The following is a 56,989-nucleotide window of genomic DNA, read 5'->3' as shown; positions in this document are numbered from 1 at the left end:
TCATGCTGAAGCACGCGGGCCCGCTTCGGGCCGAGCCCAGGCAGTTGGAGGAGTTGCACCATAGAAGGTGAGACCTCAGACCGCACACGGGTGAGCATGGCGCACGTGCCGGTTTCGACAATTTCGCGCATCTTTGCTGCGAGGTCGTTACCGATACCCGGTAGCTTGGTCAAATCCGCGCCGCGTGCCAGCATGGCATCGATACCCTCCGTCATCCCCTCGGCGACGCGCGCGGCGTTGCGATAGGCGCGTATCCGGAATGGGTTGGCGTCTTCAACCTCAAGAAGATCAGCAATCTCGTTGAAGACCGCCGCGATCGTCTGGTTCGTCTGACTCTGAGCCGAAACCGTTTGCGGCATGGGAGAACCTCCACTGTGTGTGTGTTCCGTCACCCGGCGCATGCGCGTGTTGGCCGAACCGAACAGACACGCCGTGCGTGGATATCCCATCGTTTCATCAATGCGTGAAGGGGGGTTGCGCGAGATCAACCCGGCAGCCCCAACTGCTCATACCGTGAGGACAGAGAAAAAGGGATTCTCATGGCCTGTTTGCTCTTTGTTGCCAAGGTGGCCACGCTTGACGACATCCTCGCCGACACCGTCCGCAACGCGGCGGAAACGGACGCGCTCAAGATCTTCATGTCCGCCTGGACCGCGGGTATCGAGCTACCTGTGCAAGGCATGCGGGATGCGCGCAAACGTACAACCTGCATTGGGCGCTAGGGCGTGAGCCTTCAACGGGAACATCATCGCCCGTAGGCAAAGACCCGGTGCTTTGATCCATATCAGCATGCTCCTATCAGCGGATTGACAAGAGCGGCCGCCCCACCTTTCATGGTTGCGTGTGCTGGTGAAAACCAAGAAAAAGGGGAGGGGCACCATGCGACATTTCGCTGCCGCGCTCAACGCGCTCGTGTGGCTGTTGGTGGGTGGTCTCCTGGCATGGTCTGGTGAGACGAACGCGGTACCGGCTTTCGCGCGCCAGACCGGCATGGCCTGCATGGCCTGCCACGTCAGTTTTCCTGAGCTCACCCCCTTCGGCCGGTTCTTCAAAATGACTGGCTACACCCTATCGAACTACAACACCATCCCGGTCTCCGGCATGGTGCAGGTTTCACGCACCAACACGCGGACGATCGATCAAGAGAACTTCGATTTCGTGCGCAACGGCGACACCGTCCCGCAGCAGGCGAGTCTTTTCTACGCCGGGCGCATCTATGGTCCGGTCGGCGCCTTCGCGCAGTGGACCTACGACGGCATTGCCCACCACAGCGCGCTGGACAACACCGACATCCGCGCCGCGGGCCAACTGACACGCGAGGACGTTGAATTCATCTACGGCATCACCGTCAACAACAATCCGACGGTATCTGATGTCTGGAACAGTAGCCCGGCCTTCGGCTATCCATATGCCGCGCCCAATGTCGGCGTACCCCCGCTGGCCCGCACGCTCATCGATGGCAGCTTGGCGCAGCAGGTGGTGGGCGCGAGCGCGTACGCGTTCTGGCAGCGTCACATCTACGCTGAGTTCGGCGCCTATCGAACTGCCGACCAAGCGTTCTCTGTGTTCCGAGCTGGGCAAGACACCGCCACACCGGGTGGCGTAGCGCGCCTGAGCGGTGCCAATCCGTACTGGCGCGTCGCGTACAACCAGGAATGGGGGGCGCATTCGATCATGTTCGGCACCTTCGGATTGCTGGCCAACAGGTATCCCGACAACACCATGCCCGGCACACCTACCGACCGCTTTCGGGACTACGCACTCGACGCCCAGTATCAGACCTCACCATGACGCACGCCTTCACGGCGCAGATGACCTGGATTTACGAGCAACAGGACTGGCGCGCCAGTTTTCCAAGCGGCGGCATCGGCGCTGGTCCGACGCCCGCTAACCCGACTGATCATCTCAACACGTTCAAAGCCAAGGCGTCGTACTACTACCAGCGCAAGTACGGTGCCACGCTCGCGTACTTCTCGACCACTGGCAACGCGGACCCAGGACTCTACGCCCCGGCCCCCGTGACCGGCAGTGCCAATGGCCGCCCCGATACACAGGGCATGATCTTGGAACTCGACTACCTTCCGCATCCGCAGGTCAAACTGGCATTGCAGTACACGTGGTACCTCAAGTTCAACGGAGCCCACACCAACTACGACGGCAACGGCCGTAACGCGATCGGCAACAACACAATCTATCTGCTTGGCTGGTTCATGTTTTAGCCGCTGCACCATCACGACAATGTAAGGGGAGGGGCGCGATGAAGGGATTCTACCAATCCGGGCGGATCTGGCTTGCTGGCCTGGTCGCCCTGGCGGCAGTCGGTTGGTCCAGCACGGCCATCGCGCAGGCAGGCGAGAAGCTGGCTGCGCAGCTATGCGCGTCTTGTCATGGCGTACATGGCAAGAGCGAGTCACCCATGTTTCCGCGCCTGGATGCGCAGGTGCCGCACTACCTGGAGGCGCAACTGAAGGGCTTCCGAAATCGTGGCCGTGGCGAGACCGACGCACAGGCTTTCATGTGGGGCATCGCTTCACAGCTCGACGACACGACCATCGCATCGCTTGCCGAGTACTACGCGCGCCAGACCGCACCGGCAGGCCCGGCAGGAGATCCGACCTTGACCGCGCGCGGCAAGGAGATTTTCGAGCATGGCTTGCCAACGGAGGGCGTGCCGGCCTGCGCGTCTTGCCATGGGGCTCACGCGGAGGGCAACGACACGTTCCCACGGCTGGCAGGGCAACACGAGGCCTATCTGTTACGACAGATCAGCGTCTTCAAGAATGGCACGCGGGCCAATGCCCCCGTGATGAGTGCCGTCGCACACACCCTGACGGACGAACAAGCGAAAGCGGTCGCCGCATTCCTGCAAGCTCAGTAGGCGAGGGTAATGGTGTTTCGCCATTGAAAATTCCGGCCGCCTCGCGAGGGTAGCTTCCTGCTGGTCTGACCAGGATCGCTTGGTCAAGGTCTCTTCTTTCCATGTGCATTGACTGGTCGCAAAGCCGGCTTGCGCAAGATCAACCCGTCAGACGCAAGCCCTCGTATCGTGAGCACAGATCAACGAGGTTTCCATGGTCCAGCTGCTCATCGTCGCCAACGTGGTCGTATTTCTCGCTGAGCTTTTTGCTGGCGATGCGCTGATACGTGCGTTCGCGCTGTGGCCGCCAGCGGCCTCGGCGGGCGATATGCAAGGCGTGTTCATGCCGTGGCAACCACTGACCTACGCATTCCTGCACGCAAACGGCGCCCATCTGGCGCTCAACATGCTCGGCCTCTACATGTTCGGGCGCGATGTTGAGCGCACGTTCGGCGCGCTGCGCACATGGCTGCTTTACACGGCGAGCATATTGAGTGCCGCCTTCGCTCAAATCATCTGTACGGCATTGGGAATCCTGCCCTCCGCCCCGGTGATTGGCGCATCGGGTGGCGTGTTCGGGCTGCTTCTGGCGTACTGCGTACTGTTTCCAAATCGAACGATCGTTCCGCTGATTCCTCCGATTCCAATGCCGGCCTGGTTGTTGGCGACGCTCTACGCGATTGTTGAACTGGGGCTGGGTGTGAGCCGAACACAAGGCAATGTCGCGCACTTCGCCCATCTTGGGGGCATGGCTGGCAGTGGGTTGTTGCTATGGCGTTGGCTGCGCACGACGGCGCGGGAGACTTAGCTTCTGGTGACCTTGTCAGGCGTGGCAGCTATCTCGTGCGCTCGCGCGAGGGCGGGAAAAGTCGCCAGCAACCCGCTTGATGGCGAAAAAAGATGATCGCCAGCGATTGAGTCGACGTGGTCAATTCGGCGCGCACGCAACCGCACTCGAGCTTTGGACAATACACACGCGTAATCCGCAAGTGCGGCGTATCGGACGGGCCAAACCATTTGGCGATCAGCTCGCGCAGTGAGGTGTTGTTCTGAGCCATCTTGGCCTCCGTCGTCTGCGGCTACGTCTGGGTTGACTGGTCGTTCGCACAGGCGGACATCGTTCCGCGTGTCAGGCGGTTTGTGCCTGGAACGGGACAGATCTCCACTTGGCAACAAGCACCAGCAGCATCAGCCGGAACAGGGTTCGTGCAGCCCGTGCGGGGCTCTTGATGCAAGCTTCGACCTGCGCACTACGGCACTCACCGGCCAGACACCACGAGCAGAAGTGCTCGCAGTTGTTGGTGAGCAGCCGGTATTCGTTTTCGCCAAGACGTGAACCAGCACGGCGTACGACTTCCTCGCGGTCGTAGCGCGGGCAGACGTCTGCTTTGATGTACACCGCAAAGCCACAGGCAAAGTTGGGGATGGAGGTCTTTTCCACGGCGCCCCGGCGTTGCCGACGCGAGAAGCCCGCATAGTGGATCACCTGGCCATTGCCGACGTAGATGCCGTGATGCTCGTAGCCTTTGCGCTCCGTCACGAGGTGCGCGCCAAGAGGCAGCGTGTTGCCGGACGCGGCATCGCAGTCCTGTTCAGCCCAGGCACCGATGGCTTCAAGGGTCAGGTTCATCGCTCGCTCCGTTTGTATTGGCCTGAGGTTGTCGTGTACTGGGGGCGATTCGACGGACTCAGGTGTGGCGCGTTTGCATGACCCCAGTATTGGCGGCGCGAGCAAGGGAGTCATGCAGGCAGGGCTGAGAATGCCGTCGGCGCTGCGGGTTGCGACGTCAGGGAAGCCTGACAGGCGTTGTGGAAATTTCCCGGGAGGCGCGAGCAAGCCGATCCGGGCCGTCCGACAAGCGCCTGATGAGACGCGTGCATGGGGTGATGTCGCGCTGCAGTTGATCTGCCGCAAAACGCGCCTGGCCTGCCGTGCCACGATGAATCTGTTGGCCCTGCTGTGATGGGGCCGTTCATCAGGAGGCTGCCATGAGCCAACTCAGGCGTTACGACCCATTTGCCATCGAACCGGTGGGCGATATCTTTCAAGGGCTTCTGCGCTCGTTTCGCGGCGGCGTGGAGGGCGCGCTGCCGTTCAAGGTGGATGTGACGGAGTCCGACACGGCATACAACGTCGTTGCGGAAATCCCGGGCGCGAAGAAGGAAGATATCGACGTCACTGTCGACCGCGGCACGGTGATGCTTTCTGCCAAGGTGGAGCGTCAGTCCGAGAAGAAAGAAGGCGAGCGTGTGATCCGCAGTGAGCGTTATAGCGGGTCAATGCAGCGCATGTTCACGCTGGATGCAGCCATCGACGAAGCCAAGGTGGAAGCGACCTACGAGAACGGGCTGCTGCGCGTGACGCTGCCCAAGAAAGAGGCCTCGCCGCAACAACGTATCACCATTCGCTGAGCACGAGGACCCATCGTGCGACTGCAGTTTCTCGGGGCCACCGAAACGGTAACCGGCTCGAAATACGTGCTGGAGACCGGCGCGCATCGCGTGATGGTCGATTGCGGGCTGTTTCAGGGCTACAAGTCATTGCGACTGCGCAACTGGGACACGCTGGGCATGAACCCGCACCACATCGATGCTGTCATCCTGACGCATGCCCACATCGACCACAGTGGCTATCTTCCGCTGCTGGTTCGCAATGGCTTTCGTGGGCCCGTGTATTGCACGAAGGGCACGGCTGAGCTGTGCAACATCCTGTTGCCTGACAGCGCCCGGCTTGCCGTTGAAGATGCTCAGTACGCCAATGCGCAGGGCTTCTCGCGCCACCATCCCGCATTGCCGCTCTACGATGAGCAAGACGCCGCCAAAGCGTTGCGCAGATTGCATCCCGTGAACTACGGAGAGCGGTTCTCCGTGGCCGATGGGGTGGAGGCGGAGTTTCACCGTGCCGGGCACATCATCGGTGCCGCCACGGTGACGCTGCTTGCAGAGGGGCGGCGCATTGTGTTCTCGGGCGATCTGGGAAGGCAGACCGATCCGGTCATGCGTCCGCCTGAAGTGGTGGCCGAAGCCGACACCCTCCTGGTCGAATCCACTTACGGGGATCGATTGCATCCATCCGGTGATCCGCTCGATGAACTCGAACGCATCGTGCGGCGAACCATCGAGCAGGGCGGCACCCTGCTGATTCCGGCGTTTGCGGTCGGGCGGACACAAGCGCTGCTGTACTGCCTGTACGCATTGATCCGCGCGCATCGGATACCGCATGTACCGATCTACCTCGATAGCCCGATGGCCGAACGCGCCACCGAGGTATTTGCTCGTCATGTCGACGAGCTCCACATTGATGCTGCGGATTGTCAGGCGGCCTGTGCACTGGCGGTTCCGGTGCAAAGCCCGCAGCAGTCGATGCATCTGACGAATGATCGCGCGCCCAAGATCATCCTTGCCGCCAGCGGCATGGCCACGGGCGGCCGCGTCTTGCATCACCTCAAGAGCTTTGGCGGGGGCAAGCGCAACGCCATCCTGATGTCTGGATTTCAGGCTGCCGGCACCCGTGGTGCCGCGCTGCTGGCAGGTCAACGGCAACTGCGCGTGCACGGCCGCGAGATTGCCATTCGCGCCACGGTCGAGCAGATCGCAAATCTGTCTGCCCATGCAGACGCGAACGAGTTGATGACATGGCTGCGTGGATTCTCACGCGCGCCGGAGCACACGTTCATTGTGCATGGCGAGCCGGCGGCCAGTGATGCGCTTCGCCAGCGCATCGAACACGAGTTGCAATGGCCGGTGTGCATGCCCGAGTACCGGCAGTCCTACGCATTGAGCTGACCATGGACCCCTCGACGACTGTTCTCCCTTTCACTGGCAAGCCGCAACGACGCATTGTGCTGTCCCTGCCCGGCAACCAAGCCGCCGCCGCCAGATTGGCAGTGCCACTGGCTGCTGAGGTCGGCTATGCAGAGATCGGGCGGTTTCCGGACGGAGAGGTCCATGTGCGTCTGCAAACGCCTGTCAGCGATGCCGAAGTCGTCATCGTCTGCACGCTGGATCGGCCGGACGAGAAGGTGTTGCCGCTACTGTGGCTTGCTATCGCTGCCCGCCAGGGCGGTGCGCGCCGCGTCGGGCTGGTGGCGCCGTATCTGGCCTACATGCGACAGGACGCCGTTTTCCGGCCAGGGGAAATTCGCACGGCAGAGCACTTTGCCAAGTTGTTGACCGGCTATTTCGATTGGCTGGTCACGGTGGATCCGCACCTGCATCGCATTCCGAACCTGTCGGACATCTATGGCGTGCCTGCTACCGCCGTGCAGGCGGCTCCAGCCGTGGCTGCCTGGGTGCAAGCTCACGTGGCCAACCCGCTGCTGGTTGGCCCGGATGAGGAGAGTCGGCAATGGGTTGAGCGCTTGGCGACCCTTTGCGGTGCGCCCTGGACGGTCTTGAAAAAGACGCGCCACAGTGCCTGGAAAGTGGAGGTATCGGCGGTCGGGGCCGATCTGGATTTGGCGCGCACTCCCGTCTTGATGGACGACATCATCTCTACGGGCCGCACGATGGTCGCGGCCGCGCACCTGTTATGTCGCGCTGGGCTGCCACGTCCATTGTGTGTGGCCGTGCATGCCGTGTTTGCCGGTGATGCCTACAGCGAGCTCAGTGCCGTGGCCGCCGACGTGGTGACTTGCGACACCATCGCACACCCGACCAATCGCATTGAACTGACGGAACCCTTGGTCGAGGCGATCTTGCCCCTGTTTGATCTACCTCTGCCCATGGCCACTCAGCGCCTTGCCGGGTGAGGGCAGGGTTTCTACGCTAACGATGGCAAGCCGACAACCCCCGTGAGATGCATCATGAAACAGATCGAATTTCAAGCGTGTGAGCCCATCTATTGCGCAGCCGGCCCAACGCTGCAGTGCCGCGCGTCGATCGATGGCAGCAACGCCACCTATGCCATCACGGCAGAGGCACTTGAAGACCACTTTGGTGCCCGGTCATGCCGTTCGGAAGATCTCGTGCAGGCTTTCTCCGGGCACCGCAACGACATCGAGGCCGTTGCACGCGCCCTGTTTGAAATGACAGGGTCCAAGCAGATCACACTGCATAGCGGCCACTTCCGCTTTCGCTTGTAAGGCGCTCCGGAGCCGTGGCCATGCTTGCTCCGCCTGAGGCGATGGTGCTGCCCGATCGGCTTGTCTTCAAGCCGTTGGGCATCGACACGTGGCAGGAGCACGTCATCTACATGCATCCGGACTGCGCGATTTGCCGTGCCGAAGGGTTCACTGCACAGGCCCGGGTGGGGGTGCGGATCGGCCAACGGGCTTTGATTGCCACGCTCAACCTTGTCGGTTCCGGTGTGCTGGAGATGTGTGAGGTCAGCCTGTCCGTCAGCGCCGTTGAGACGCTGATGGCGCGTCCCGGCGATATCGTGACCGTCAGCCACGCGCCCGCGCTGGAGTCGATGCGGGCGGTACGCGCCAAGATCTATGGGGAGCATCTGGATACGCGCCAGCTGGCGAGCATCGTCGACGATATCGCCAAGGAACGGTATGCCGACGTCCACATCGCGGCGTTTCTGAGCGCATGCGCAGGCGGACACATGAGCGTCAAGGAGACGATCGACCTGACACAGGCGATGGTCGACTCAGGTGAACGTCTCAAATGGGACCGAGAGGTCGTCGCGGACAAGCACTGCGTGGGTGGGCTGCCGGGCAACCGCACCAGCCCCATCGTGGTTGCCATTGCGGCTGCGGCAGGCTTGTTGCTGCCCAAGACATCATCGCGTGCCATCACGTCTCCCGCCGGCACCGCTGACACGATGGAAACGTTGACGCGTGTCGCGCTGAGCGCCACGGAGTTGCGGCGCGTTGTCGATCGGGTCGGTGCCTCGCTTGCGTGGGGTGGCGCACTCAGCCTGAGCCCCGCCGATGACGTGCTGATTCGTGTGGAGCGCGCGCTGGATGTGGACAGCGATGCCCAACTGGTGGCCTCGATCCTTTCGAAGAAGATCGCGGCAGGGTCCACCCATGTCTTGATCGACGTGCCGGTGGGGCCGACAGCCAAGGTACGTCGCCTGCAGGATCTGGAGCGTCTGCGCATGCTGCTTGAGCGGGTAGCGCGAGCGTTTGGCGTGCACGTCATGATCGTGCGTACCGATGGCTCCCAGCCCGTCGGTCGTGGCATTGGTCCGGCACTGGAAGCGCGAGACGTTCTGGCCGTGCTTCAACGCACCCCCGCTGCACCGTTTGACCTGCGGGACCGCTCGCTGCTGCTTGCAGCTGCACTGCTGGAGTTTTGCGGCGCTGCCGAGCAAGGGGCAGGGCTCGAGATGGCCACCGGCGTACTCGACAGCGGTGCCGCATGGCGCAAGTTCGAAGAAATCTGCGAAGCGCAAGGCGGCCTGCGCGTGCCGGGTGAGGCGATTTTTCGTCGCGATGTGGTGGCGGAGCAGGACGGCGTCGTCGCCGAGATCGACAACCGGCATCTTGCCCGTATTGCGAAGCTTGCGGGAGCCCCGATGCGCCAGGTTGCTGGTGTGGAGATGCACGCGCGGCTGCACGATCAGGTCAAGGCCGGTCAGCCGCTCTTCACCATTCACGCCCAGGCGTCAGGCGAATTGGAGTATTCCTCTGCCTATGCGCGGATGCACCCAGCGGTGTGTCTGACCCAGGACGCACCTGCATCCCTGCGTGCGTCTTCCACGCCAACCCATCAGCAAGGGCAGTGACCGATGCGCGGCCAGCCATCCTGGAGCGCAGGTCTGAAGGCAAAGCAGCCGCATTCGACGGGCTCGTCCCCAGCCGCATGGGCGGCGATGCCGCCGCCGGATGTGCTGGACGGTCTGGGGACGCGATTGCAGGGGCTGACACAGCAGGAAGCCGCCCAACGCCTTCGAGAGTACGGCCCGAACCGCGTGGCCAATGGGCATCACGCATCGATACTCGAAGAGCTGGCGGGTCGTTCGATCAATCCGCTCAACGTGCTGCTGATCTTGCTGGCTGGCATCTCCGCCGCGCTTGGGGACGTCCGTGCTGCAGTGCTGATTGCAGTCATGGTGGTACTGAGTGTGACGCTCGGGTTCTTGCAGGAACATCGCTCAAACCGGGCCGCAGAGGCGCTGCGGAAAATGGTTCACACCACTGCCGCAGTGCGCCGTGTGGGCACTGATGGTGCCGAGCTGCCCGAAGAAATACCGATCGAGCAATTGGTACCGGGCGACATCGTGCAACTTGCCGCCGGCGATATGGTGCCGGCCGACATGCGGCTGCTCAGCGCCAAGGATTTGTTCGTCAACCAGTCAGCGTTGACCGGCGAGGCCATGCCGCAAGAAAGGGTTGCCGAGCCATATGACGGCGCCGTTGATGCAGATTTCGACCTGCCCAACCTGTGCTTCATGGGGAGTGCGGTCGTCAGCGGGTTCGGTACGGGGGTGGTGCTGGCGACCGGCCAACGGACTTCCTTCGGCCATGTGGCAGACCTGATTGCCGCGCAACGCGTGCAAACCAGCTTCGATCGGGGCATCACACGCTTCACCTGGCTCATGTTGACGTTGATCTTGGTGATGGCGCCAATCGTCTTCCTCATCAACGGGCTGACCAAGGGGAACTGGTTCGAGGCAATGCTGTTTGCCGTGGCTGTTGCGGTGGGCTTGACCCCCGAGATGCTGCCGATGATCGTGACCGTGAATCTGGCCAAGGGCGCGATCGCCATGTCGCGGAAGAAGGTCATCGTCAAGCGGCTCAATGCCATCCAGAATTTTGGCGCGATGGATGTCTTGTGTACTGACAAAACCGGCACGCTCACGCAGGATCGCATCATCCTCAAGCACCACCTGGATTTGCGTGGTGAAGAATCCGATCTGGTTTTGGAGTATGCGTTTCTGAACAGCTTCTACCAGTCGGGCCTGAAGAACTTGCTGGACGTGGCGGTGCTCAAGCACGTGGAGTTGGAGCAGCGGTTGGACGTGCACGCGCGCTTTCGCAAGATTGATGAGCTACCGTTTGACTTCGAGCGTCGGCGCATGTCGGTGGTGCTTTCGAGGGATGACGGCAGTCACGTGCTGATCTGCAAGGGGGCGGTGGAGGAAGTACTTTCCATCAGCACGCGTTATGTCAGCGGCGACGAAAGCGGGCCGCTCGAGGCAAGCCATCTTGAGCACACCAAGCGCCTGGCCGACAACCTGAACGCTGATGGCTTTCGCGCGGTGGCGGTGGCCTACAAAGAGTTGCCTGCACAGCAGGCCCAATACGCCGTAGCGGACGAATCAGACCTGACGTTGCTCGGCTACATCGCATTCCTTGATCCGCCGCGCGAGACAGCTGCGGATGCTATCGCTGCCCTGAAAGCTGGTGGGGTGACCGTCAAGATTCTGACCGGAGACAACGCAATCGTCGCGCGCAAGATCTGTCGAGAGGTCGGTCTGGATGTCGATCCAGTTGTGCTGGGCACGGAGTTGTCCGCCATGTCCCCCGATCAGTTGGCCGAGGTTGCCGAGCGCGCGTCGGTATTCGCCAAGGTGTCCCCCGCACAGAAGGCGGCGATTGTCGAAGCATTGCATCGCAAAGGGCACACCGTCGGATTCATGGGCGATGGTATCAACGATGGGCCCGCGCTCAAGGCGGCAGACGTCGGCATCTCCGTGGACAGCGCCGTCGATATTGCCAAGGAATCTGCCGACATCATCCTGCTGGAAAAGAGCCTGGCGGTATTGGGGGAGGGCGTGACGGAGGGGCGCAAGGTTTTCGGCAACATCGTCAAGTACATCAAGATGGGCGCCAGCTCCAACTTTGGCAACGTGTTCAGCGTGCTGGGTGCGAGTCTGTTTCTGCCGTTTCTGCCGATGGCGCCGGTTCAGGTGCTTCTCAACAACCTGCTGTACGACTTCTCGCAGACCGCCATCCCGACTGACAACGTGGATGAGGATTACCTCGTCAAGCCACGCCGCTGGGAAATCGGTCACATCCTGAAGTTCATGCTGTATATCGGGCCCGTCAGCTCGCTGTTCGACTTTGTCACGTATGCATTGATGCTGGGTGTCTTCCACGCATGGGGCAATCCGCAGCTCTTCCAGTCGGGGTGGTTTGTCGAATCGCTACTGACGCAGACACTCATCATCCATATCATCCGCACCGCCAAGGTGCCCTTCATTGAAAGCCGGGCGAGCACGGCGTTGATCGCGACCAGCGTCGCCATCGCCTGCGTTGGGGTTGCCATGCCGCTGACGCCATTGGGCACGCTGTTCGGCTTCGTGCCGCTGCCGGTTGCCTACTGGCCATGTCTGGCGGCAACTGTCGTGGTCTATGCCTTGGTCACGCATGTGATGAAAACGTGGTACGTGAGGCGTTATGGACTTGATTAAGTCACCAAGTGTTTTCTGTGGGAGGGGCGCCACTCAGTGCGGTTTCGAACGCGCACCTTTGATCGCCGTCAGCCGTGCGGAAGGTTGACCGCCGTAACCTCGAACCAGGCAAAGAAGGGGCGGGAATACGCCCCAAACGGGGGAAACCATGTTGGAAAAACAGCCGGACGAAGTGGTTGCGGCCACGCTTTGGGAGCTTGAAGCAACCGTGGCGGCAACCTTGCCTTGGAGCGCATTGATTCGTGCGACGCGCTCGGAATGCGGCGGCTACAACCTCGAGGCGAAATGGCCTTGGCTGAGCGCGCATGGCAACGCGATACTGTGCGCCTTGGCCGTCCACGTTCCCGCCGCCGCTGCGCGCGCCTATTGCGCCTTCGGCCACCTCAGGCGGGAGAGGGTGTGCAGGCAGATCGGCGATTGGCTTAGTGTCGAATTGGAGTCGCAACTCTCTGAACTGACCGCGGATGTCGGTTTCACCATGAATCGCACCGTTCCGGCGACGTTCTTTCTTGATGACAGCGACACGATTCGCGTCACCACGCAAGACAAGCGGCACGACTTCGCGCTTTATCGTGGTGCGCCACCGCCACGGCCGTTGTGATGTCTTGCAGGAGTGAAGACTTTTAGAGTCAGCACTCTTGTCTCGATTTGAGGTGCATCAAGTTCGCGCTGCTGCAGCTGGCATCTAATGGGTTGCAAATCCGCAATCGTTTGACGCCCCCGACCATGCACACCGCCCCCGTGCCATCCTCCTCGGCCGCCGAGCAGATCGATCCGCCATTTCACGCCGCCCTTGCGCGTGGGTCGAATTCGCTGTCGTTTGTCTCGATCCAGTTGGCCTTGCTCGATTGGGCCCTGCATCTGGCGGTCTCCCCCGGCAAGCGGCTGGATCTGTGGCGCCTGGCACTGACCCAGGCTGAACAGCTTGGCAGCTACCTCCAGAATTGCATGGCAGCCGGCCCGCAGCAGCCGTGTCTTTGCGTTCAGCCGCCGGCGCAGGACCGTCGCTTCTCGGCCGAAGCGTGGCGCTTGTGGCCATTCAACGTGCTGCACCAATCCTTTCTGCTGACCGAGCAATGGTGGGAAGCGGCCACGCACGGCGTATGGGGTGTCGCCAAGCATCATGAGGACGTGGTTGCCTTTGCCGCACGCCAATGGCTCGACATGATGTCGCCAGGCAATCAATTGGCGACGAACCCCGTGGTGTTACGTCAGACTGCAGAGCAGCGCGGCAGCAATCTGATGCGGGGCGCGCTCAATGCGGTGGACGACATCGAGCGTTTGATGAGTGGCGCACCAGCCGCCGGCACCGAACACTTCGTGGTGGGCCGCGACGTGGCGGTAACCCCCGGCAAGGTTGTGCTGCGCAACCGCCTGATCGAGTTGATCCAGTACGCGCCCGCCACGCCCAAGGTCCAGGCCGAGCCCATCCTGATCGTGCCGGCGTGGATCATGAAGTACTACATCCTCGATCTGTCGCCGCAGAACTCGCTGATCCGCTATCTGGTCGAACAGGGCCATACCGTGTTCTGTATCTCCTGGAAAAACCCGGACGAGGCCGACCGTGACCTGGACATGGACGCCTATCTCAAGCTTGGCGTCTTTGCCGCGCTGGATGCTGTCAATGCCATCGTGCCAGGCCGGCGTGTGCACGCCACGGGCTATTGCCTCGGCGGTACGTTGCTGACCATTGCCGCAGCGGCCATGGCGCGTGATGGTGACGCACGACTGGCATCCATGACGCTCTTTGCCGCGCAGACTGATTTCTGCGAGCCGGGCGAACTGGGCCTGTTCATCGACGAGGCGCAGGTCAGCCTGCTTGAGGCGCAGATGGCGCAGACCGGCTACCTGCGCGCAAGCCAGATGGCCGGCGCCTTCCAGATGCTGCGCTCATATGACTTGTTGTGGTCACGCGTGGTGGGGGAATACCTGATGGGCGACCGCGCCCCCATGAACGACCTGATGGCCTGGAACGCCGATGCCACACGCATGCCTGCGCGCATGCACAGTCAGTATCTGCGACGCCTGTTCCTGAACGATGACCTGAGCGAGGGCCGCTACCCCGTCAATGGCAAGCCGGTGGTCTTGAACGACATCAGCGCGCCCATCTTCGTGGTGGGGACGCTGACCGACCACGTGGCCCCCTGGCGCTCGGTCTACAAGCTGCATCACCTGACCGAGGCGGCGTTGACGTTCGTGCTCACCAGCGGTGGGCATAACGCCGGCATTGTCAGCCCACCGGTGAACTCGCATCGGCAGTTCCAGATGCAGACCCGCCATGTTGGCAACGTATCGGTAGGGCCGGATGATTGGTTGGCTTCGGCCCCCGCCACTGGCGGATCTTGGTGGCCTGCATGGCAGGCATGGCTCGTCGCGCATGCGTCAGACCCAACGCCGGTCAAGCCACCGAAGATGGGTGCCGCAGATTTGCCGCCGCTGGACGGCGCGCCCGGCACCTACGTGCTGGAGAAGTAAATGCGTGCGCAGAAACATTTCCCGGCAGGAGGCCGGGGCGCGGGCCCGCGTGCAACCGCCATTGCCGCCTTCGTTGTACTGGCGCTGTCCGGTTGCATCTCGATGGCGCCGCCTTACGAGGCACCCTCGCTACCTGTGGCTCAGCGCTACGACGCCGACGATGGCCGCGACGGTTTGTCCGCTGCGGCCACAGGCTGGCAAGCGTACTTTACGGATGCGCGCCTGCAATCGTTGATCGCCCAGGCACTGGAGAACAACCGCGACCTGCGTACCGCCGTGCTGCGCGTGGAAGAGGCGCGCGCCGCGTTTGGCATCCAACGGGCGGAGTCGTTTCCGCACCTCAATGCGGGGGCGGGTCTCAACCGGCTGGGCATTCCCGCCGATATTGACCCGTTGGGCATGCCCCTGCGCGTGAGCCAGTACCAAGTGGGGGCGGGCGTCTCCAGTTGGGAGATCGATTTCTGGGGACGTGTACGCAACCTCAATGCGGCAGCGCTGGAAAGCTACGTGGCCTCCGACGCGGCACGTCGCGCGGTGGCGCTGGGGCTGATCGCGCAAGTCGCCGACAGCTACCTGACGCTGCGAGAACTGGACGAGCGCATCGCGCTGGCGCAGCAGACCGTGGACAGCCGCACTGAGACACTGCGCATCTTCTCGCGCCGTGTGGCCGTGGGGGCAACTTCACGGCTGAACCAAACGCAGGTCGAGACCCTGCTGACCCAGGCGCAGGCACTGCTTACGCAATTGCTGCAAGCGCGTGACGCGCAGGCGCACGGTCTGGTGCTGCTCGTGGGCAAGCCCATCGACCTGCCACCGGTGGCAGAGCCGCTCGATGAACGCCGCGTGCTGGCCGAACTGCGTGCCGGACTGCCCTCCGATCTGCTGACGCAGCGCCCCGACATTGCTGCCGCCGAGCACCGGCTGCGTGCTGCGCACGCCAGCATTGGTGCGGCACGCGCGGCGTTCTTCCCACGCGTAGCGCTGACTGGCGCTTACGGCACGATCAGCCCCGAGTTGGGCAACCTGTTCGCACCCGGCACACGCGCCTGGGTCTTTGCGCCGAGCATCACGCTCCCGCTGTTTGAGGGCGGCAAGCTGCGCAGCAACCTTGACCTGGCCGAAGCCCGCCGCGATCTGGCGGTGACTGGTTACGAGAAGACCGTGCAAAGCGCTTTCCGCGATGTGTCCGACGCACTCTCCGCCCGCAAGTGGCTGGCCGAACAGCTTGAGATCGCGCAGGCCGCGTTGGCCGCGCAGACCGAGCGCGCACGGCTGTCGCAACTGCGCTTCGATGCCGGGTCATCGACGTATCTGGAGGTGCTCGACGCGCAGCGGGATCTGCTGGCCGCGCAACAGCAACAGGTGCAGGTACGCCGCGCGCTTCTGTCCAGCCGCGTTGGTTTATATGCGGCGCTGGGTGGCGGCATGCTGGCTGCCGGAACCACGTCTGATCCGAAACCCCATCTGAGCCTGGCGCCACCCCCGCGCGCATTGGGCGGAGCCACACCATGATGACGATATCCCCCCGACAGCGATGGATTGCACTGCTCGCCGCCGCACTGGTGGCAGCCGGTGGCGCGTTTGCGTGGAAGACATTGCGACAAGACGGCCCCGGCAAGGGCTTTGCAAGCGGCAATGGCCGTATCGAGGCCACCGAGATCGACGTGGCCACCAAGCTCCCCGGCCGCGTACAGGACATCCTCGTGGAAGAGGGCGATTTCGTGAACGCCGGCCAGCCGCTCGCACACATGCAGGTGCAGACCCTGGAGGCGCAACGCGATGAAGCCCAGGCGCGGCAGCAGCAGTCCATCTCGGCCGTGGCGAGCGCACAGGCCCAGGTGGCGGTGCGGGAGGCAGACCGGCAGGCGGCGCTGGCGCAGATCGCGCTGCGCGAAAGCGATCTGGATGCCGCGCAACGCCGGCTGACGCGTTCTGAAACGCTGTCGCACGAAGGCGCCTCGTCGATGCAAGAGCTGGACGACGACCGTGCCCGCGTACGCAGCGCCAAGGCCGCGCTGGTGGCGGCCCGTGCGCAGGCCGAGGCGGCGCAGGCGGCGGTGGCCTCGGCCCGCACACAGGTGGCCGGTGCCAATGCCACCGTCAAGGCGGCGGACGCGACGGTACTGCGCATCAAGGCCGACATTGACGACAGCGCCCTGACCGCCCCGCGGGACGCCCGTGTGCAATACCGCATTGCCCAGCCTGGTGAGGTGCTGGCCGGCGGCGGGCGACTGCTCAATCTGGTCGATCTGTCAGACGTCTACATGACCTTCTTCGTGCCGGAGACGGACGCAGGCCGAATTGCCATGGGCAGCGAGGTGCGCATCGTGCTCGACGCCGCGCCGCAGTACGTGATTCCGGCACGCGTGTCCTTTGTCGCCAGCACCGCGCAGTTCACGCCCAAGACGGTGGAAACCGCCAGCGAGCGCCAGAAGCTGATGTTCCGTATCAAGGCACAGATTGACCGTGATCTGCTGCGCAAGCACCTGAAGCTGGTGAAGACCGGTCTGCCCGGCATGGCGTGGCTCAAGCTCGACGCGCAGGCTGATTGGCCGGCCAATCTGGCGATCAAGGTTCCGCAGTGACCCAGTTTGCCGACCTGCTCACGATGCAGGATGCGCGGCTCGTGCCGCCGGTGGTCAGCCTTGCTGGCGTGACCCTGCGCTACCGCAAGACGCTGGCGCTGGATGACGTCACACTCGACCTGCCCGCCGGGTGCATGGTGGGGCTGATCGGCCCTGACGGCGTGGGCAAGTCGAGCCTGTTGTCATTGGTGGCCGGGGCCCGCGCCTTGCAGGACGGCGCTGTGCATGTGTTGGGCAGCGACATGTCGGATCGGCGTGCGCGCGCCGCGGTCGGCCCGCGCATCGCCTACATGCCGCAAGGGTTGGGGCGCAACCTGTACCCCACGCTGTCGATCGAGGAGAACCTGCAGTTCTTCGGTCGCCTGTTCGGTCATGACGCGGCCGAGCGCCGTCGCCGCATTGACGCGCTGACGGCCAGCACCGGCCTGCGGCCATTCCTTTCACGCCCGGCGGGCAAGCTGTCGGGCGGCATGAAGCAGAAGCTGGCGCTGTGCTGCGCATTGATCCACGACCCCGATCTGCTGATCCTCGACGAACCGACCACGGGCGTCGACCCGCTCTCGCGCAGCCAGTTCTGGGATTTGATCGCCGGCATTCGGGCCGAGCGCCCGGGCATGAGCGTGGTGGTGGCTACCGCCTACATGGAAGAGGCCGAGCGCTTTGACTGGCTAGTCGCCATGGATGCTGGGCAGGCACTGGCCACCGGCACGCCGGCCAGCCTGCGCAGCCGCACGGGCACCGAATCTCTGGAGGCCGCCTTCATCGCGCTACTGCCGCCGGCACGGCGCCAGGGCCACCAGGCCGTGGTCGTGCCGCCGCTGGTAGCCGGTGCAGAAGACGAGGTGGCCGTGCAGGCGAACGGGCTGACCATGCGCTTTGGCGATTTTGTGGCGGTCGACCACGTCGACTTCCGTATCCGGCGTGGAGAAATCTTCGGCTTTCTCGGCTCCAACGGCTGCGGCAAGTCGACCACCATGAAGATGCTCACCGGCCTGCTGCCCGCCAGCGAGGGCCAAGCGTGGCTGTTCGGCCATCCGGTCGATCCGAAAGATATCGACACGCGCCGGCGTGTGGGCTACATGTCGCAGGCGTTCTCGTTGTACGGCGAGTTGACCGTACGCCAGAACCTCGTGCTGCACGCGCGCCTGTTCCAGGTGCCTGAACCCGAGGTGCAGCCCCGCGCGGCGGAGATGCTCACCCGCTTCGGGCTGCAGGACGTGGCCGACAGCTTGCCCGAAAGCCTGCCGCTGGGCATGCGGCAGCGCCTGTCGCTGGCTGTGGCGATGGTGCACAAGCCAGAGCTGCTGATCTTGGATGAACCGACCTCCGGCGTCGACCCGGTCGCGCGCGACATGTTCTGGCGCCTGATGGTCGACCTAGCACGGCAGGACCGCGTGACCATCTTCATCTCCACGCACTTCATGAACGAGGCCGAGCGCTGCGACCGCATCTCGCTCATGCATGCCGGTCGCGTGCTGGTGAGCGACGCACCCGCCGCGCTGGTGCGCGCACGCGGCACGCAGACGCTGGAGCAGGCATTCATCGCCTATCTGCAGGAAGCCTCCAAAGCGGCATCTGAGGCGGTTGCCGGCGCTGATGTGGTTGCCGCGCCAACGCCTGCGCACGCAACATCCGCCAAAACGCCCGCCAAGCTGCCCGCCCGCCGCCACTTCAGCTTTGCGCGCGCGTTGAGCTATTCGCAGCGTGAGGCACTGGAGCTGCGCCGCGACCCGGTGCGCGCCACGCTGGCCTTGCTCGGCACCGCCATCCTGATGTTCATCATCGGATACGGCATCAGCCTGGATGTGGAGAACCTCACCTACGCCGTGCTCGACCGAGACCAGACCGCGCTCTCGCGCGACTACACGCTCAACCTGGCCGGTTCGCGCTATTTCATCGAAAAACCACCGATTCGCGACTACGCTGAGTTAGACCGCCGCATGCGCAGCGGCGAGCTGTCGCTGGCGATAGAGATTCCGCCCGGCTTTGCGCGTGATGTGGAGCGCGGGGCGGCGGTGCAGGTCGGCGCCTGGGTAGACGGCGCCATGCCCACCCGCGCGGAAACCGTACGCGGCTACGTGCAGGCCATCCACCAGCTCTGGCTGGCGGACGCCGCAGTGCACCGGCTGGGGCTGCGGCTTTCTGTGCCCAGCACCATCGAGACGCGCTATCGCTACAACCCCGATGTGAGAAGCCTGCCCGCCATGGTGCCCGCCGTGATCCCGATGCTGCTGATGATGATTCCCGCCATGCTGGCGGCGCTGTCGGTGGTGCGCGAAAAGGAACTGGGCTCCATCATCAATTTCTACGTCACGCCGGTTACGCGGGCGGAATTCGTACTGGGCAAGCAGGCGCCGTACATTGTGTTGGCCATGCTGAACTTCCTGCTGCTGGCGGTGCTGGCCGTCACGGTGTTCGGTGTGCCGATCAAGGGCAGCTTTGCGACGCTCGCGCTGGGGGCGCTGATTTTCGTGACGTGCTCGACGGGCTTCGGGCTGTTTGCATCAACGTTCACGCAAAGCCAGATTGCGGCCATGTTCGTGACCATGATCGGCACCATCATTCCGTGCGTGCAGTTTGCGGGGCTGCTCAATCCCGTGTCGTCGCTGGAAGGGGTGGGGGCCTTGATCGGGCACGTGTATCCGGCCACCCACTTTCTGACCATCAGCCGGGGCGTGTTCAGCAAGGCACTGGACGCGGGGGCACTTGGCAGCGCGTTCTGGCCGTTGCTGGCTGCGGTGCCGGTCATCCTGGGCGCGACGCTACTGATGCTGCGCAAGCAGGACCACTAGGAGCCGGTCATGCCAAGCCGCCTGTCCGATCGTCGGTCTGCCCGCCTCAGCAATATCTTCCGCCTGGGCATTAAGGAGCTGTGGAGCCTGGCGCGTGACCCGATGATGCTGGTGCTGATCGCCTACACCTTCACGCTGTCGATCTACGTGGCAGCCACTGCCATGCCGGAGAGCCTGCACAACGCGTCGATTGCCATCGTGGATGAAGACAGCTCGCCGTTGTCGGCGCGTATCGTTTCGAGCTTCTATCCGCCACATTTCCGCACGCCCGCGCTGATCCCGCTGACCGAGATGGATGCGGGCATGGACAGCGGGCGCTATACGTTCGTGCTCGACATTCCGCCCAACTTCCAGCGCGACGTGCTGGCCGGGCGTGCGCCGACCATCCAGCTCAACATCGACGCTACCCGTATGAGCCAGGCCTTCACCGGTAACGGCTACATTCAGCAGATCGTCTCGGGCGAGGTGAACGAGTTTCTGCAGCGCCACCGCGCCGCGCCGTCTGCGCCGGTCGACCTGGTGCTGCGCATGCGTTTCAACCCCAACCTTGAGCAGACCTGGTTCGGCTCATTGATGGAAATCATCAACAACGTGACGATGCTGTCGATCATCCTGACCGGTGCCGCGCTCATCCGTGAACGCGAACACGGCACCATCGAACATCTGCTGGTGATGCCCGTCACGCCGTTCGAGATCATGACGGCCAAGGTGTGGTCGATGGGGCTGGTGGTGGTGCTGGCCGCACTGGTGGCGCTGCTGTGCGTGGTGCAAGGTGCGCTCCACGTGCCGATCGAGGGCTCGATCTCGCTGTTCATGCTGGTGGCCGCGCTGCATCTGTTTGCCACCACCTCCATGGGCATCTTTCTAGCGACCGTGGCACGTTCCATGCCGCAATTCGGCATGCTGCTGGTTCTGGTGCTGCTGCCGCTGCAACTGCTCTCGGGCGGCACCACCCCGCGCGAGAGCATGCCCGTGCTGGTGCAAGACATCATGCTGGCCGCGCCGACCACGCATTTTGTATCGGCGTCGCAAGCGATTCTTTACCGGGGCGCGGGGCTGTCTGTGGTGTGGCCGCAATGTCTGGCCATCTGCGGGATCGGTGCCGTGCTGTTTGTCGCGTCATTGACACGTTTTCGTCAAACCATCAGCCAGATGACCTAAGGAGCCGACATGGAAACACCGACCGATCTTCCCTTCGCACTCTATAAGGCGCAGGTTGCGCTCGGGCTGCAAACGCTGGGCTTGTTCAAGGCGGCGCGGCAACGCTGGTTTGAACTCGGTGCCCAGTTGTTGGCCGATGACGTTGCGCGCACGGAATCCGCGTTGGCCGATCTGCAGGGCGCGGAGAACTGGCAGGCGTTCGGGGCGCTGCTGCCCAGTGCTTTCTGGCAAGCCAACCAACGTGGAGTGACGATGCTGCAGGGCGTGGTGCAGACGGCCATCGCCAACCAGTCCAGTTTTGCTACCGAATACCAGCGTGCCGTGTTGGAATGGCAGCAAGCCTCGGTACAGGCGTTGAGCGCGGCGCGCAATGCCATGCCGGCGCATACGATGCTGCAGGACATGCTGAGCACGTTTGGCGCACCGACCAACCTGTTTGTCCGCCAGGAAGCCGCACCACAGAGCCCTGTGCCACCGCGCAGGAAGGGTAACGGCGAACTAGCCAGGGTAGCCTCCTAAGGAACGCCCATGAAGACCGACCACCTGTCTGCACAACCCGCACCGCTACCCGGCGGCGACTTGAGCGTGGTGCGCAACCGCACCTTCGACGAGATCGTCGTTGGTGAAAGCGCAGCCATCCAGCGCACGCTCACAGCCGAGGATATTCAACTCTTTGCCGTGCTGTCGGGCGACGTCAACCCGCAGCATCTGGATGCAGAGTTTGCGGCGTCCACGCGTTTTCATGGCGTGATTGCTCACGGCATGCTGGGCGGTGCGTTGATTTCTGCCGTGCTCGGCACGCGCCTGCCGGGGCCGGGCACGATCTACCTTGGGCAGACACTGCAATTTCACGCGCCGGTACGCATTGGCGATACGTTGACCATTCGCGTCACGGTGACCAGCAAGGAAGACGACAAGAAGCGGCTCAAGCTGGCGTGTACCTGCACGAACGACACCGGCACGGTCGCCATCTCGGGGGAGGCCGAGGTCATCGCGCCCACCGAGCGGATCGAGCGGCCGCGCACCACGCTGCCCGACGTGCGCATCACAGTCGGCGGCGATGGCATCCACCGGCTGCTCGACCACGTGCGGCCCCTGGGGGCGATCCGCACGGCAGTGGTACACCCGTGCGATGCGCTGAGTCTGTCGGCCGCGCTGGACGCACGTGCTGAAGGCCTGATCGTGCCGTGCCTGGTTGCGCCGCGCGCCAAGCTGATGCGCGTTGCAGCAGAAGCGGGGCTTAACCTGAATGGCGTCGAGATCGAAGACGTGCCGCACAGCAACGCCGCCGCAGCCCGTGCCGTAGAGCTTGTGACGCAGGGCAGGGTAGAGGCGCTCATGAAAGGCAGTCTGCATACCGATGAGCTCATGGCCGCTGTGGTGCGTGCCGATGCGGGGCTGCGCACCAAGCGCCGGATCAGCCATTGCTTTGTGATGCAGTCGCCTGCGTATCCGCGCCCGTTTATCGTGACGGACGCCGCCATCAACATTGCACCGACCTTGGATCAGAAGGCGGACATCATCCGCAACGCCATCGACTTGGCCCATGCGATTGGCGTGGAGCGGCCGCGTGTGGCAATCCTCGCGGCCGTTGAGACGGTGAATCCGCAGATGCCCGCCACGCTTGACGCAGCGGCGCTGTGCAAGATGGCCGACCGCGGCCAGATCGAGGGCGGAGTGCTGGACGGGCCACTGGCCTTCGACAATGCAGTCTCGGCGGCTGCCGCGCGCATCAAGGGTATCGTCTCGGAGGTAGCAGGGCAGGCCGATGTGCTGGTGGTGCCGGATCTGGAGAGCGGCAACATGCTCGCCAAGCAGTTGGAATACCTGGGCGGGGCAGCCAGCGCCGGCATTGTGCTCGGCGCACGCGTGCCCATCGTACTGACCAGCCGAGCCGATTCACGCGAATCGCGCATCGCGTCGTGCGCCATCGCCACGCTGCTGGCACACCGTTACCGCATCTTGCCGCCATGAACGATTGCATCGTCGTACTGAACTGCGGGTCATCGAGCATCAAGTTTGCGCTGTTCGATGCAACACTGCGCCCGCTGCCGCGTACACCCGTGTGGAACGGCAAAGTGGAGGGGATCGGCACCGATCACCCCGTGGCGACGGAAACCGGGTTGCCAACGCAGGCGGTGGAGCTTGACGCCGCGCAGCCGTATCACGCCGCGCTGCTGCACATTCGCCAGCGTGTCGAGCAGATGCTGGACGGCCGTCGGCTTACTGCCGTGGCCCACCGGGTGGTGCACGGCGGGTCAAAGTACTTCGCGCCGGTACGTGTGGATGCCGGTGTGCTGGCTGATCTGCGCAGTTACATCCCGCTTGCACCGCTGCACCAGCCATTCGCCCTGGAAGCTATCGAGGCGCTGCTGTCCGCGCTGCCCGATGTGCCGCAGGTGGCGTGCTTCGACACGGCGTTCCACCACACGCTGCCACAGGTCGAGATGATGTTGCCGTTGCCTTACGCAGCATGGGAACGTGGGCTGCGGCGTTACGGCTTTCACGGGCTGTCGTATGAGTACATGTCGATCGCGCTTGCCGAGCGGCATGGCGAAGCTGCACGTGGCCGGACCATCGTTGCGCACCTTGGCAGCGGTGCCAGCCTGTGCGCCATGCAGGGGCTGACCAGCGTGGCCACCACCATGGGCTTCTCCGCGCTCGATGGCCTGATGATGGGCACTCGCTGCGGAGCGCTGGACCCCGGGGCGGTGCTTTACCTGATGGAAACGGAGCATCTTTCCCCGGCACAGGTCGGGCACGTGCTGTATCACGAATCGGGGCTGCTCGGCGTGTCAGGGCTGTCGTCCGACCCGCGTGACCTGTTGCCGCATGAAGCTGACAACCCACGCGTGCAGGCGGCGTTGGCGCTCTACGTGCGCCGTATCGTCCGCGAGATCGGCGCTTTGGTGGCCGTGCTCGGTGGTTTGGACTTGCTGGTCTTCACGGCCGGCATTGGTGAGCACAACGCCGCGCTGCGCGAGCGCGTCGTGCACGCGCTCAGCTATTTGGGCGCCGACTTGGACGACGTAGCCAACCAAGCGCATGCCGCGATCATCTCCAGAGCGACTAGCCGCATTCGTATAGCGGTGGAGCCGACCAACGAGGAGTGGGTGGCAGCGCAGCACGCAGTGCAATCACTTTACTGAGACTGAGCTTTGGCGAAGGGTGATTAGAGTTGCTTCCGTCGGATAGTCAACTCACACCCGGTCAATTGCTTCGCCATCAATTTAACATAATCATAATTATGAGAAAAAATGGTGTTGGGGATTTTTTCTAATGTCGTACATGGGATGAATTCAAATGTCGTACCCCGTTCCTGAGCGTGCCAAGCTGGCGGCCTTGCAAGCCAGCCTGGAGCGCGATCATGGGATGACCCGACACGATCACCATGAGCATGCGGGAGCTGGACCGCTGCAAGGTCATCCAGGCGGTCGTCGAGGACGGCATGATGGTCTGGCGTGCCGCGGAGAAGCTGGGGATCTCCAAGCCATCGTATGTCCTAGAGAATTGGTGTTGGAGCAGACCAGTTCAGACAGCACGGCTTGCCGCCTGGTCCAGACTAGCCCGCGCGATTACACGGTGGAACGGCGTGATTGCCGCGAGGTACGTCCGCCCCAGCAAGTTATGGCAATGCACCACGGTCACCACGACGAGCTCCCTGCCGCCTGCCGCACCCGCGCGCAGCTGGATTGCAAGCCGGAAGTCGAGATGCCGATCGTTCTCGCCCATCACCAGTTCCTCCGCACTCTTCGACAGCAGTGGAAAGAAACCGATCACCGGCCCCCGCGCCGCCGCAGCAATACCGACCGCACGAGACGATTTGACGCCGACTGTCGCCATAATCATGTCCCGCACCCGCGTCAGCGCACGAATCCACCACGCCTGCCGCTCGAATCCCGCGCGCGCCAACACTTCCAGATCGTCACTGGCCCCCGCCGGCAACTGAACCGCATATGCATCCAGCAGATCAGCGCTCCTGTAAAGCGGCGCTAGGATGCTGTTGGATGGCATAGGTATCGCATGAGCTTTATGAGCGTTGATCATCAACCATTCTCTCAGAAGCGCTGCTGTGAAAAATGCAGCGGCGGTCTAGCTAATGCTCGCAGCGTATCAATCCAGATCGCACCATACACAGCCTGTATGGCGCAACCGCCTGGACAATTGATGTGAGGCCAGCACGACCGCACACATATCACTCAATCAGCGCAGCCACCGTCTCCACGCGCTTCGGCACGCCCGTCACGATCGTCGCCACCGCAACGGCCAACACGACGGCAGCCCCAATGAACACACCGGCTGCGCCGTTCGCGTCGAACACGACGCCGCCTGCTGCTGCGCCAGTCGCAATGGCGAGCTGCACAGCCGCAACGATCAAGCCACCAGCGCTCTCGGCTTCGTCGGGCACGGTACGCGTGACCCACGTTGACCACGCCACCGGCACGCCGCCGAACGCCATGCCCCACAGCGCGATGAGCACGGCGTCGATCATGGGCGCACGACCCAGCGCCACGAGTGCGATGCCGAGCACGACCATCAGCGCGGGCATGCCGATCAACATGGGCCGCAGCCGGTGCTCCAGCACACGGCCCGCGAGCGACGTGCCAACGAAGTTGGCAACACCGTAGCCGAGCAAAATCGCCGACAGCCCGTTCACGCCAACGCCCGCGACTTGCTCAAGGAACGGCCGCAGGTACGTGAAGAACGCGAAATGCCCGGTGAACACGAGGATCGTTGCGAACATCCCAAGGCCGACGGTTGGCCGGCGCAGCACGTCGATCAGTGTGCGCAGCCGTGTCGTACCGCTCGGCGCCATCGACGGCAACGTTGCAACCTGCGACACAAAGGCGACCACGCCGAGTGCCGCTGCAGCCAGGAACACGTTACGCCATCCGATCAGGTGACCGAAATAGCTGCCCAGCGGCGCGGCGGCGATCGTTGCGACGGCCACCCCACTGAAGATGATCGACAGCGCGCGCGGCACCATCGTGGCCGGCACGAGCCGCATGGCGGTGGCCGTCGCCATCGTCCAGAACCCGCCGAGCGCGATGCCGAGCACCACGCGGCCGATCAGGATCGTCGTCAGGTTGGTGGCAAACGCCACTGCCAGATTCGACGCCACAAGCAGCACCGAGAACGCGAGCAGCACGCGCCGGCGGTCGATCTTGCGCGTGGCGGCGGCGGTCAGCAGGCTCGTGACGAGCGCGACCGTTGCGGTGGCCGTGACGGCCTGCCCGGCCACGCCTTCGGTCACGCCGAGGCTTTCCGCCATCGGTGTGAGCAGGCTCGCGGGCAGGAATTCGGCCGTGACAAGGCCGAACACACCAAGTGCCATCGCGAAGACTGCGCCCCAGGCGGGCTCACGGGGCGCCGCGATTGAGGCGGCTGTTGAAGTTCCGGGGTTCATGCGTTGTTCCGTCTCAGGAAAAATCAGGGAAAGTACCAATGAGACCGCATGGTAGGTCCCGATGAACGGACGGTCTATGACATACAATCCGATCTTGTTGATCTATCGTCCGGATTCGAGATGCCCACTCCCCTGCCCGACGCGCACGACCTCGTCAGTGAACTGCTGCTTGGAATGCGCCTGAGCGGTGTCCAGTACCGCCGCATCCAGGTTGCACGGCCATTCGGGTTGAGCTTTGGCCAGGCACCGGGGCGCGCACAGTTCCATTTCGTCGGGCGCGGGCCGGTGCTGTTGCGCGATGCGACCGGCGCGACGATGCGGCTTGAGGCTGGCGACGCGGTCCTCCTGCCGCACGGCAGTCTGCATGCGTTGATGTCTGATCTGGATGCGCCATGCCGGGAAATCGGCGGCTTCGAGGCCGCGAAGATCTGTGACACCGTCGCGTCGGTTGGTGCGCCGCAGCCGTGCTCTGGGACAGAGCAGAGCGCTGGCGACGCGCTCATCTTCAGCGCATGCATGGAACTGGATCTGGGCGGCATGCAGCCGCTCGTCGGCACCATGCCTGAGTTCATGCACGTCGGCACCCTGCTCGCGCGCTACCCCGAAATCCGCCCAATGCTTGACGCGATGGAGCGTGAATCCTGTTCCGAGCGCGCGGGTTTCGCGGGCATCCTCGCGCGGCTCGCAGATGTGGTGGCCGCGTTCATCGTGCGCGGCTGGGTCGAGTGCGGCTGTGGTGACGCGACAGGCTGGGTGCAAGCGCTGCGCGAGCCAAAGCTCGGTCGCGCGATCGTCGCGCTGCATCGCGATCCGGGTCGCAACTGGAGCGTTGCGGAGCTGGCGGCAGAAGCCGGCGTGTCGCGCTCGGTGTTTGCCGAGCGCTTTCTTGCGGCAACCGGCATGACGCCCGTGCGCTACCTGACCGAGCTGCGCATGCGGCTCGCCGCGCAATGGATCACGCGTGACCGTGAAGCGATCGAAACCGTTGCGTACCGGCTCGGCTACGGCTCGCTCGCCGCGTTCAGCCGCGCATTCAAGCGGGTGGTCGGGCGACCGCCGGGGGCCATGCGTACGGAAGTCGAGGCCTGACGCTCGGGGCAACGTTCAGCGGTGGCGGTAACTCTGTGCAAAGTGCTGAATCTCCTTGCTGAACTCAGCGCAGGCATGCGTCATCAGATCTGCCGACCGATAGACCATGTAGACGGTGAAATCCGGCAGCTCGTCTTCCATCGGCAGGATCTCCAGCGCGCCCGGAATCGTGCGCAGCGGCCCCAGCGAGTTGGCGAAGACAAAGTTCGACCACATGCTCACCAGGTCCGTCTTGGTGGCCAGCTGCAGCCCGAGCAGGTTGGACCCGCTTTGCACGATACGGCGCGGCATCTCCAGCCGGTGCAGCCGCATCAGGCTTGCCATCGGGCTGCCGGGATCGTCCAGCGGGTCCAGCACCAGCCAGTCGGCATCCAATAGCGACCGCAGCTTGCGCGTGCGTCGCAGTGGATGTCCGGGCCGCACAGCTAGGCGCATCGACACAGAGAACAACCGCTCCCACTGAAAGCTGCCCGTGCCGGGCCCGCTGTTGGTGGAAATCAGCCCCAGATCGAGCCGGCCTTCGCGCAGCCCTTCCAGAATCTGCTGCGAGCGCTGCTCGAAACCGCGCAACGCGACATTGGGAAAGCGCATGCGGAATGCCGCCATGGCATCCGGCAGCGGCCCGCTGGAGGCCACGGCGGTAAAGCCGATGTTGAGTTCGGCCTCCGCATGGCCGCGGATGGATTCAATGTCTTCCAGCGCGTGGCGAAGCTCCTGTTCGACCACGCTGGCCCGCTTGACCAGCGCCACCCCATACGCCGTCAGACTCACGCCGCGCACCGAGCGCGACAGCAGCGTGACGCCAAGCTCCCGTTCCAGTTCGGCGATCGCCTTGGATAACGCCGGCTGCGAGATATGCAGCCCACGCGACGCCTCGTGAATGCTGCCGTGCTGGGCCACCGCCAGCAGGATGCGCAACTGGTGCAGCTTCACCGTGCTTCTCCTTCCTCGTCTTGTGCAACTTTTTGTGCCTGCTGCGTCATGCGTTCGCGGGCTTTCCCGGATAGCGGATGACTGCCGGTTATGACGGTGATTCTATTTGGTTATCGGGATGAATATTTGCGATTTTTTCTGCCCGCGCGTTCCCGGAATACTTCGTTGCCAAGGACTCGCAGAAGCCCTTCCCCAACATCGTGGATGGAGACCCCCATGAACGACGCCACCCTGCAGCCGGCCCTGCCCGCCTCGGCCATTGCTGCACGCAAGCCAACCAGCCAGGCGCGCTTGATTGCCGCGTGCTCGATCGGCAATGCGCTGGAGATGTATGACTTCACCGTCTACAGCTTCTTTGCGCTGATGATCGGCAAGCTGTTCTTCCCGTTGGATAGCGCCTATGGCTCATTGCTGCTGGCGGTGGCGACCTTCGGTATCGGCTTTGTGATGCGGCCGCTGGGCGGCTTCGTGATCGGCAACTATGCCGACCGCCACGGCCGCAAGGCCGCCATGACGCTGACCATCGGCCTGATGGTGATCGGCACGCTCTGTCTGGCAGTCGCGCCGACGTACGCGACCGCAGGCTTGTTCGGTCCGCTGGTGATTCTGGCGGGGCGTCTGCTGCAGGGCTTTTCGCTGGGCGGCGAGATTGGTGCATCGACCGCCATGCTGATGGAATCCGGCGGTATCAAGGGACGTGGTTTTCGCGTGAGCTGGCAGTTGGGCAGCCAGGGCATCGCCGCCCTGTGTGGCGCGCTGACTGCGGCCATTCTGTACGGCAGCCTGTCGCCGGAAGCGCTGCAGAGCTGGGGCTGGCGCGTGCCGTTCTTCCTGGGCCTGTTGATCGCGCCGGTGGGTCTCTACATCCGCTCGCACCTGGACGAAACCCATACCGCCGAAGCGCATGCGCCGAGCCCGCTCGGCATGCTGTTCCGCGAACACGGCGGCCTAGTGGCCAAGGGCGTTCTCACCATCATCGGCGGGACGGTAGGCACGTATCTGGTGATCTACTTCATGCCGACCTACATGATCCGCGAGCTGCATCTGCCGGCGTCGCTGTCACTGCTGGCGGGTTGCGTGACGGGGCTGACCAGCTTTGGTGCCTCGCTGCTTTCCGGTTGGCTGGCCGATCGGCTGCCGCGCCGCAAGCCGCTGGTGGTGGGTGCAACGCTCGTCACCGTGGTGCTGCTCTATCCGGCCTTCTGGCTGATGACGCATTACCCAAGCGTGCCGCTGGTGCTGGCGCTGTCGGCGTTGCTGACCGGCACGCTGTACCTGGGCACCACGCCCCTGCTGCTCATGATGATGGAGCTGCTGCCCATCAAGGTGCGCGCCAGCGGCTTGTCGGTGATCTACGCGATTGGGGTCACGGTGTTTGGCGGCTCGTGCCAGTTTGTCGTGACGTGGCTGCTGGCCCGCACCGGCAATCCGCTCTCCCCTGCCTTCTACATGATGGCGTGCAGCGCCATCACGCTGCTGACCGTGCTGAGCCTGCGCGAAGTACGCGAGTCCCACTAACCATCTCATTCCAGCCAGGAGCCCCGACATGACCAAAGCGCCTACGCTCACGCCCTTCCAGTTGCTGCCGCATTTGCTGCCCCCTGTTCACATCGACGCAGAAACCTTCGTCAACATCCGTCGCCAGATCCACGCCCAACCCGAACTTGGCTTCGAGGTGGGCGCCACGAGCACGCTGGTGGCCGACCTGCTGAAAAGCTGGGGCTACGAGGTACACACCGGCATTGGCAAAAGCGGCGTGGTGGGCCAGTTGAAGCTCGGCAATGGCACGCGTCGGCTCGGCATTCGCGCTGACATGGATGCACTGCCGATCATCGAAGCAACCGGCCTGCCTTATGCCAGCCGCAACCACGGCAAGATGCACGCGTGCGGCCACGACGGGCACACCGCCATCCTGCTGGCAGCCGCCAAGGCGCTGGCCGACAGCCGCAACTTTGACGGCACGCTCAACCTGATCTTCCAGCCGGACGAGGAAAACCTCTGCGGCGCGCGCGCCATGATCGAAGATGGGTTGTTCAAGCGCTTCCCGTGCGATGCGGTGTTCGCCCTGCACAACATGCCGGGTGTGGCGGCGGGCAGCTTCCGCGTATTGCCGGGGCCGGTCAGCCTGTCTTCCGACGTGGCGGATGTGATCATCAAGGGCGTGGGCGGCCACGGTGCGATGCCGCATCGTGCGAGCGATCCGATCGTGGCGTCTGCGGCGATCGTGACTGCACTGCAAACCGTGGTGGCACGCAATGTGGCGCCGGATGACACCGCGGTGGTGTCGGTCGGGTTCATTCGTGGCGGTATGACGCACAACGTGATTCCTGAGTCGGTCACCATCGGCATCAACGTACGCGCGGCTCGGCCGGAAACGCGCGCCATGGTGGAGATGCGCATTCGCGAGATCGTCAGCCTGACCGCGCAGGCGCATGGCGTGGAGGCACAGATCGACTATCGTCAATTGACCCCACCCATGGTCAACACCCTGGCCGAGACCCAGCTCGCGCAACAGGTCTGCACCGAACTGGTCGGCGCGGACAACGTCGTCATGCAAGCCCCCAAGGGACTCAACGGCAGCGAAGACTTCGCGTGGATGCTCAATGAGGTGCCCGGCTGCTACCTGATTCTCGGCAACGGCGAGGGCGAATTCGGCGGCTGCATGGTCCATAACCCCGGTTACGACTTCAACGACCAGGTGCTGCCGCTGGGCGCAGCGTGCTGGGTGCGACTGGCGCAAACTTACCTGACTGCCTGAACGCCAATCGCAGATGAGAGCCATGCAAAACGCCGCCCTGCCCCTCACAGCAACGCCCCCGACGGCCAACCGCGAGATCGTGCAATGGAGCGCGATCGAACTGTCCAGGCGCATCCACGCGCGGGATGTTTCCTGCGTGGAGGTCATGGAAGCCTTCCTGGCGCAGATCGACCGCCTCAATCCGAAGGTCAACGCCGTGGTGGCACGTGTGGATGCGGCGTGGGCGATTGACCAGGCGCGCGAGCGCGATGTGCTGCTGTCGCAAGGCTTGTCTGGCGGCTGGATGCATGGCTTTCCGCAAGCGCCCAAGGATCTGACGGCGGTTGCCGGCATGGTGACGACGATGGGCAGCCGTGCGTTGGCGCGTAATGTGCCCGCGCGCGACAGCATCATGGCGGAGCGCATACGCCGGCAAGGCACGGTGTTCATCGGCAAGACCAACACGCCCGAGTTCGGCCTGGGCTCGCACACCTACAACCAGGTCTACGGTATTACGCGCAACGCGTGGGACCCGGCGCACTCGGCGGGTGGCAGCAGCGGCGGTACTGCGGTAGCAGTTGCGCTGCAGATGCTGCCGGTGGCGGATGGCAGCGACATGATGGGCTCGCTGCGCAATCCGGCTGCGTGGAACAACATCTACGGCCTGCGCCCCAGCCTCGGCCGCGTGCCGTATGGCCCGACCGGTGACGTGTTCTTCCAGCAACTCGGCACCGAAGGCCCGATGGCGCGCAACCCGCAGGACCTTGCCTGGCTGCTCGCCACGCAAGCAGGCTACGACCCGCGTACGCCGCTTGCATTGCAGGACGATCCAGCAGGCCTCATGCACCCGCTGCACCGCGATTTCCGGCAGGCGCGCATTGGCTGGTTGGGTGATCTTGGCGGCTATCTGGCGGTTGAGCCGGAGGTACTGGCGGTCAATGAGCGCGCGCTGGGCACCTTCCGCAACCTGGGCTGCCACGTGGAAGCGGTGCAACCGTTCTTCCCCATGGATGCGCTGTGGGAGTGCTGGTGCACGCTGCGTTCAATGATCGTGACCGGCAATCTGGGTCAGCTGTACGCCAATGCGACCACGCGCGCGTTGCTCAAGCCCGAAGCCATCTGGGAAGTCGAGCAAGGTCATCGCCGCGGGGTTGTCGACATCAACCGCGCTGCAGCCACGCGCGCAAGTTGGTATCAAGCGTTGCTGGCGCAGTTTGCCAAGTACGATTTCCTGGTCCTGCCGAGCAGCCAGATCGCACCGTTCTCGGCGGAAGAGCATTGGCCCAAGACCGTTGCGGGCCGTGCCATGGATACGTATCACCGTTGGATGGAAGTCGTCATCGGCCCAACGCTTGCAGGTGTGCCGGCGGCGAGCTTGCCGTCGGGCTTCACAGCCAATGGCCTCCCGCTGGGTCTGCAGGTCATTGCGCCGCCGCGCGCTGACTTTGCCTTGTTGCAGCTTGCCGCCGCGTGGCACGAAGCGTTTGCGCCCGCGTGCAGCACATCGCCATTGCTGAGCTGACTACGCGGCCGCTTCCAGATCGGCAATCACCGCGGCAAGGAATCTTGCCGCTTCACCACCGGTCACGACCCGGTGGTCGAACGTGAGGCTCAGCGGCAGGACGCGGTGGACGGCCGGGGCGCCACCGGCCGCAACCACCTGCTCGTGGATGCGCCCTGCGCCCAGAATCGCCACCGTGGGCGGCACGACAATCGGCGCGGCGTACTTGCCCGCGATCATGCCGAAGTTCGATAGCGTGATCGTGTTGCCGCGCAACTCTTCCGGCGGAATCTTGCGCGCCTTGATGTCGGCACGCATGCGATCAAGCCCGGCACGCAGGTCGGCGGCATCCCGATGCGCGACGTTGCGCAGTACGGGCACAAACAACCCGTCCGGCAGATCCACGGCGATACCTACGTCGATCTTTTCCAGCACGTGGCGTCGCCCGGCATTGCCATCAAACCAGGCGTTCAAGCCGGGCACTGCGCGGCAGCCAGCCACCAGCGCGCGGATCAGGCGGATGGTGACGTCGGTGCCTGGCGCCCAGGCGTGAATGTCCGCGTCGTCGATGACGGTGGCGGCGGCGACTTCGTTCTGCGCGCGGGCCATGTTCTGGGCCATCGCACGGCGTACGCCACGTAGCACTTCGGGTGGGCCGAGGTCGGCAAAGGTCTTGGCGGCGCGCTCAACATCTGCGGCGGTGATCACGCCGTCTGGCCCCGATGGCGTGACCATCGACAAGTCCACATCCAGCTTGCGCGCCAGTGCCCGGACGGCGGGCATCGCCTTGATGCCGTTCCCGCCGGCGCCTGCAGCGCCTCGCCCCACCACGGCGGGCGCTTCGTGCACCACGTGCTGCCCTGCCGGCATCTGGCCGACCACGGTGCCGGCATCGGCGTCATCCCCGCCAGCGCCTTCAAAGGCCACCAACGCTGCGCCAAGGTGCACGATATCGCCAGGCTGGCCGAACAGTTTGGCAATGCGGCCTGATTGCGGCGACGGAATCTCCACGATTGCCTTGGCGGTCTCGACGGACACTAGCGGCTGATCTGCCTGGATGGCATCGCCAACCTTGACGTGCCATTCCACGATCTCCGCCTCTTGCAGCCCTTCGCCGAGGTCCGGCAGTTTGAAGACGATCATCGCTTAGACGCCCTCCAGCGTTTTCCTGACCGCCGCGAGAATGCGCTCCACGCTCGGCAGGTAATGGTGTTCGAGCCGGGGCAGCGGCATGACCACGTCATAGCCCGTCACGCGCTGCACGGGCGCCAGTAGTGAATACAAGCCGTGTTCGGCAATGTTGGCGGCAATCTCCGCGCCCACGCCCGATGTGCGCGCGGCCTCGTGCACGATCACGCAGCGGCCCGTCTTGGCCACCGACGCCAGGATCGATTCCATATCCAACGGCTTGAGCGTGGCCACGTCGATCACCTCGGCGGCGATGCCCTCTTCGGCAAGTTTGTCGGCAGTGGCCAAGGTTTCCTGCAACGCACCGCCCCAGCTCACCAGCGTGACGTCAGTGCCGTCGCGCAGCACGAAGCAGGTGTCCAGCGGCAGGGCTTGGCCATCGTCCTGCACCGGTTGCTTGAACACGCGATACAGCCGCGTCGGCTCGAAAAAAATCACCGGGTCCGGATCGCGAATGGCGGCCAGCAACAGTCCATACGCCCGCGCCGGAGACGACGGCACCACCACGCGCAGCCCCGGGATATGCGTGAACAGCGCCTCCGGGCTCTCCGAATGGTGCTCGGGCGCATGGATGCCGCCACCGCTTGGCGCGCGGATCACCATCGGGCACGACAGGCGCCCGCGCGTGCGATGTCGCAGCCGCGCCGCATGGTTGAGGATGTTGTCGATGGCCGGATAGATAAAGCCGCTGAACTGGATTTCGACCACGGGCTTGAGCCCGACGGCCGCCATGCCGATGGCCGTACCGGCCAGCGCGGTTTCCGCCAGCGGACTGTCGAGCACGCGTTGCGGCCCGAAGCGTGCCTGCAAGCCCACCGTGGCGCGGAACACGCCGCCGTTGACGCCAATGTCTTCGCCCAGCAGCACGACGGATGGGTCGTGCTCCAACGCGTGCGCCAGTGCCAGGTTGACGGCTTCGACGAGGTTGACGTCAGCCATGTGTGCCCCCGTTGGAGCCAAATGCCAGCGCCATTGCACGTTGCCATTCGAGCGCGCTCGGCAAGGTCGCGTATAGGTGATCGAACATGGCCGATGGTCCCGGGTGTTGAACGGCCTGGTACGCGGCAACGCCTTCCTCCACCTGCGCATAGCAGGCGCGGCCGAGTTGTTCCTCTTGCGTCTTGTCCCATGCGTTCACGCTGGTCAGGTACTTGCGCAATCGCAGGATCGGCTCGGCCTCCCAGGCTTGCTTGACGATGTCGGAATCGCGGTAGCGCGTGGCGTCGTCGGCGGTGGTGTGGTCGCCCAGGCGGTAGGTCACGGCTTCGATGAGGGTGGGGCCGCCCCCTGCCCTGGCCTTGTCCAGGGCTTTCTGCGCGGCCTGATGCACGGCGATCACATCATTGCCGTCGACCTGCAAGCCCACGATGCCCGCGGCAATGGCCTTTTGCGCGAGGGTCTGCGCGGCTGTCTGGCGGCTGCGCGGCACTGAGATCGCCCACTGGTTGTTGTTGATGACGATCACCAGCGGCGCGTTCCATACGCCGGCGAAGTTCATGCCTTCGTAGAAATCGCCCTTGGAGGTGCCGCCGTCGCCGAGGATCGTGACGGCCACGCGTGGCTCGCCGCGCAACTGGAACGCATATGCTGCGCCGGCCGCATGGCAGACCTGGGTGCCGATCGGCACGTTATTCGGGAAGTCGCCAGGCACCGCGCTGAAGTCGCTGCCGCGCTCGTCGCCGCCCCAGTACAGCAGGCTCTCGGCCATGGTGACGCCGCGCAGCAATTGTGCGGCATGGTCGCGATAGGACGGGAACAGCACGTCGTCTGGCAGCATGACGCTGGCCACACCCACGCCAATCGCCTCTTGCCCCACGGATGAGGCAAACGTGCCGAGCTTGCCTGTGCGTTGCAGCGCAACCGCCTTGGTGTCGAACGCGCGCGTGAGCACCATCGCGCGATACAGCGCGATGAGCGCCTGCGCATCCTGCGCAAACGCCGGGAGCGGCTGGACCGGCTTGCCCTCGCGGTCCAGGTATTGCAGGAAATCAATTTCAAAGCTGCCGACTGTGGTCATGACTGCAGCCCCTCTGTTTTTCTTCTGGTGGTGGGGCGCGTGAGAGCGATGCTGCCCGCGCCTGTTTCCACACTAGACGCTGGGCGACCGAAAACAAGACCCGCCTTTCGGCTGAGTCGCGATCAACGCTTCAGTTACTGCAGTGCAGCGTGCCGCGTTCAGAACTCGACATCCAGTTCGTCGATGTCCTCGGTTTCAAGCTGGGCGGCCTCCATCCATTCACGCACGAATGGGTGCCGGAGCACGGTCGCGCAGTACGCGGCAATGTCCGGATCGAGCTGGACGTCGTATGTCAGGAAGCGTGTGACGACCGGCGTGTACATCGCATCGGCCATGGTGGGCGCCTTGCCGAACAACCAGGGGCCGCCGTAGCGCTGCAGGCATTCGCGCCAGATGGCAACAACACGCTCGATATCGTCCTGCGCGCGTGACCACACCCGGAAGTTCGGAAACTGCGCCCGCAGGTTCATCGGCAGCGCGGATCGCAGCGCGCTGAAGCCGGAATGCATTTCACCGCAGACCGCGCGGCAATGTGCGCGCGCCGCGCGGTCTGCCGGCAGCAGATGCGCTTGCGGACGGATCTCGTTGAGATATTCGGCAATGGCGAGGGTGTCCCACACCTTGATGCCCTCATGCTGCAGGCACGGCACGAGGATGGACGGCGAGAGCAGCAGCAACTCCGCACGCGCGGCCGCATCGTCAACGGGCACGACCACCGTTTCGAACTCGATGCCGGCCAGCCGCGCGAGCAGCCAGCCACGGAACGACCACGACGAATAGTTGCGGCTGCTGATGGTCAGCGTAGTGGTCGTCCGGCTCATGGCGGTCTCCGTAGGTGCCTGCCTGGGCGCGCTTCACCAAATCGGGACGTTCTGCACTGAAACGCCGCATGCGCACCATTGCATGGCGTGGCGCGCGACCCGCGCAAAGCGCATCGCCGTCGCCTGACGCCCCATTTGGCGCGCCGTGCCCGGCAATTTGCAAACACCATGCCAATGTAAACCGGTCTGGCATATGACTTGCCTTGTCCGATGTCTGACCGATACGCCCACGCTGCAGGCTTGCGCCAACGACGTCATGAATTTCCTTGCCTATCCCGCCTACCAGGCACTCACGGAGCTGATGCGGCCGTGGCGAGATGGCGCAGCCGTTGCGCGCGCAACGATTGCAGCCACACCGGCATTGGCTGAGAGCCCGCACGGCCGCTACCTCGATGCCTGCTGCGAGCTGATACAGATGGCCGGCCTGTCGCACCACCGGCCGCCGTTCGGCATCGACACCGTGTGCGTGAGCGGTGAGCCTGTTGAGGTAACCGAAGAGATCGTCTGGAACACACCCTTTGGCGCGTTGCTCCACTTCCGCAAGGCCAGCGGGCCACCGCAGCCACGGGTGCTGATCGTCGCCCCGATGTCCGGGCACTTCGCTACACTGCTGCGCGGCACCGTACGCACCATGCTGGCCGATCACGATGTGTACATCACCGATTGGCACAACCCGCGCGACATCCCGCTCTCTGCAGGCAGCTTTGGCTTTGGCGACTACGTTGGCCACGTCATCGGGTTCCTGCAGCAACTCGGGCCGGACGCCCATGTCGTTGCAATCTGCCAGCCCACCGTGGCTGCGCTGGCTGCCGTGGCACTCATGGCCGAAGACGGCGACCCCGCCCAGCCCGCCAGCATGACGCTGATGGCCGGGCCAATCGATTGCCGCATCAACCCGACCAAGGTCAACGCGTTGGCCAATAGCCGGCCGATCGAGTGGTTCGAGCACAACCTCATCAGCGTGGTGCCGGCGGGCTTCGTCGGGGCGCAGCGGCGCGTGTATCCGGGCTTCGTGCAGTTATGCGCGTTCATGTCGATGAACCTGGATCGGCATGCCGCGTCGTTCTCTGATCTGCACCACGAGCGCGCCAAGGGCGACCCGGCCAAGGCCGAGGCGATCCGCACGTTCTACGAGGAGTATTTCGCCACCACCGACCTGACCGCCGAGTTCTACCTGGAAACCGTGAGCACGGTCTTTCAGCAGTACGCCCTGCCGCTCGGGCAGTTGCGCGTGGGCGGCCGGCGGGTGGAACCGCGCGCCATCCGCCACACGGCCCTGCTGACCATCGAGGGCGAGAAAGACGACATCTGTTCGGTGGGCCAGACTGTGGCCGCGCAGGACTTGTGCAGCGGCCTTCGCCCGTACATGAAGCGGCACCACGTGCAGACCGGCGTAGGACACTACGGCGTGTTCAACGGCCGCAAGTGGGAGACGCAGATCTACCCGATGGTGCGCGCCACCATCCATGACCACGAGCCGCGCGAGCGCAGCATGGCCGGCACCGCGCAAGGCGGCAGCCAGGTCGTCAGCTTGCGCAGTTGGATCGAATCGTCAAAGGCCGCTGGTTCGGGCGAGGCGTAGCCAATCCCATACCGCGCGCACGGCGGCGTCTTCCAGGCGTGCGGCGGGTGCCAGTGCCCAGAAGGCATACCGGCGGATGACGGGCCCCTCGAACGGCTGCACGAGCGTGCCCGCCTCCAGCGCGTCGCGCACCAGCGGCAGGTTCGCCAGGATCACACCCTGCCCTGCCGTAGCGGCCGACATCGCATGCCCATCGTCGGACAGCACGATGCCCGTATCGGTTTTGAGCATGCGCTCGATCCCGGCGGTGCGCGCCCACAGGGGCCAACCGATTGGTTGCGGCAGCGTGCGCTGCCATTCCGAATGGATGAGCGGAACGCGCGCCAGATCATCGTGCGACTGAACGTTCAGACCCGGATGGCAGACCGGCGCATACGCATCGTCAAAGAGGTGTTCTGCGACGAAGCCATGGTTGGCGGCGGGTGCGTCGCCATAGCGCACGGCCAGATCAACGCTGCCGCCCTGCAGATCGACCACCGTGTCGGACGCATGGACGCGCAGGTCCACCTCCGGATGCCGCGTGGCGAAGTCACCAAGCCTGGGGACCAGCCAACGTGCAGCCAACCCCATCGGCGCGGTGAGCGTGACGCGCTGGCGTACCGGTTGTGCCTCAGGCGCACGGATGGCGTCGATGGCCTGCGCAAACGCATCAAAGCCCGTGTTGAGCACCGGATAGAGCCGCTCGCCGGCTTCAGACAGCCGAAGTGCCCGCACCTGACGCTCGAACAGCGTCACGCCCAGTGCATCTTCCAGGCGGCGGATCTGGTGGCTGATGGCGGTGGGCGTGACCGACAACTCGTCGGCAGCACGCCGCATGCTGAGGTGGCGAGCGGTGGCCTCAAAGGCCCGCAGCGCGCTCAGGGGTGGGAGTTTTCGCATGCGCGGATTGTGTCACGGGGGCAATGTCCTCATGGCCTGCATGGATGAATCCAAGTCATCCATGCCGTGCAAAACATGTCGTTTGTCGCAGTGCAGCGTGGTTCGTAGAGTGGCCACAGGTTCACTCACAACGGATTCCCAACATGACCACCCCGACCCGCCTTCTGCACCTCGATTCAAGCGCCCGGCCCGGCAGCTCCGATACGGCACGCCATGGTTCACACACACGCCGGCTTTCCGCACGCTTTGTGCAACGCTGGCTTGAGCGTGAGCCTGATGCACAGATCGTCTATCGCGACGTCGGTGCCGAACCACCTGCACCCGTCGACGGCCGCTGGGTCCATGCTGCGTTCACGCCGCCCGAACAACGTGAACCTTGGATGCACGACCGGCTTGCGCAAAGCGACGCTCTGATCGACGAGCTGCTCGCTGCCGACGTAATCGTGGCCGGTGTGCCGATGTACAACTTCGGCATGCCCGCGCAATTCAAGGCCTATATCGACAACATCGTGCGTGTGGGCCGCACTTTCGGCTTCGACCGCAGCCGCGCAGGTGAGCCCTACTGGCCGCTGCTGGCTGGGATGAACAAGCGCCTCGTCATCCTCAGTTCACGCGGTGATTTCGGCTACGGCCCCGGCCAGCGCATCGCCCACATGAACCACGTGGAAGGCGGCGTTGCCACGGCCTTTGGCTATATCGGCGTCACCGATGTGGCGTCCGCCGCCATTGAATACGACGAATTTGCGGATGAGCGGTTGCGCGCGTCGATTGCATCCGCAGAAGCCGATGTCGATGCGCTGGTCGAGAGCATGACGGCAGACGCCGCTATCGAAACCGCCTAATCGATCAACCGGCCATCCGGCTCGAAGAACGGGTGTGGGCCGTCGAACTCGCCCACATAGGCAAGGTGGCTCACCAGCCCTTGGCCTGGCACCCACGCGTGCACTTTATAGGCAGGCGGTTCCATCACGAAGCCGGGGTCGCCTGCAGGGTCCAGATCCAGCGCCACCTGATGCGCTGGCGATGGGCACGTCGACGCGACCGTGCCCGCAAAGCGCACGTCGATGGAGCGATGCAGATGCCCGCAGATGATGCGCTCGACATTGCTGGCGGCGCGCACGATCTGTGCGAACGGCGGGATGTCGTCTTCGGCCAGCGACTGCACATCCATGTGGCGAATGCCGGTCGCAAACGGCGGATGGTGCATCGCAATCACCGTTGGGCGCTGTGTCTCCTGCGAGAGCGCATCGGCCAGCCAGTCGAGCCGCTCCACGCCCAAGCGGCCGCCCGGGTGGCCGCTATCCAGCGTATCGAGCACGATCAGGCGCACGTCGCCAATGTCGGTCCAGTACTGAAAGGCGTGCGGGTCTTGTGCGGCAGCCGGAATGGGGGCGAGCCAGTCGGCAAAGGCCTCACGCGCGGCATCGCGGGCGTCGTGGTTACCGAGCACCGGCAGCATACGAATGCCCGCGGCATCCAGCGGCGCCAGCACGGCGCGCAGATGCGCGTATTCCTCGGGGGCACCGGCGTCCACCAGGTCGCCGGTCAGTACGATGGCCTCGGGCCGCTCCGGCTGCGCGAGGATATGCGCCACGGTGCGTGCCAGATAGGCGGCGGAATCCACGCGCCGGTAAGCCAGTCGCCCCGGGCGTTTGATATGAAGATCGGTCAGTTGCAGGAAGTGCATCAGGCTTGCAAGGTCAGAAGTCGATCAGCCGGAACATCGAAGCCGACGGCATGGCCCGGCGCAAAATGCTGGCGGCCGGGCACGTCAATGAACAGCGGCGTGGCCGATACTCCCGCCACGCGCACACGGGTGCGGAAACCGAGAAACACCGCCGATTCCACCGTGCCCTTGAGTGCAGCGTGCGCCGGATCGGCCAGCACGGCGTCTTCCGGCCGGAAGAACACCGTATCGCCCTCGCCCGCCAACACGGGGACACGGCCGCCGGCACAGACAAACGCGCCATCCCGCCGCAGGCCGTCGAGCCGGTTCATGATGCCGATGAAATCCGCCACGTGCCGGTTGGCCGGCTGGAAGTAGATTTCGCGTGGCGTGCCGATCTGCGCGATGCGGCCGGCTTCCATGACGACGATGCGATCAGCCAGGGCCATCGCCTCTTCCTGGTCATGCGTCACGTAGATGGTGGTGATGCCGAGGCTGCGCAGCAGGCGGTCCATCTCGGCGCGCACGGATTCGCGCAGCTTGGCATCGAGCGCGGTGAGCGGTTCGTCGAGCAGCAGCACGCGCGGTTCGGGTGCCAGGGCACGGGCCAAGGCCACGCGCTGGCGCTGGCCGCCGGAGAGCTGATCCACGCCCCGGTCCGCGAATTGCGTGAGGTGCATCATTTCCAGCAGCGTGTTCGCGCGGGCGCTGATCTGCGCGTCGGACAAGCCGTTTTGCCGACGCTGGATGCGCAGGCCGTATTCCACGTTGCCGCGCACGCTCAGGTTGGGAAACAGCGCGTAGTTCTGAAACACCATGCCGACGCGGCGGCGCTCGATCGGGCGTGCGGTGACGTCCTCGTCGCCAAAGCACACGGTGCCGCCGGCATCCGGCGCTTCCAGCCCGGCGACGATGCGCAGCGTGGTGGTCTTGCCGCAGCCGGAGGGGCCGAGCAGCACGACGGTCTCGCCTGCGCCGATATCGAGATCGAGCGGGGCCAGCACCTGCTGGCTGCCAAAGTGTTTACCGCAACCGCGCAACTGGATTGGCACGGGTGCGAGGTTAAGGGATTCAGTACGCATCAGGAAGCCTTTCCGTTATTCACACGCAGGCCGCCAAAGCGCTGCATCAGCACCAGTAGCGGCACGATCATGACGAAGAAGATCAGCGTGTAGGCGCTGGCAATCTCCAGGCGCATCGACGCATAGGTGTCGGCCAGGCCGACCGGCAGGGTCTTGGTTTGCGGCGTGTGCAGCATCCAGGTCAGGTTGAATTCACCCACCGAGAGCGTCACCACCGTCAGCGCGCCGGCCAGAATGCCGGGCTGCACGTTGGGCAGCACGATGGTGCGAAAACGTTGCCAGAACGATGCGCCCAGGCTGGCCGCGCCCTCTTCCAGCGTCTTCAGGTTCTGCCCCGCCGCCACAGCCGCGACCGAGCGCACCATGAACGGCAGCGTAAACACCACGTGCCCGACGACGATGAACCACAGGCTCTCGCGAAAGCTGCCGAAGCCGCCGTACGCAACGATCAGCCCCAGCGCCGTCGCCAAGCCCGGCAACGCTACCGGCAGCGTCAGGAATTCTTCGATCAGACGGCTTGTGCGGCTCTGGCGGCGCGCCAGCACATAACCGGCGGGAACGCCCGCCGCGAGCACGATCACCAGCGTGCACAGCGCCACCAGCAGCGACATCCAGATCGACGCCTGATACATGTCCCACACCTGAGCGACCCAGTCCAGCGTCCAACCGCTCTTGAACCCGCGGATGTAGTTGCGCGTCAGGCCCACGGCCATCGACAGCACAACGGGCACGATCAGGAACAGGCAAAGCAGCAGCGTGATCAGCCACTGCGCAACGGACAAGGCGCGCTTCATGCTGCCGCTCCGGTTTGCCCACCACTAGCCGTGCGCGCAATCGCCAGCACCAGCCACGTCACCACGCCCAGTACCACCGACAGCGCCGCCGCCATCGCAATCCCGGCATTGAGCGTGAACTCGGTATAGATCGTCATCGGCAATACGTCGATTTCGGTGGCGAGCGTGAAGGCGGTGCCGAACGCGCCCATCGACGTGGCAAAGCAGATCGCCCCGGAGGCGATAAGCGCGGGCGCCAGCCCCGGCACCAGCACATCACGCGTCACCTGCCACGACGATGCGCCCAGCGAGCGTGCCGCCTCTTCCAGCGAACGGTCGAGCTTTTCCGCCGCCGCCATCACCGTCAGCACCACACGCGGAATCGAGAAATACAGGTAGCCGAGAAACAGCCCGCCGATCGAGTAGGCGAAGACCCATTTCTCACCGGTGAGCGTGCGCGTCAGGTCGCCCAGCAGGCCCTGGCGCCCGGCCAGCAAAATCACCATAAAGCCGACCACCACGCCCGGAAACGCCAGCGGGAACGTCAGCATGGCGGTAATCAACCGCTTGCCCGGCACGTTGTGTCGCACCAGGAACAGCCCGGAAATGGTCGACAGCACCAGCGTGGCCAGCGTGACGGCTGCCGATAGCACCACCGTCGAGACGAGACTACTCAGATAGCGCGGCGTGGTCAGCGCCGCTGTGTAGGTGGCGATCAGGCCCTCGCTGCCGCTCACACGCAGCAGCGCGGCCATCGGCAGCAGCCAGAACGCGCAGAACAGTGCAACGGCCGGTGCCAGCAACGCCACCCGCCACCGTGCGGGCAATACCGCATCGTCTGGCAAGGTGGTTCGGGTGACGGTGCTCATGCTCAGCGAACCTCGTCCAGATAGCGCGTGCCAAATGCCTGCTGACCGGCTGCCATCTTGTTGAAGTCCACGGTCTTCACACGGGCGTATTCGCTGGCCGGCAGGAAGCGCGAGGCGGCTTCCTTGCTCATGGCATTGGCGCGCACCGGGCGCAGGTAGGCGTTGGCCCACAGCGCCTGGCCTTCATCCGACAGCACGAAGTCCAGCACCTTCTTGGCGTTGTCGGCATGCGGCGCGTTGGCGGTCAGGCTCATCACGTACGGCACGGCAATCGAGCCTTCTTGCGGGATCACGAATTCCACGTTGGCGTGATCCTTGTACTTCGCGCGGTAGGCGTTGAAGTCGTAGTCGAGCAGGATGGGAATTTCACCGGCCACGACGCGCGCGTAGGCGGTCTGCTTCGGCACGATCGGCGCGTTCTTCTTCAGTTGCTTGAACCATTCGATGCCCGGGGTGAAGTTGTCCAGCGTGCCGCCCAGCGCCTGGTTGACGGCTACAGCGCCCACATAGCCGACAAAAGCGCTGCTCGGGTCCAGATAGCCGACCATGCCCTTGTACTCGGGCTTGAGCAGGTCTTTCCACGAGCGCGGCACGGGCTTGCCTTCCAGCGCATCCTTGTTGACGAAGAAGCCCAGCGTGCCCGAGTGGATCGAGAAGAAGGCGCCGTCCGGGTCTTTCATGCCTGCGGGAATGTCTTCCCAGTGCTTGGGTTTGTAGTTGGCGACCAAGCCCTTCTCCTTGGCCTGATAGGCGGACGTGATGCCCAGGTAGGCCACGTCGGCCACCGGGTGCGACTTCTCAGCCAGCATCTGCGCGATGGCCTGGCCGGAGTTCTTGTTGTCGAACGGCACGGTAATGCCGGTCTTGTCCTTGATGGCCTTGATCTGGCTGGCCCAGTCAGCCCATTCCGGCGGGCAGTTGTAGCAGATGGCGACCTGCTGACCGGCCGGTTGAGCCTGCACCGGCGCAGCCAGCGCAAACGCGCCAGCAGCCACGAGGCCGCACGCGCGCAGCCATTGAACGAGACGTTTCATCGAGACGCTCCTTGCGTATCAGACGTGAGGGAAGAAGACACAACGGAAAGCGATGTGGGCACAGCCGGCGCCCTGGCCAGCGTGCCGCCATGCAGCAGGCGATGCGGCAGCGTGATCGACGGCACGACCTCCCCGGCGATGCGGCGGGCCAGTGCCTGGGCTGCATCCATACCGATCAGGCGGTGCGGCTGCGCCACGGTGGCCAGCGTGGGCATGAGCCACTGCCCCATTGCCAGGCCGTCGAAGCCGATCACGCTGACGTCTTCCGGCACACGCAGGCCCATCTCGCGCAGCGAGCGGATCGTCAGCAGCGCCAGACGGTCGTTGCTGCAGAAGATGGCGGTCGGGCGTGGCGGCGCCAGCAGGCGTGCCAGCTCCGTGGGCAGCATGGCATCGGCATTGAAGTCGATTTCCACGGGCGGCTGCGGGGCAATGTCGGCGGCCTCCAGCGCTTCGCGGTAGCCCTCGTGGCGCAGCGCGGCACGGTCAGACGCCGACAGCGTGCCCGTGAGCATGCGGATCTGTCTGTGGCCCTGCCCAAGCAAGGCGCGGATGGCATCGCGTGCGGCGGCACGGTTGTCGACCGTCACGCAGCAGCGTGCGGAAATGCGCCCAAGGTCCAACCTGCCAACGGTGTCGTTGTAGACCAGTACGTACGGCACGCGCTCGGCGTCCAGCCGATCGAGCTGCGCGTTCGCGGCAGCATCGGCCACCGTCAGGATCAGGCCGTCGACGCGCTGCTCAAGCATCGTCTCAATGGCGCGGGCTTCGCGCTCGCGGTCGTAGGCGGTGGTCATGAGCATGACGCGCTGACCGGTGGTCGATGCCGCCTCGTCAATGCCCTGCATGCACTCGGCAAACACCGGATTGGCCAGCGACGGCAGCACCACGCCCAGCAGGCCTGTATGCGTTGCCCGCAGTTGGCGGCCCAGCGCGTTGGGGCGGTACTGCAGCGCATCCATGGCGGCCTGCACGCGGGCGAGCGTCTCAGCGCTCACGCGTTCGGGCGTATTGACCGCACGCGACACGGTAGCGATGGAAATGCCAGCCAGCGTTGCCACGTCCTTGATGCTGCTTGCCACAGCGCCCTCGCTTGAATTTGTAAACGTTTACATCCTAGGCAATTGGAGTGACTGTTTCATGACAAGCGATGCTGCGCTGCAATCATCATCGCAGCGCAGCATGGGCCGCTTACGTCTTAAAGCGCGTCATGCACATTCCGCCAGCGCCTGCCGTCCGCGCACGAACCGCAGCGTCACCTCGGCGACACGCCGACCGAGATGGCGAGCCGTCGCCAGATCCGCGGCCGGTGGCACCCGCTCCGGCCCTTCGTCAGCGTTCGACTGCGCACCGGCGCCGAGCCAGAAGCCGAGGCGATTCAGGTCCTCCTCCGATCCCGTCGACGAGCAATTGGCGGGCGGCAGGCCAAGGTTGATCCAGTGCATGCCGTGCTGCGCGGCGAAGAGCGAGAGCTGGATCAGCGTCGCAAGCTTGTCGCCTGAGCGTGAGGCCGAGTTTGTGAACCCGGCGGCGAGCTTGTCCTTCCAGGTGTAGCCGCGCGACATGACGGCGGATGAGCAGGCCTCTTCAAAGGCCTTGAATGCCGCGGAAGGGCCGGCCACGTAAGTTGGCGTGCCGAAGACGATGGCCTCGGCGGCGTTCAGTTCGTCCCAGCACGTCTGTGCTTCGTCAACGGTCAGGAGGAGCGCTTCAACGCCTTCGACCTGCTCAACGCCCTCCCTGACGGCTGCAGCCTGACGTGCCGTGTGCCCATAGCCGCTCTGGTAGACGATCGCAATGCGAGTGTTCGACATGGTTGGATTCCTTGTTTGAATGCGTGAACACGGCTCAGTGAATGGACGCTGTATCGAGATGCCGGAGCTTGTCCGGATTGCGCACGACGTAGATGGCTGTGATCTGGCCACCCTCGATCGCCAGCGCCGTCGTCTGCAGCGTGTCCCCCTGCTCGAGCGTGACGAAGCCGGGCAGCCCATTGATCAGGCCGTATCGCACAAGCACCGACATGTCATTGGAAAAGAGCGATGCGAGCGACGCAAAGAGCCGCATCGCCTTGTCTGCGCCGCTGATGGGCTGCATGAGTGCCACCTTCTTGCCACCGCCGTCGGCATACACAACGACATCGGCGGCGAGCAGCGAACGCAACCGCTGCAAATTGCCGTCGCGCGAGGCCTGGTAGAAGGCGACGGCGATTTCGAGGCCGCGCTCCTTCGGCACGGCATAGCGTGGGCGGGCCGCACGCACGCGGGTCCGGGCGCGGCTGGCGAGCTGGCGGCAAGCCGCGGGCTCACGGCCCAGCGTCTCGGCAATCTCGTCAAAGCCGACGCCGAACACGTCATGGAGCAGAAACGCCGCACGCTCCAGCGGCGAGAGGCGCTCAAGCGCCATCATCAACGGCAACGTTACATCGTCGGTCACGTCTTCCTCCGCCTCGACGACGGGTTCGGGCAACCAGGGGCCAAGGTAGGTTTCGCGCTGGTTGCGAGCCGATTTCAGTTGGTCGAGCGCAAGGCGCGTCACGACGCGGCGCAGGAACGCAGCCGGCTCGCGCACCGCATCGCGCTCGGTGTGAAGCCAGCGCAAGAACGCTTCCTGAACGACGTCTTGTGCATCGGCGACCGAGCCGAGCATCCGGTACGCAACGCGGATCAGTTTGGGACGCAACGTCTCGAAGCTTGCCGCAGCGTCCTGGTCGGGGGTGAGGTCCACTGATTCTCCTTTGTCATCGGGTGGGTCCCATGCCATGACGAGATAGACCGGCGCAGTGTGACATCCCGCTCGCACGCAGCAGAGCGCCACTTCTGACGATTGCGGTGATGTGGCCATGAAAGCCGATGCTGCACTGCGATATCCCTTGCAACGCTGCATGCACATCGTTGCGCGAAACAAAATTTCAAAGCTCGCATATGCTTCTTACGAAATTCGGAAATGCGTGAGTCAGCGCGGTGCACCAGCGTGCGCTTTACCGCGTGGCCCGCTTGCTGCTGAGTCGCTCTTACCGACTGCCTGGAGACTGAAGACGCCATGCGTGTATCGCCATCGCCCGCCTTCGATGTGCCTGCCAATACCCTGTCAGCCCCGCCCGACCTCCTGCTGCACTACGACGCCGTACGGGCACAGTCCCTGGCCTTGGCTGCGCCGCTGTCGGATGCCGATGCCACCGTCCAGTCGATGGACGACGCCAGCCCCGCCAAGTGGCACCTCGCCCATACCACGTGGTTCTTCGAGGAATTCATCCTTGGCCCCAACGTGCCTGGCTACCGCTCACCGGACGCGCGCTACCGCTACCTGTTCAACTCGTATTACGAGACCGTTGGCGCGCGGCATCCGCGCCCGCGCCGGGGCATGCTCACGCGCCCGACACTCGATGAGGTGCGGGTCTATCGCGCGCATGTGGATGCGGCCATGCAGCGGCTGCTGGCTGAGGGCGTGTCGGTAGAGCTTGCCAGGTTGATCACGCTCGGGCTGCATCACGAGCAGCAGCACCAGGAGCTGCTGCTGACCGATTTGCTGCATCTGTTTGCGCAGAACCCGCTGTGTCCGGCTTACATGCAAACGCGGCCCGCACCTGTACGGGCCACCGGCGTGCAACCAGGCTGGGTTGAATTTCAGGGCGGCGCTGTGCAAATCGGCAAAACCGATTCCGGCGCCGATTTCATGTTCGACTGCGAAGGCCCGCGCCACACCGTCTGGCTGGAGCCCTACGCACTGGCCACGCACCCCGTCACCAACCGCGAGTGGATCGCGTTCATGGAGGACGGCGGTTATCGCCAGCCCACGCTGTGGCTGTCCGACGGCTGGGCTTGGGTGCAGCGCGAAGGCATCGACGCCCCGCTCTACTGGCGCGCCGGCACGGATGACGCAGATGACGCAGATGACGCAGAGGGTTGGCAGCAGATGTCGCTGCACGGTCTACAACCGGTTGACCCGGATGCGCCCGTCACGCACATCAGCTTCTACGAGGCTGACGCGTACGCCCGCTGGGTCGGCGCCCGCCTGCCTACCGAGGCCGAATGGGAGCACGCCGCAGAGGGGTTGCCCGTGCAGGGCAACTTCGCAGGCCGTGGCGCCTTGCGCCCGCTGCCCGACCACGGCGTCGCCGAAGCCGGCGGCCTGCGCCAACTTTTCGGGGATGTGTGGGAATGGACCGCCAGCCCCTATGGCCCCTACCCGGGCTTTCAGCCGGCCGAGGGTGCCGTGGGCGAGTACAACGGCAAGTTCATGTGCAGCCAGATGGTGCTGCGCGGCGGGTCGTGCGTGTCGCCCGAAGAGCATCTGCGGGCGACGTATCGCAACTTCTTCTATCCGCACCAGCGGTGGCAGTTCACCGGCGTGCGGCTGGCGCGGCGGGCATGAGGAGCATCAAGCCCGGCCGCATTTCGGCGGGTGCCTAGCGGTTGCTGTCGAACAGCATGTTGGTTGGGGTACCGATCGTATCCGGGCTACGCGGTGCCGCTGCAGCCGGTTTGGCTGCCGGCATCGGCGTTGGCGCGTCAGGCACCACAGGCTTGGCAGGCTGAGCAGTTGCCGCCGCTGGCGCCTGTACGGGAGCGGGCTTACCCGCCTGCTCCGCCAGCTTGCGCCGGCGCGATTCCAGCCCCGTCGCAATCTCGTCCTGGTGATACCGCTTGGCAAAGTCGATCACGTCCATCTTCTGCTGGTTGCGCAGGTTCATGTCCGCGCCTTCATCCAGCAGCAGCTTGACCGTGGTGATATGGCCGTTCATGGCTGCCATCATCAGCGGTGTCGTGGCATTCGGGCTTTCCGCGTCGATGTACGCGGCGTGGTCAAGCAGGTACTTGACGACGTCATCATGCCCATTGGTGGCGGCGTAGTGCAGCGCAGTCCAGCCGGTCTTGTTGACCTCCACCTCGTACGTTTCCACCATCAGCTTCACCATGGGCAGCAGGCCCTGGTAGGCGGCCATCATCAAGGCGTTCTCGCCGGCGGCGTTGGTGCGCTCGAAATCGATGTTCTTGGCGCGAATCAGCGCCGCAGCCACTTCGAGGTTCTTGTCCTTGAGCGCATCCACCAGCAGCGGCGAGCCTTCGCGCGTGTTCAGGTTCGGGTCGACACCCTGCGCGACGTACCGCTGCACCAGCACTGGCCGGTTGTATTCGACCGCAGCGCGCAGGTCGTCCTGCGGTGTGGCGAATGCGGCGCCCGACAACGCCACGGTCAGCCCAGCGGCCAATGCGATTTTCCTCATGCCATGCTTCAAGTTATCGCGGTATTGCATTGAATAGATTGAAGAAATTCTCAGTCGTTACACCGGCGATGCGGTCCAGCGGTTCCCCGCGCAGCGTGGCAATGAACTCGCCCACGTGCCGCACGTACGCCGGCTCGTTAGTCTTGCCGCGAAACGGCACCGGCGCCAGGTACGGCGAATCGGTCTCGATCAGCATGCGATCCAGCGGCACCTTCTTGGCGGTTTCCTGCAGATCCACCGCATTTTTGAACGTGACGATGCCCGAGAACGAGATATAGAAGCCCAGATCCAGCGCGGCCTTGGCCACGTCCCAGCTTTCGGTAAAGCAGTGCATGACGCCACGCGCTGCTTGGGCGTCTTCTTCGCGCATGATGGCCAGCGTGTCATCCGCCGACGAGCGGGTATGGATCACCAGCGGCTTGCCGGTTTGCTTGGAGGCGCGGATATGCGTGCGAAAACGCTCGCGCTGCCATTCCATATCGGCCACGGTGCGATCGCCCAGGCGGTAGTAGTCGAGCCCGGTTTCGCCGATGCCGACCACACGTGGGTGATCGGCCAACGTCAGCAGGCGCTCCAGCGTGGGCTCTTCAATGCGCGTGCCTTCTTCAATATCCGCTTCGGCATCCGGGTGCACGCCCACCGTGGCGTACACGTTCGGCTCTTGCTCGGCGATCTCCAACACGCTCGGGAAGTCTTCCAGCGTGACGGAGATGCACAGCGCATGCGTGACGCGGTTCTCGCGCATGCGGGTCAGCAGTTCCGGCAGGCGCGCCCGGAGATCCGGGAAATTGATATGGCAGTGGGAATCAACAAACATCGAATAATCAGAAGGTTACGGCGCCAACTTCGCGCGCCGCATCAGGAAAAATCTCAGAGCGTTTGCGTGGGCCGCTGCGAGTTGATCTGCTTGCCCAGTAGCTCTTCGATCACGCGACGCAACACGCGGCACGGTTCGTCCTCACCCAGGTGCACGCCGATCCCCGGCGTCTTGTTGGGCGTGCCGACGGGCGTGATCCAGGCCACCTTGCCGGCCACTTGGTACTTCTGCGGACGGTCCAGCAACGACAGCACGAGGAAGACCTCTTCCCCGATGCGATAAGGGCGCTGGGTCGGCACAAAGATGCCGCCGTTCTTCAGGAAGGGCATGTAGGCGGCGTGCAGGCCAGCCTCATCCTTGATGGCCAGGGAGACGATGCCCGGGCGGGTTGGCGCATTGGGGGCGCCAGCAGCCATGCCGGGAGCGCCAGGGGTGACCGGTGTACCAGGCGTACGAAGAGGTGCAGTGCTCACAGAGGTTCCAGGAGTTCAGTGTCAGGCAGCCGGAAAGAGCTGCCGGTAATCCAGCAAAAGGCTTTCAATGACGAGCCGTGCGGCTAGCGGGTGCTGCTCGGTGCGGCGCCGCTCGGGCAAAGCACGCGCGAAACGTTCCAGGCGGTCCAGCGGGATGGTGTTTGCGCAGCGCTGCAATGCGTCGCGCTGCCCTGGGAAATACCGCGGGCGCCCCGCCAGCCGCGCCGCCATCAGATCAAAGACCCATCGGTGCATGGTACTGAGAACGGCTGGAACCGACAATTTCTGTAAATGATCGGCGGTGGCCAATGCGTCCAGCTTTGCGCCCTGACCAAGCTGTTCGAGCAAAAACTGCAACAGCGGCCGGTCTTCCGACTCGGCAGCCGCCAATGCGGCCAGCGGTGCGTTGCCGTATTCGGCCAGCAGGTTCTGTGCGTGCGGCACCCCCTGCCGCTCCAGCCATTGGCGTGCCGCCTCAGGTTGCGGCGGCTGCAGCGGAAACTGCCGGCAACGCGACAGGATGGTCGGCAGGATACGGTCGATGCGGTCCGTCACCAACAGGAAGACGGTGTCCTGCGGCGGCTCCTCCAGCGTCTTGAGCAGTGCATTGGCGCCTTCGGTCTGCAGCGCATCGAGCGGATACAGCACCACCACGCGCAACCCCGCCCGGTGCGTGCCCACGCCAATGGCTTCGATCAGGTTACGCACCTGCTCCATGCGGATGATCTTGCTGGGCGCCTTCTTCTTACCCTCGGCGTCTTTCTCCGTCTCAGGTGCCTCTTCCATGGCCTCGGGCCGCACAAGATGGAAGTCAGGATGGTTGCCCTGGGCGAACCAGTTGCAGGCCGCGCACGTACCGCATGGCTGGCCGTCGGCAGCAGGCGTGTCGCACAACAGGCCCTGCGCAAAGTGCATGGCGAAATCGCGCTTGCCGGTGCCGGCCTGGCCGTTCAGCAGGATGGCGTGCGGCAGCTTGGCTCGCATCGCCTGCAGGCGTGTCCAATCAGCTGATTGCCAGGGGTAAAGCATCATAAATCAATGGGTTGTGCTGGATTGTTGATGCGAAAACTCGCTGTGAAACCATTATTTCGGTATCGGAAATTGCTCGCGAAATCAAAGCGTTGCAAGCAATTGCTCTAAGTCTTTCTGGAGTTCAATGCGTTCGCGGTTGGCGTCCAGCACGACAAAGCGCCCCGGCTCGGCGGCGGCTCGGCGCAAGTATTCCGCGCGCGTGCGCAGAAAGAACTGGGCGGACTCCGCCTCGAACTTGTCGGGCGTGCGGGCATCGGCCAGGCGTGCGGCGGCAATCTCCGGGGCCAGGTCGAAGAGGATGGTCTTGGTCGGCTGCAGGCCCTGCTGCACCCATTGCTCCAGCGCTTCGAGCCGGTCGATGGCCAAGCCCCTGCCCCCGCCCTGGTAGGCGAAGGTGGCATCGGTGAAGCGGTCGGAGATGACCCAGTCGCCACGATCGAGAGCGGGTTGAATCACCTCGGCGATATGCTCGCGGCGGCTGGCGAACATCAGCAGCGCTTCGGTTTCCAGGTGCATGCGCTCGTGCAGCAACACTTCGCGCAGGCGCTCACCCAGGGGGGTGCCGCCTGGCTCGCGGGTGACAACCACCTTTTTGCCCTGCGGCGCGAGCTTTGCCTGCAACTGCTGGGCGAACCACGCCAGGTGCGTGCTCTTGCCCGCGCCGTCAATGCCTTCGAATGTGATGAACTTGCCGGTCATGGTTGGCCGCGCTGATATTTGTTGACGGCCCGGTTATGGTCCGTCAGGTTGGTCGAAAACTGGCTGCTGCCGTCGCCGCGTGCCACGAAGTACAGCGCATCGGACGTGGCCGGGTTCAGCGCCGCCTGCAGCGAGGCCATGCCCGGCAGCGAGATCGGCGTAGGCGGCAGACCAGCCCGTGTGTAGGTGTTATACGGCGTATCGGCCTGCAGGTCGCGCTTGCGCAAGTTGCCGTCGAATCCGGCACCGATGCCGTAGATGACAGTCGGGTCGGTCTGCAGCAGCATGTTCCTGCGCAAGCGGTTGACGAACACCGCCGCGATCATCGGCCGGTCGATCTTCTGGCCGGTCTCCTTCTCGATGATCGAAGCCATGGTCAGCGCTTCGTACGGCGTCTTGTACGGCAGGTCGAGCGGCCGCTTGGCCCAGGCGTCCGCCAGGCGCTTCTGCATGGCCTGGTAGGCATGGCGGTACAGTTCCACGTCAGAGCTGCCGCGGGCGAACAGATAGGTGTCAGGGAAGAACAAACCTTCCGGATTGGCCTCGGGCGCGCCGATCTTGCGCATCAGGTCCGCATCGGACAGGCCCACCGTGTCGTGTTTGAGCGCGGGCTCGGCATCCACCACCGCACGCATCTGGCGCATCGACCAGCCTTCAATGACGGTGACAACGTAGTGCGTGACCTCGCCGCGCGCCATTTTGTCGAGGATGGACAGCGGTGTGGCGCCCGTTTCCAGCTCATAGCCGCCAGCTTTCAGGCTCTTGGCATTGCCGGTGGCGCGCGCCACGAGCGAGAACAACTGCGGTTGCACGCCCACGCCCGCGCTGGCGAGCTGCTTGCCGACCGAGATCACGCTCGAGTTCGGCTTGATCACGACTTCCAGCGACGGGGCAGAAAGGCTCACCGGTTGCTGTGCCCACCACACCACGCCGCCTGCCGCAGCAAGCGCGATCAGGATCGCCAGAACAACCAGCCGTTTGAGAAAAGAGAACATTGCGTTTTGAATCTATGCGCGGAACCGCCCGACCATGGCCTTGCCCGCACTCTTGAAATGGGTTGAGAGGGCACAAACTGCCCTTCAGACAGCCTCATATAATACCGGGTCAACCTCAGGCAGCCTGCACACCATGAATGACGTTTTTCAGGATTTCGTCGATACGCTCAGCTTTCCGCCGCTCGACGTCCAATTTGACGCCGCCGCGCACGGCAGCGTGCTGTCTGCGCCAACCAATCTTGCGCGCATCGCCGTTGAAGGCGCCGATGCGGCCGAATTTCTCCATAACCAGCTGACCAACGCCGTGACGGGTTTGGGGCCAAACCAGGCACGTCTGGCCGGCTACTGCTCGCCCAAGGGGCGCTTGCTGGCGACGCTGCTGATGTGGCGCCAGGCCGATACGATCGTGCTGCAGGCTGACAAGCTGGTCGCCCCCGCACTCACCAAGCGCTTGTCGATGTTCGTGCTGCGCGCCAAGGCCAAGCTGCGGCCGATGGACGAGTTCATCGCCATCGGCGTCGCCGGGCCGGATGCAGCCGATGCCTTGCGCGAAGCCGGCGCCGTGCTGCCTGAATCGGACACCGGCGCGGACGCCATCTACGCCGTTGCACAGCAGCCAGCTACGGTGGGCCAGCAGGTTGGCGCCGTCATCCGCCTGCCTGACGCAAACGGCCGCCCGCGCTATCAATGGATGGTGCACGCCGAGCATTTCCAGCACGCATGGAAGACGTTGTCGTCGCGCCTGTCGCTGATTGGCACCGAGGTGTGGGATTGGCTGAGCCTGCAGGCAGGTGTGCCGCAAATCACCCTGCCCACGCAAGAGCAGTTCGTGCCGCAGATGGTGAATCTGGAGCTGCTGGGCGGTGTCGATTTCAAGAAGGGCTGCTACCCCGGCCAGGAAATCGTGGCGCGCAGCCAGTATCGCGGCACGCTCAAGCGGCGCATGCAGCGTGCACACGTACAGGCGCCCACCTCTGCCGGTGCCGAGGTGTACAGCGCGGCCGATCCGAACCAGCCGTGCGGCATGGTCGTCAACGCCGCGATGGCGCCAGACGGCGGTACTGACCTGCTGGTCGAGCTGAAGCTGGATGCGCTCGATACCGTCATCCACCTTGCCACATTTGATGGCCCGGTGCTGACGCTGCAGAACCTGCCGTACACGATTCCCGTGGCGCAAGACGCCTGACGCGCCCAAGCACCTCATAGCGGACACCCACCATGGCTGACCACCTGTTCGTCTACTTCCGCATCGCCGAGCGCGACGCTGCCACTGCCCTGCCGCGCTGGCAGCGCTGGCTCGACACCGTGGAAGAAGCGACAGGCGTGACCGGCACCGTCATGCGCCGGCCCGAACTACGCGACGGCCAGGCCACGTGGATGGAGTGCTATCACGACATCCCGCCCGCCTTTGCCGCCACGCTGGCCGGCCTGTGGGAGACCGGCGGCCCGCGTGAATTTGTCGCGGGCGAGCGCCATGCAGAGCTTTTCGTCGATCTAGAAAATGGCTAACTGCGCGGCTAGCGACGTACCCACGTAATCGTCATCGCAAAAGTCCGGCTGGCTGCTATGCTTGGCCGAAGCCCTCGCGACACAGGTCGTCACATTGACCACTCGCGCGGCATGTTCAAAGGAAGTGCTCATGTGTTTGATTCTCACGGCCTGGCACGCCCACCCCGCCTATGCGCTGGTGGTGGCCGCCAACCGGGACGAATTCTATGACCGCCCTGCCGCGCCGCTGGCGTGGTGGAGCGATGCGCCCAACGTGCTGGCTGGGCGGGACCTGGCCCAGGTGGTCGGCCACGCAGGCACGTGGATGGGGATGACACGCGACGGCCGCTTTGCCGCGCTGACCAACTACCGCGCGCCGTCCGAGCGCCGCCCGGATGCGCGTTCACGCGGCGAGTTGGTCTCCAATTTTCTGATGGCCGAAGAGGCGTCGATCCCGGCGTATCTCGACAGCCTCACCGCGCGCGACCGCGCCTACAACGGCTACAACCTGCTGACCGCCACGCGCGACGAACTCTGGTGGACCAGCAACCGCGCAGATGCCCCGCGCAAGCTGGCGCCCGGCGTGTATGGGCTGTCGAATGCCTTGCTCGACACGCCGTGGTTCAAGGTGCGCCACCGGATGGCGGCGTTTGCCGAAGCGCTGGCTGCGGATACGGGCCGGCACGGCAACGCGCTGGACGTGGCGCGCTACATCAATCTGATGGCTGAGACACGAGAAGCTCCCACGCGCTCCCTACCAGCAACCGGCGTGGCGCCTGAGTGGGAGAAACTGCTGTCTGCTGCGTTCATCCGCTCGCCGCGCTATGGCACGCGTGCCACCACCGTACTGCGTATCCGCCACGACGGCTGCTTCGACGTGACCGAACGCCGCTTCGATGCACAAGGCCAGATTGGCGAGACGCGCTACCTCGGCGTGCTCGATACCGTCACGCACGCCGATACGTAAGCCCGGCCACACGAGCTACGCCTGCTCTTGCACGGCGTCCGCTTCCGTAAAGCCATAACCACCCGGGCGCAGCGCCGAATGCTCGCGCTTGGACTGCACCAGCGGATAGAACATCTGCGCAGTCCAGCGCTCCTCCCCGAACAGCACGTCATCCTGCAGGCCGATCTGCGCGGGGTACTTGCGCGTGATGTGGGCGGTGCCGAACAGCACATCCCAGAAGAACAGCAGGTTGCCGAAATTGCCTTTGTAGTGGCCAATGCCGTCTGCGTTAGTGAGCGCGTGGTGCGCCCAGTGCGTGGCCGGCGTGGAGATGGTGCGCTCAACCACCCACATCAGCGGGCGCAGTGCACGGATGCGGTACAGCGGCGCGTCCCACGGCCAGGCACAGTGCGCGCCGAGAATGACTGCCACCTTCACCACCAGATACACCCCGTAGACGCTGCCGAACCCCAGGTACACCGCCACGCCGCCAATCCACAGGCCCGGCATCATCAGGTAGTAGAAGAAGTTGTTGCGGTACGTGATGCGCACGC

54 protein-coding genes and 1 pseudogene (2 of these 55 only partly in view) are annotated in these 56,989 nt (G+C 64.3%); 29 read left to right on the top strand and 26 right to left on the bottom strand.

Annotation, left to right across the window (positions count from 1 at the left end; all coding sequences use genetic code 11):
• On the bottom strand, positions 1–359 hold the 5' portion of the coding sequence (gene polX / locus PI87_RS00510; RefSeq protein ID WP_039595730.1) for a DNA polymerase/3'-5' exonuclease PolX. Its footprint begins 1,390 nt before the window's first position; the window shows 359 of its 1,749 coding nt (coding positions 1–359); the start codon lies at positions 357–359; its stop codon lies beyond the left edge, outside the window.
• Positions 360–539: 180 nt separating this feature from the next.
• Between polX and PI87_RS00505 the strand changes: the two genes are divergently transcribed.
• The 4 genes and pseudogenes from PI87_RS00505 to PI87_RS00490 all read left to right on the top strand — a co-directional run bounded on the left by PI87_RS00505 (position 540) and on the right by PI87_RS00490 (position 3,665).
• A complete protein-coding gene (locus PI87_RS00505; protein WP_039595729.1) occupies positions 540–722 on the top strand; it encodes a hypothetical protein in 183 nt (60 codons plus the stop codon).
• Positions 723–879: 157 nt separating this feature from the next.
• Positions 880–2,219: pseudogene (locus tag PI87_RS00500) on the top strand (cytochrome C).
• Between the two features lie 38 nt (positions 2,220–2,257).
• Positions 2,258–2,878, top strand: coding sequence for a c-type cytochrome (locus PI87_RS00495; RefSeq protein WP_039595728.1), 621 nt, complete (start codon positions 2,258–2,260; stop codon positions 2,876–2,878).
• A 193-nt stretch (positions 2,879–3,071) separates the two neighbouring features.
• Positions 3,072–3,665: a rhomboid family intramembrane serine protease gene (locus tag PI87_RS00490; protein WP_039595727.1), complete on the top strand. Its 594-nt coding sequence runs from the start codon at positions 3,072–3,074 to the stop codon at positions 3,663–3,665.
• A gap of 28 nt (positions 3,666–3,693) precedes the next feature.
• Here PI87_RS00490 and PI87_RS28315 read toward each other — a convergent pair whose 3' ends face one another.
• Both PI87_RS28315 and PI87_RS00485 read right to left on the bottom strand, forming a co-directional pair.
• Positions 3,694–3,915, bottom strand: coding sequence for a hypothetical protein (locus PI87_RS28315; RefSeq protein WP_084209858.1), 222 nt, complete (start codon positions 3,913–3,915; stop codon positions 3,694–3,696).
• 71 nt (positions 3,916–3,986) lie between these two features.
• Entirely contained in the window at positions 3,987–4,487 is a 501-nt protein-coding gene (locus PI87_RS00485; protein ID WP_039595726.1) for a lecithin retinol acyltransferase family protein, read from the bottom strand.
• Positions 4,488–4,846: 359 nt separating this feature from the next.
• Between PI87_RS00485 and PI87_RS00480 the strand changes: the two genes are divergently transcribed.
• From PI87_RS00480 to PI87_RS00410, 15 genes are all read left to right on the top strand, one after another.
• The gene (locus tag PI87_RS00480; RefSeq protein ID WP_039595725.1) at positions 4,847–5,269 is read left to right on the top strand and encodes an Hsp20/alpha crystallin family protein; all 423 of its coding nucleotides are present in this window, start codon (positions 4,847–4,849) and stop codon (positions 5,267–5,269) included.
• 15 nt (positions 5,270–5,284) lie between these two features.
• Positions 5,285–6,643, top strand: a complete 1,359-nt coding sequence (locus PI87_RS00475) for an MBL fold metallo-hydrolase RNA specificity domain-containing protein (RefSeq protein ID WP_039595724.1) — start codon at positions 5,285–5,287, stop codon at positions 6,641–6,643.
• Positions 6,644–6,645: 2 nt separating this feature from the next.
• Complete coding sequence (locus PI87_RS00470) at positions 6,646–7,608, top strand: ribose-phosphate pyrophosphokinase (RefSeq protein ID WP_039595723.1); 963 nt, start codon at positions 6,646–6,648, stop codon at positions 7,606–7,608.
• 54 nt (positions 7,609–7,662) lie between these two features.
• Positions 7,663–7,941 (top strand): DUF1488 domain-containing protein, encoded by a 279-nt coding sequence (locus PI87_RS00465; RefSeq protein ID WP_039595722.1) that lies wholly within the window; start codon positions 7,663–7,665, stop codon positions 7,939–7,941.
• A 20-nt stretch (positions 7,942–7,961) separates the two neighbouring features.
• Positions 7,962–9,536: a thymidine phosphorylase family protein gene (locus PI87_RS00460; RefSeq protein WP_052321353.1), complete on the top strand. Its 1,575-nt coding sequence runs from the start codon at positions 7,962–7,964 to the stop codon at positions 9,534–9,536.
• Positions 9,537–9,539: 3 nt separating this feature from the next.
• Positions 9,540–12,167, top strand: a complete 2,628-nt coding sequence (mgtA, locus tag PI87_RS00455; protein WP_039595721.1) for a magnesium-translocating P-type ATPase — start codon at positions 9,540–9,542, stop codon at positions 12,165–12,167.
• A 148-nt stretch (positions 12,168–12,315) separates the two neighbouring features.
• A complete protein-coding gene (locus PI87_RS00450) occupies positions 12,316–12,768 on the top strand; it encodes a hypothetical protein (protein WP_039595720.1) in 453 nt (150 codons plus the stop codon).
• A gap of 125 nt (positions 12,769–12,893) precedes the next feature.
• Complete coding sequence (locus PI87_RS00445) at positions 12,894–14,642, top strand: PHA/PHB synthase family protein (RefSeq protein ID WP_039596406.1); 1,749 nt, start codon at positions 12,894–12,896, stop codon at positions 14,640–14,642.
• Positions 14,643–16,154, top strand: coding sequence for an efflux transporter outer membrane subunit (locus PI87_RS00440; RefSeq protein WP_052321352.1), 1,512 nt, complete (start codon positions 14,643–14,645; stop codon positions 16,152–16,154).
• Positions 16,154–17,227, top strand: coding sequence for an HlyD family secretion protein (locus tag PI87_RS00435; RefSeq protein WP_039596404.1), 1,074 nt, complete (start codon positions 16,154–16,156; stop codon positions 17,225–17,227). Before PI87_RS00440 ends, PI87_RS00435 begins: the two co-directional genes overlap by 1 nt.
• A gap of 23 nt (positions 17,228–17,250) precedes the next feature.
• Entirely contained in the window at positions 17,251–20,019 is a 2,769-nt protein-coding gene (gene rbbA, locus PI87_RS00430) for a ribosome-associated ATPase/putative transporter RbbA (RefSeq protein ID WP_052321387.1), read from the top strand.
• A 9-nt stretch (positions 20,020–20,028) separates the two neighbouring features.
• Positions 20,029–21,180 carry an ABC transporter permease gene (locus tag PI87_RS00425; RefSeq protein ID WP_052321351.1) on the top strand — a complete coding sequence of 384 codons (1,152 nt, stop codon included), beginning with the start codon at positions 20,029–20,031 and terminating at the stop codon, positions 21,178–21,180.
• Between the two features lie 9 nt (positions 21,181–21,189).
• Complete coding sequence (locus PI87_RS00420) at positions 21,190–21,699, top strand: hypothetical protein (RefSeq protein WP_039595719.1); 510 nt, start codon at positions 21,190–21,192, stop codon at positions 21,697–21,699.
• Between the two features lie 9 nt (positions 21,700–21,708).
• Entirely contained in the window at positions 21,709–23,154 is a 1,446-nt protein-coding gene (locus PI87_RS00415; RefSeq protein ID WP_039595718.1) for a bifunctional enoyl-CoA hydratase/phosphate acetyltransferase, read from the top strand.
• A complete protein-coding gene (locus PI87_RS00410) occupies positions 23,151–24,329 on the top strand; it encodes an acetate/propionate family kinase (RefSeq protein ID WP_039595717.1) in 1,179 nt (392 codons plus the stop codon). Before PI87_RS00415 ends, PI87_RS00410 begins: the two co-directional genes overlap by 4 nt.
• 382 nt (positions 24,330–24,711) lie before the next feature.
• Here the strand turns inward: PI87_RS00410 and PI87_RS00405 are convergent, their stop codons facing one another.
• Together PI87_RS00405 and PI87_RS00400 are read right to left on the bottom strand one after the other, a co-directional pair.
• Positions 24,712–25,194, bottom strand: coding sequence for a DUF2867 domain-containing protein (locus PI87_RS00405; protein WP_232313915.1), 483 nt, complete (start codon positions 25,192–25,194; stop codon positions 24,712–24,714).
• Positions 25,195–25,375: 181 nt separating this feature from the next.
• Positions 25,376–26,587 (bottom strand): MFS transporter, encoded by a 1,212-nt coding sequence (locus PI87_RS00400; protein ID WP_039595715.1) that lies wholly within the window; start codon positions 26,585–26,587, stop codon positions 25,376–25,378.
• Positions 26,588–26,707: 120 nt separating this feature from the next.
• Between PI87_RS00400 and PI87_RS00395 the strand changes: the two genes are divergently transcribed.
• Positions 26,708–27,676: an AraC family transcriptional regulator gene (locus PI87_RS00395; RefSeq protein WP_039595714.1), complete on the top strand. Its 969-nt coding sequence runs from the start codon at positions 26,708–26,710 to the stop codon at positions 27,674–27,676.
• Positions 27,677–27,691: 15 nt separating this feature from the next.
• Here the strand turns inward: PI87_RS00395 and PI87_RS00390 are convergent, their stop codons facing one another.
• A complete protein-coding gene (locus tag PI87_RS00390) occupies positions 27,692–28,609 on the bottom strand; it encodes a LysR family transcriptional regulator (protein WP_039595713.1) in 918 nt (305 codons plus the stop codon).
• Between the two features lie 216 nt (positions 28,610–28,825).
• On the opposite strand from PI87_RS00390, the gene PI87_RS00385 reads away from it, so the two are divergent.
• From PI87_RS00385 to PI87_RS00375, 3 genes are read left to right on the top strand one after another with little or no spacing between them, the layout of a single operon-like run.
• Positions 28,826–30,127: an MFS transporter gene (locus PI87_RS00385; protein WP_039595712.1), complete on the top strand. Its 1,302-nt coding sequence runs from the start codon at positions 28,826–28,828 to the stop codon at positions 30,125–30,127.
• A gap of 28 nt (positions 30,128–30,155) precedes the next feature.
• On the top strand, positions 30,156–31,367 hold the full coding sequence (locus PI87_RS00380; protein WP_039595711.1) for a M20 aminoacylase family protein: 1,212 nt from the start codon (positions 30,156–30,158) through the stop codon (positions 31,365–31,367).
• A 22-nt stretch (positions 31,368–31,389) separates the two neighbouring features.
• The gene (locus PI87_RS00375) at positions 31,390–32,868 is read left to right on the top strand and encodes an amidase (RefSeq protein WP_442965449.1); all 1,479 of its coding nucleotides are present in this window, start codon (positions 31,390–31,392) and stop codon (positions 32,866–32,868) included.
• On the opposite strand, the gene PI87_RS00370 is transcribed toward PI87_RS00375, so the two are convergent.
• The 4 genes from PI87_RS00370 to PI87_RS00355 all read right to left on the bottom strand — a co-directional run bounded on the left by PI87_RS00370 (position 32,869) and on the right by PI87_RS00355 (position 36,873).
• The gene (locus tag PI87_RS00370; protein ID WP_039595709.1) at positions 32,869–33,990 is read right to left on the bottom strand and encodes a dihydrolipoamide acetyltransferase family protein; all 1,122 of its coding nucleotides are present in this window, start codon (positions 33,988–33,990) and stop codon (positions 32,869–32,871) included.
• 3 nt (positions 33,991–33,993) lie between these two features.
• Positions 33,994–34,974 carry an alpha-ketoacid dehydrogenase subunit beta gene (locus tag PI87_RS00365; protein WP_039595708.1) on the bottom strand — a complete coding sequence of 327 codons (981 nt, stop codon included), beginning with the start codon at positions 34,972–34,974 and terminating at the stop codon, positions 33,994–33,996.
• Positions 34,967–36,052, bottom strand: coding sequence for a pyruvate dehydrogenase (acetyl-transferring) E1 component subunit alpha (pdhA, locus tag PI87_RS00360; protein WP_039595707.1), 1,086 nt, complete (start codon positions 36,050–36,052; stop codon positions 34,967–34,969). Before pdhA ends, PI87_RS00365 begins: the two co-directional genes overlap by 8 nt.
• 158 nt (positions 36,053–36,210) lie before the next feature.
• Complete coding sequence (locus PI87_RS00355) at positions 36,211–36,873, bottom strand: glutathione S-transferase family protein (RefSeq protein ID WP_039595706.1); 663 nt, start codon at positions 36,871–36,873, stop codon at positions 36,211–36,213.
• Positions 36,874–37,129: 256 nt separating this feature from the next.
• Between PI87_RS00355 and PI87_RS00350 the strand changes: the two genes are divergently transcribed.
• Complete coding sequence (locus PI87_RS00350) at positions 37,130–38,455, top strand: polyhydroxyalkanoate depolymerase (RefSeq protein WP_039595705.1); 1,326 nt, start codon at positions 37,130–37,132, stop codon at positions 38,453–38,455.
• On the opposite strand, the gene PI87_RS00345 is transcribed toward PI87_RS00350, so the two are convergent.
• Positions 38,426–39,334, bottom strand: a complete 909-nt coding sequence (locus PI87_RS00345) for a LysR substrate-binding domain-containing protein (protein ID WP_084209857.1) — start codon at positions 39,332–39,334, stop codon at positions 38,426–38,428. The two genes, PI87_RS00350 and PI87_RS00345, sit on opposite strands and share 30 nt — an antisense overlap.
• 143 nt (positions 39,335–39,477) lie before the next feature.
• Between PI87_RS00345 and PI87_RS00340 the strand changes: the two genes are divergently transcribed.
• Positions 39,478–40,176 carry an FMN-dependent NADH-azoreductase gene (locus PI87_RS00340; protein ID WP_039595704.1) on the top strand — a complete coding sequence of 233 codons (699 nt, stop codon included), beginning with the start codon at positions 39,478–39,480 and terminating at the stop codon, positions 40,174–40,176.
• Here PI87_RS00340 and PI87_RS00335 read toward each other — a convergent pair.
• The 8 genes from PI87_RS00335 to PI87_RS00300 all read right to left on the bottom strand — a co-directional run bounded on the left by PI87_RS00335 (position 40,173) and on the right by PI87_RS00300 (position 47,521).
• A complete protein-coding gene (locus tag PI87_RS00335) occupies positions 40,173–41,021 on the bottom strand; it encodes a phosphodiesterase (protein WP_039595703.1) in 849 nt (282 codons plus the stop codon). The genes PI87_RS00340 and PI87_RS00335 overlap by 4 nt on opposite strands.
• Positions 41,021–42,082: an ABC transporter ATP-binding protein gene (locus PI87_RS00330; RefSeq protein ID WP_039595702.1), complete on the bottom strand. Its 1,062-nt coding sequence runs from the start codon at positions 42,080–42,082 to the stop codon at positions 41,021–41,023. The genes PI87_RS00335 and PI87_RS00330 overlap by 1 nt, the downstream gene beginning before the upstream one ends.
• Positions 42,082–42,876 carry an ABC transporter permease gene (locus tag PI87_RS00325; protein ID WP_039595701.1) on the bottom strand — a complete coding sequence of 265 codons (795 nt, stop codon included), beginning with the start codon at positions 42,874–42,876 and terminating at the stop codon, positions 42,082–42,084. Before PI87_RS00325 ends, PI87_RS00330 begins: the two co-directional genes overlap by 1 nt.
• On the bottom strand, positions 42,873–43,724 hold the full coding sequence (locus tag PI87_RS00320) for an ABC transporter permease (RefSeq protein ID WP_039595700.1): 852 nt from the start codon (positions 43,722–43,724) through the stop codon (positions 42,873–42,875). The genes PI87_RS00325 and PI87_RS00320 overlap by 4 nt, the downstream gene beginning before the upstream one ends.
• A gap of 2 nt (positions 43,725–43,726) precedes the next feature.
• Positions 43,727–44,758 (bottom strand): ABC transporter substrate-binding protein, encoded by a 1,032-nt coding sequence (locus tag PI87_RS00315; protein WP_039595699.1) that lies wholly within the window; start codon positions 44,756–44,758, stop codon positions 43,727–43,729.
• Positions 44,755–45,840, bottom strand: coding sequence for a LacI family DNA-binding transcriptional regulator (locus PI87_RS00310; RefSeq protein ID WP_039595698.1), 1,086 nt, complete (start codon positions 45,838–45,840; stop codon positions 44,755–44,757). Before PI87_RS00310 ends, PI87_RS00315 begins: the two co-directional genes overlap by 4 nt.
• Positions 45,841–45,966: 126 nt before the next feature.
• Positions 45,967–46,572 (bottom strand): flavodoxin family protein, encoded by a 606-nt coding sequence (locus PI87_RS00305; protein WP_039595697.1) that lies wholly within the window; start codon positions 46,570–46,572, stop codon positions 45,967–45,969.
• Positions 46,573–46,606: 34 nt separating this feature from the next.
• A complete protein-coding gene (locus PI87_RS00300) occupies positions 46,607–47,521 on the bottom strand; it encodes a sigma-70 family RNA polymerase sigma factor (protein ID WP_052321350.1) in 915 nt (304 codons plus the stop codon).
• A 279-nt stretch (positions 47,522–47,800) separates the two neighbouring features.
• Here PI87_RS00300 and egtB point away from each other — a divergent pair, with 279 nt between their 5' ends.
• Positions 47,801–49,132: an ergothioneine biosynthesis protein EgtB gene (gene egtB / locus PI87_RS00295; protein ID WP_039595695.1), complete on the top strand. Its 1,332-nt coding sequence runs from the start codon at positions 47,801–47,803 to the stop codon at positions 49,130–49,132.
• 34 nt (positions 49,133–49,166) lie between these two features.
• Here egtB and PI87_RS00290 read toward each other — a convergent pair whose 3' ends face one another.
• The 6 genes from PI87_RS00290 to mltG form a co-directional block, all read right to left on the bottom strand.
• Positions 49,167–50,015 carry an ankyrin repeat domain-containing protein gene (locus PI87_RS00290; protein WP_039595694.1) on the bottom strand — a complete coding sequence of 283 codons (849 nt, stop codon included), beginning with the start codon at positions 50,013–50,015 and terminating at the stop codon, positions 49,167–49,169.
• On the bottom strand, positions 49,999–50,802 hold the full coding sequence (locus PI87_RS00285; protein WP_039595693.1) for a TatD family hydrolase: 804 nt from the start codon (positions 50,800–50,802) through the stop codon (positions 49,999–50,001). The genes PI87_RS00290 and PI87_RS00285 overlap by 17 nt, the downstream gene beginning before the upstream one ends.
• A gap of 53 nt (positions 50,803–50,855) precedes the next feature.
• Positions 50,856–51,218, bottom strand: coding sequence for a PilZ domain-containing protein (locus PI87_RS00280; RefSeq protein ID WP_232313914.1), 363 nt, complete (start codon positions 51,216–51,218; stop codon positions 50,856–50,858).
• 78 nt (positions 51,219–51,296) lie between these two features.
• Positions 51,297–52,307: a DNA polymerase III subunit delta' gene (locus PI87_RS00275; RefSeq protein WP_039595691.1), complete on the bottom strand. Its 1,011-nt coding sequence runs from the start codon at positions 52,305–52,307 to the stop codon at positions 51,297–51,299.
• Positions 52,308–52,388: 81 nt separating this feature from the next.
• Positions 52,389–53,006, bottom strand: a complete 618-nt coding sequence (gene tmk, locus PI87_RS00270; RefSeq protein ID WP_039595690.1) for a dTMP kinase — start codon at positions 53,004–53,006, stop codon at positions 52,389–52,391.
• Positions 53,003–54,001: an endolytic transglycosylase MltG gene (gene mltG, locus PI87_RS00265; protein ID WP_039595689.1), complete on the bottom strand. Its 999-nt coding sequence runs from the start codon at positions 53,999–54,001 to the stop codon at positions 53,003–53,005. Before mltG ends, tmk begins: the two co-directional genes overlap by 4 nt.
• A gap of 133 nt (positions 54,002–54,134) precedes the next feature.
• On the opposite strand from mltG, the gene ygfZ reads away from it, so the two are divergent.
• From ygfZ to PI87_RS00250, 3 genes are all read left to right on the top strand, one after another.
• On the top strand, positions 54,135–55,187 hold the full coding sequence (gene ygfZ / locus PI87_RS00260; protein ID WP_039595688.1) for a CAF17-like 4Fe-4S cluster assembly/insertion protein YgfZ: 1,053 nt from the start codon (positions 54,135–54,137) through the stop codon (positions 55,185–55,187).
• 32 nt (positions 55,188–55,219) lie between these two features.
• Positions 55,220–55,510, top strand: a complete 291-nt coding sequence (locus tag PI87_RS00255; protein ID WP_039595687.1) for a DUF4936 family protein — start codon at positions 55,220–55,222, stop codon at positions 55,508–55,510.
• 130 nt (positions 55,511–55,640) lie between these two features.
• Positions 55,641–56,456, top strand: coding sequence for an NRDE family protein (locus tag PI87_RS00250; protein ID WP_039595686.1), 816 nt, complete (start codon positions 55,641–55,643; stop codon positions 56,454–56,456).
• Between the two features lie 15 nt (positions 56,457–56,471).
• Here the strand turns inward: PI87_RS00250 and PI87_RS00245 are convergent, their stop codons facing one another.
• Positions 56,472–56,989, bottom strand: partial view of a sterol desaturase family protein gene (locus PI87_RS00245; protein WP_039595685.1) — the 3' portion only. Its footprint extends 367 nt past the window's final position; the window shows 518 of its 885 coding nt (coding positions 368–885); its start codon lies beyond the right edge, outside the window — the gene reads right to left on this strand; its stop codon occupies positions 56,472–56,474.

This window comes from Ralstonia sp. A12 (genome assembly GCF_000801955.1).
GTDB lineage: Bacteria > Pseudomonadota > Gammaproteobacteria > Burkholderiales > Burkholderiaceae > Ralstonia.
The sequence above is the reverse complement of the archived record's forward strand: the minus strand, read 5'-3'. Positions and strand labels throughout refer to the sequence as shown.

Coding starts and splice junctions, on each gene's coding strand:
- PI87_RS00505 (WP_039595729.1), top strand. CDS start 540: ATGGCCTGTTTGCTCTTTGTTGCCAAGGTGGCCACGCTTGACGACATC.
- PI87_RS00495 (WP_039595728.1), top strand. CDS start 2,258: ATGAAGGGATTCTACCAATCCGGGCGGATCTGGCTTGCTGGCCTGGTC.
- PI87_RS00490 (WP_039595727.1), top strand. CDS start 3,072: ATGGTCCAGCTGCTCATCGTCGCCAACGTGGTCGTATTTCTCGCTGAG.
- PI87_RS28315 (WP_084209858.1), bottom strand. CDS start 3,915: ATGGCTCAGAACAACACCTCACTGCGCGAGCTGATCGCCAAATGGTTT.
- PI87_RS00485 (WP_039595726.1), bottom strand. CDS start 4,487: ATGAACCTGACCCTTGAAGCCATCGGTGCCTGGGCTGAACAGGACTGC.
- PI87_RS00480 (WP_039595725.1), top strand. CDS start 4,847: ATGAGCCAACTCAGGCGTTACGACCCATTTGCCATCGAACCGGTGGGC.
- PI87_RS00470 (WP_039595723.1), top strand. CDS start 6,646: ATGGACCCCTCGACGACTGTTCTCCCTTTCACTGGCAAGCCGCAACGA.
- PI87_RS00465 (WP_039595722.1), top strand. CDS start 7,663: ATGAAACAGATCGAATTTCAAGCGTGTGAGCCCATCTATTGCGCAGCC.
- PI87_RS00460 (WP_052321353.1), top strand. CDS start 7,962: ATGCTTGCTCCGCCTGAGGCGATGGTGCTGCCCGATCGGCTTGTCTTC.
- mgtA (WP_039595721.1), top strand. CDS start 9,540: ATGCGCGGCCAGCCATCCTGGAGCGCAGGTCTGAAGGCAAAGCAGCCG.
- PI87_RS00450 (WP_039595720.1), top strand. CDS start 12,316: ATGTTGGAAAAACAGCCGGACGAAGTGGTTGCGGCCACGCTTTGGGAG.
- PI87_RS00445 (WP_039596406.1), top strand. CDS start 12,894: ATGCACACCGCCCCCGTGCCATCCTCCTCGGCCGCCGAGCAGATCGAT.
- PI87_RS00440 (WP_052321352.1), top strand. CDS start 14,643: ATGCGTGCGCAGAAACATTTCCCGGCAGGAGGCCGGGGCGCGGGCCCG.
- PI87_RS00435 (WP_039596404.1), top strand. CDS start 16,154: ATGACGATATCCCCCCGACAGCGATGGATTGCACTGCTCGCCGCCGCA.
- rbbA (WP_052321387.1), top strand. CDS start 17,251: ATGCAGGATGCGCGGCTCGTGCCGCCGGTGGTCAGCCTTGCTGGCGTG.
- PI87_RS00425 (WP_052321351.1), top strand. CDS start 20,029: ATGCCAAGCCGCCTGTCCGATCGTCGGTCTGCCCGCCTCAGCAATATC.
- PI87_RS00420 (WP_039595719.1), top strand. CDS start 21,190: ATGGAAACACCGACCGATCTTCCCTTCGCACTCTATAAGGCGCAGGTT.
- PI87_RS00415 (WP_039595718.1), top strand. CDS start 21,709: ATGAAGACCGACCACCTGTCTGCACAACCCGCACCGCTACCCGGCGGC.
- PI87_RS00410 (WP_039595717.1), top strand. CDS start 23,151: ATGAACGATTGCATCGTCGTACTGAACTGCGGGTCATCGAGCATCAAG.
- PI87_RS00405 (WP_232313915.1), bottom strand. CDS start 25,194: ATGCCATCCAACAGCATCCTAGCGCCGCTTTACAGGAGCGCTGATCTG.
- PI87_RS00400 (WP_039595715.1), bottom strand. CDS start 26,587: ATGAACCCCGGAACTTCAACAGCCGCCTCAATCGCGGCGCCCCGTGAG.
- PI87_RS00395 (WP_039595714.1), top strand. CDS start 26,708: ATGCCCACTCCCCTGCCCGACGCGCACGACCTCGTCAGTGAACTGCTG.
- PI87_RS00385 (WP_039595712.1), top strand. CDS start 28,826: ATGAACGACGCCACCCTGCAGCCGGCCCTGCCCGCCTCGGCCATTGCT.
- PI87_RS00380 (WP_039595711.1), top strand. CDS start 30,156: ATGACCAAAGCGCCTACGCTCACGCCCTTCCAGTTGCTGCCGCATTTG.
- PI87_RS00375 (WP_442965449.1), top strand. CDS start 31,390: ATGCAAAACGCCGCCCTGCCCCTCACAGCAACGCCCCCGACGGCCAAC.
- PI87_RS00370 (WP_039595709.1), bottom strand. CDS start 33,990: ATGATCGTCTTCAAACTGCCGGACCTCGGCGAAGGGCTGCAAGAGGCG.
- PI87_RS00365 (WP_039595708.1), bottom strand. CDS start 34,974: ATGGCTGACGTCAACCTCGTCGAAGCCGTCAACCTGGCACTGGCGCAC.
- pdhA (WP_039595707.1), bottom strand. CDS start 36,052: ATGACCACAGTCGGCAGCTTTGAAATTGATTTCCTGCAATACCTGGAC.
- PI87_RS00355 (WP_039595706.1), bottom strand. CDS start 36,873: ATGAGCCGGACGACCACTACGCTGACCATCAGCAGCCGCAACTATTCG.
- PI87_RS00350 (WP_039595705.1), top strand. CDS start 37,130: ATGAATTTCCTTGCCTATCCCGCCTACCAGGCACTCACGGAGCTGATG.
- PI87_RS00345 (WP_084209857.1), bottom strand. CDS start 39,334: ATGCGAAAACTCCCACCCCTGAGCGCGCTGCGGGCCTTTGAGGCCACC.
- PI87_RS00340 (WP_039595704.1), top strand. CDS start 39,478: ATGACCACCCCGACCCGCCTTCTGCACCTCGATTCAAGCGCCCGGCCC.
- PI87_RS00335 (WP_039595703.1), bottom strand. CDS start 41,021: ATGCACTTCCTGCAACTGACCGATCTTCATATCAAACGCCCGGGGCGA.
- PI87_RS00330 (WP_039595702.1), bottom strand. CDS start 42,082: ATGCGTACTGAATCCCTTAACCTCGCACCCGTGCCAATCCAGTTGCGC.
- PI87_RS00325 (WP_039595701.1), bottom strand. CDS start 42,876: ATGAAGCGCGCCTTGTCCGTTGCGCAGTGGCTGATCACGCTGCTGCTT.
- PI87_RS00320 (WP_039595700.1), bottom strand. CDS start 43,724: ATGAGCACCGTCACCCGAACCACCTTGCCAGACGATGCGGTATTGCCC.
- PI87_RS00315 (WP_039595699.1), bottom strand. CDS start 44,758: ATGAAACGTCTCGTTCAATGGCTGCGCGCGTGCGGCCTCGTGGCTGCT.
- PI87_RS00305 (WP_039595697.1), bottom strand. CDS start 46,572: ATGTCGAACACTCGCATTGCGATCGTCTACCAGAGCGGCTATGGGCAC.
- PI87_RS00300 (WP_052321350.1), bottom strand. CDS start 47,521: ATGGCATGGGACCCACCCGATGACAAAGGAGAATCAGTGGACCTCACC.
- egtB (WP_039595695.1), top strand. CDS start 47,801: ATGCGTGTATCGCCATCGCCCGCCTTCGATGTGCCTGCCAATACCCTG.
- PI87_RS00290 (WP_039595694.1), bottom strand. CDS start 50,015: ATGCAATACCGCGATAACTTGAAGCATGGCATGAGGAAAATCGCATTG.
- PI87_RS00285 (WP_039595693.1), bottom strand. CDS start 50,802: ATGTTTGTTGATTCCCACTGCCATATCAATTTCCCGGATCTCCGGGCG.
- PI87_RS00280 (WP_232313914.1), bottom strand. CDS start 51,218: ATGGCTGCTGGCGCCCCCAATGCGCCAACCCGCCCGGGCATCGTCTCC.
- PI87_RS00275 (WP_039595691.1), bottom strand. CDS start 52,307: ATGATGCTTTACCCCTGGCAATCAGCTGATTGGACACGCCTGCAGGCG.
- tmk (WP_039595690.1), bottom strand. CDS start 53,006: ATGACCGGCAAGTTCATCACATTCGAAGGCATTGACGGCGCGGGCAAG.
- mltG (WP_039595689.1), bottom strand. CDS start 54,001: ATGTTCTCTTTTCTCAAACGGCTGGTTGTTCTGGCGATCCTGATCGCG.
- ygfZ (WP_039595688.1), top strand. CDS start 54,135: ATGAATGACGTTTTTCAGGATTTCGTCGATACGCTCAGCTTTCCGCCG.
- PI87_RS00255 (WP_039595687.1), top strand. CDS start 55,220: ATGGCTGACCACCTGTTCGTCTACTTCCGCATCGCCGAGCGCGACGCT.
- PI87_RS00250 (WP_039595686.1), top strand. CDS start 55,641: ATGTGTTTGATTCTCACGGCCTGGCACGCCCACCCCGCCTATGCGCTG.